Origin of the sequence: Pseudomonas sp. Root71 (assembly GCF_001429045.1) — a bacterium.
GTDB lineage: Bacteria > Pseudomonadota > Gammaproteobacteria > Pseudomonadales > Pseudomonadaceae > Aquipseudomonas > Aquipseudomonas monachiensis.
Window position 1 is genome coordinate 114889 of the sequence record NZ_LMHY01000003.1, and the last position, 56150, is coordinate 171038.

At 60.0% G+C, this 56150-nt stretch carries 56 protein-coding genes and 1 pseudogene (2 of these 57 only partly in view); 31 read left to right on the forward strand and 26 right to left on the reverse strand.

Going from position 1 to position 56150, the window contains the following annotated elements:
- The 5 genes from ASD95_RS05065 to ASD95_RS05085 form a co-directional block, all read left to right on the forward strand.
- On the forward strand, nt 1-554 hold the 3' portion of the coding sequence (locus ASD95_RS05065) for a Mut7-C RNAse domain-containing protein (protein ID WP_056722940.1). The gene continues 187 nt to the left of window position 1, outside the view; 554 of the gene's 741 nt are visible here — the last part of the coding sequence; its start codon lies beyond the left edge, outside the window; its stop codon occupies nt 552-554.
- Between the two features lie 108 nt (nt 555-662).
- Nucleotides 663-2789: a TonB-dependent receptor family protein gene (locus ASD95_RS05070; RefSeq protein ID WP_056722946.1), complete on the forward strand. Its 2127-nt coding sequence runs from the start codon at nt 663-665 to the stop codon at nt 2787-2789.
- Between the two features lie 87 nt (nt 2790-2876).
- On the forward strand, nt 2877-4154 hold the full coding sequence (locus ASD95_RS05075) for a tyrosine/phenylalanine carboxypeptidase domain-containing protein (protein ID WP_056722948.1): 1278 nt from the start codon (nt 2877-2879) through the stop codon (nt 4152-4154).
- Nucleotides 4155-4310: 156 nt separating this feature from the next.
- Nucleotides 4311-5840, forward strand: coding sequence for a DUF3300 domain-containing protein (locus tag ASD95_RS05080; protein WP_056722949.1), 1530 nt, complete (start codon nt 4311-4313; stop codon nt 5838-5840).
- An 80-nt stretch (nt 5841-5920) separates the two neighbouring features.
- Nucleotides 5921-6754 (forward strand): DUF2950 domain-containing protein, encoded by an 834-nt coding sequence (locus ASD95_RS05085; protein ID WP_056722951.1) that lies wholly within the window; start codon nt 5921-5923, stop codon nt 6752-6754.
- A 42-nt stretch (nt 6755-6796) separates the two neighbouring features.
- Here ASD95_RS05085 and ASD95_RS05090 read toward each other — a convergent pair whose 3' ends face one another.
- Nucleotides 6797-7300, reverse strand: coding sequence for a GNAT family N-acetyltransferase (locus ASD95_RS05090; RefSeq protein ID WP_056722952.1), 504 nt, complete (start codon nt 7298-7300; stop codon nt 6797-6799).
- A gap of 157 nt (nt 7301-7457) precedes the next feature.
- Between ASD95_RS05090 and ASD95_RS05095 the strand changes: the two genes are divergently transcribed.
- The 4 genes from ASD95_RS05095 to arsH are packed head-to-tail and all read left to right on the forward strand — an operon-like array spanning nt 7458 to nt 10315.
- Nucleotides 7458-7805, forward strand: a complete 348-nt coding sequence (locus ASD95_RS05095) for a metalloregulator ArsR/SmtB family transcription factor (RefSeq protein ID WP_056722953.1) — start codon at nt 7458-7460, stop codon at nt 7803-7805.
- A 23-nt stretch (nt 7806-7828) separates the two neighbouring features.
- Nucleotides 7829-9112, forward strand: a complete 1284-nt coding sequence (locus ASD95_RS05100; protein WP_056722954.1) for an arsenic transporter — start codon at nt 7829-7831, stop codon at nt 9110-9112.
- A gap of 28 nt (nt 9113-9140) precedes the next feature.
- Nucleotides 9141-9611, forward strand: coding sequence for an arsenate reductase ArsC (locus ASD95_RS05105; protein WP_056722955.1), 471 nt, complete (start codon nt 9141-9143; stop codon nt 9609-9611).
- A gap of 11 nt (nt 9612-9622) precedes the next feature.
- Nucleotides 9623-10315 carry an arsenical resistance protein ArsH gene (gene arsH, locus ASD95_RS05110; protein WP_056722956.1) on the forward strand — a complete coding sequence of 231 codons (693 nt, stop codon included), beginning with the start codon at nt 9623-9625 and terminating at the stop codon, nt 10313-10315.
- 116 nt (nt 10316-10431) lie between these two features.
- Here the strand turns inward: arsH and ASD95_RS29325 are convergent, their stop codons facing one another.
- On the reverse strand, nt 10432-11259 hold the full coding sequence (locus ASD95_RS29325) for a hypothetical protein (protein ID WP_056722958.1): 828 nt from the start codon (nt 11257-11259) through the stop codon (nt 10432-10434).
- Nucleotides 11260-11700: 441 nt separating this feature from the next.
- Here ASD95_RS29325 and ASD95_RS05120 point away from each other — a divergent pair, with 441 nt between their 5' ends.
- The 6 genes from ASD95_RS05120 (at nt 11701) to ASD95_RS05145 (ending at nt 16925) form a co-directional block, all read left to right on the forward strand.
- On the forward strand, nt 11701-12477 hold the full coding sequence (locus tag ASD95_RS05120) for an ABC transporter substrate-binding protein (RefSeq protein WP_056722964.1): 777 nt from the start codon (nt 11701-11703) through the stop codon (nt 12475-12477).
- 105 nt (nt 12478-12582) lie between these two features.
- Nucleotides 12583-13272 carry an ABC transporter permease gene (locus ASD95_RS05125; protein WP_046040455.1) on the forward strand — a complete coding sequence of 230 codons (690 nt, stop codon included), beginning with the start codon at nt 12583-12585 and terminating at the stop codon, nt 13270-13272.
- A gap of 13 nt (nt 13273-13285) precedes the next feature.
- Nucleotides 13286-13984, forward strand: a complete 699-nt coding sequence (locus tag ASD95_RS05130; RefSeq protein WP_056722966.1) for an ABC transporter permease — start codon at nt 13286-13288, stop codon at nt 13982-13984.
- Between the two features lie 9 nt (nt 13985-13993).
- On the forward strand, nt 13994-15106 hold the full coding sequence (locus tag ASD95_RS05135) for a succinylglutamate desuccinylase/aspartoacylase family protein (RefSeq protein WP_056722968.1): 1113 nt from the start codon (nt 13994-13996) through the stop codon (nt 15104-15106).
- Nucleotides 15107-15124: 18 nt separating this feature from the next.
- Nucleotides 15125-15889 carry an ABC transporter ATP-binding protein gene (locus ASD95_RS05140; RefSeq protein WP_056722970.1) on the forward strand — a complete coding sequence of 255 codons (765 nt, stop codon included), beginning with the start codon at nt 15125-15127 and terminating at the stop codon, nt 15887-15889.
- 127 nt (nt 15890-16016) lie between these two features.
- The gene (locus ASD95_RS05145) at nt 16017-16925 is read left to right on the forward strand and encodes a MurR/RpiR family transcriptional regulator (RefSeq protein ID WP_046040448.1); all 909 of its coding nucleotides are present in this window, start codon (nt 16017-16019) and stop codon (nt 16923-16925) included.
- Between the two features lie 22 nt (nt 16926-16947).
- Here ASD95_RS05145 and ASD95_RS05150 read toward each other — a convergent pair whose 3' ends face one another.
- Nucleotides 16948-17862: a universal stress protein gene (locus tag ASD95_RS05150; RefSeq protein ID WP_056722974.1), complete on the reverse strand. Its 915-nt coding sequence runs from the start codon at nt 17860-17862 to the stop codon at nt 16948-16950.
- A 340-nt stretch (nt 17863-18202) separates the two neighbouring features.
- Between ASD95_RS05150 and ASD95_RS05155 the strand changes: the two genes are divergently transcribed.
- Complete coding sequence (locus ASD95_RS05155) at nt 18203-18631, forward strand: potassium channel family protein (protein WP_056722975.1); 429 nt, start codon at nt 18203-18205, stop codon at nt 18629-18631.
- Between the two features lie 151 nt (nt 18632-18782).
- Complete coding sequence (gene fnr / locus ASD95_RS05160) at nt 18783-19529, forward strand: fumarate/nitrate reduction transcriptional regulator Fnr (protein ID WP_056722977.1); 747 nt, start codon at nt 18783-18785, stop codon at nt 19527-19529.
- 33 nt (nt 19530-19562) lie between these two features.
- Here the strand turns inward: fnr and ASD95_RS05165 are convergent, their stop codons facing one another.
- Nucleotides 19563-20462: a universal stress protein gene (locus ASD95_RS05165; protein WP_056722979.1), complete on the reverse strand. Its 900-nt coding sequence runs from the start codon at nt 20460-20462 to the stop codon at nt 19563-19565.
- A gap of 190 nt (nt 20463-20652) precedes the next feature.
- Between ASD95_RS05165 and ASD95_RS29575 the strand changes: the two are divergent.
- Nucleotides 20653-20774 (forward strand): annotated as a pseudogene (locus tag ASD95_RS29575) (GNAT family N-acetyltransferase); the annotation flags it as partial.
- A 55-nt stretch (nt 20775-20829) separates the two neighbouring features.
- Here the strand turns inward: ASD95_RS29575 and ASD95_RS05170 are convergent.
- Nucleotides 20830-21753 (reverse strand): universal stress protein, encoded by a 924-nt coding sequence (locus tag ASD95_RS05170; protein ID WP_056722981.1) that lies wholly within the window; start codon nt 21751-21753, stop codon nt 20830-20832.
- A 46-nt stretch (nt 21754-21799) separates the two neighbouring features.
- Nucleotides 21800-22024, reverse strand: coding sequence for a hypothetical protein (locus tag ASD95_RS05175; RefSeq protein ID WP_056722983.1), 225 nt, complete (start codon nt 22022-22024; stop codon nt 21800-21802).
- A gap of 292 nt (nt 22025-22316) precedes the next feature.
- Between ASD95_RS05175 and ASD95_RS05180 the strand changes: the two genes are divergently transcribed.
- Nucleotides 22317-23243, forward strand: a complete 927-nt coding sequence (locus ASD95_RS05180) for a universal stress protein (protein WP_056722985.1) — start codon at nt 22317-22319, stop codon at nt 23241-23243.
- A gap of 66 nt (nt 23244-23309) precedes the next feature.
- Here the strand turns inward: ASD95_RS05180 and ASD95_RS05185 are convergent, their stop codons facing one another.
- From ASD95_RS05185 to kynU, 3 genes are all read right to left on the reverse strand, one after another.
- Entirely contained in the window at nt 23310-24719 is a 1410-nt protein-coding gene (locus ASD95_RS05185) for an amino acid permease (RefSeq protein ID WP_056722987.1), read from the reverse strand.
- 85 nt (nt 24720-24804) lie between these two features.
- The gene (locus ASD95_RS05190; protein ID WP_056722989.1) at nt 24805-26118 is read right to left on the reverse strand and encodes an OprD family porin; all 1314 of its coding nucleotides are present in this window, start codon (nt 26116-26118) and stop codon (nt 24805-24807) included.
- 102 nt (nt 26119-26220) lie between these two features.
- Nucleotides 26221-27471 carry a kynureninase gene (kynU, locus tag ASD95_RS05195; protein ID WP_056722991.1) on the reverse strand — a complete coding sequence of 417 codons (1251 nt, stop codon included), beginning with the start codon at nt 27469-27471 and terminating at the stop codon, nt 26221-26223.
- 390 nt (nt 27472-27861) lie between these two features.
- Between kynU and ASD95_RS05200 the strand changes: the two genes are divergently transcribed.
- Nucleotides 27862-28335, forward strand: a complete 474-nt coding sequence (locus tag ASD95_RS05200; protein ID WP_056722993.1) for an Lrp/AsnC family transcriptional regulator — start codon at nt 27862-27864, stop codon at nt 28333-28335.
- Nucleotides 28336-28350: 15 nt separating this feature from the next.
- Here the strand turns inward: ASD95_RS05200 and ASD95_RS05205 are convergent, their stop codons facing one another.
- Nucleotides 28351-29364: an AraC family transcriptional regulator gene (locus ASD95_RS05205; protein ID WP_056722997.1), complete on the reverse strand. Its 1014-nt coding sequence runs from the start codon at nt 29362-29364 to the stop codon at nt 28351-28353.
- 458 nt (nt 29365-29822) lie between these two features.
- Here ASD95_RS05205 and antA point away from each other — a divergent pair, with 458 nt between their 5' ends.
- Genes antA through antC form a run of 3 tightly spaced genes read left to right on the forward strand, consistent with a single transcriptional unit; the run spans nt 29823 to nt 32746 of the window.
- Complete coding sequence (antA, locus tag ASD95_RS05210; protein WP_056723009.1) at nt 29823-31214, forward strand: anthranilate 1,2-dioxygenase large subunit; 1392 nt, start codon at nt 29823-29825, stop codon at nt 31212-31214.
- Entirely contained in the window at nt 31214-31705 is a 492-nt protein-coding gene (antB, locus tag ASD95_RS05215) for an anthranilate 1,2-dioxygenase small subunit (RefSeq protein WP_056723011.1), read from the forward strand. Before antA ends, antB begins: the two co-directional genes overlap by 1 nt.
- Nucleotides 31706-31723: 18 nt before the next feature.
- Nucleotides 31724-32746, forward strand: a complete 1023-nt coding sequence (antC, locus tag ASD95_RS05220) for an anthranilate 1,2-dioxygenase electron transfer component AntC (protein WP_056723013.1) — start codon at nt 31724-31726, stop codon at nt 32744-32746.
- Between the two features lie 38 nt (nt 32747-32784).
- On the opposite strand, the gene kynB is transcribed toward antC, so the two are convergent.
- The 3 genes from kynB to ASD95_RS30045 all read right to left on the reverse strand — a co-directional run bounded on the left by kynB (nt 32785) and on the right by ASD95_RS30045 (nt 34803).
- Complete coding sequence (kynB, locus tag ASD95_RS05225) at nt 32785-33447, reverse strand: arylformamidase (RefSeq protein WP_056723141.1); 663 nt, start codon at nt 33445-33447, stop codon at nt 32785-32787.
- Between the two features lie 268 nt (nt 33448-33715).
- Entirely contained in the window at nt 33716-34393 is a 678-nt protein-coding gene (locus ASD95_RS29580) for a hypothetical protein (protein WP_236709713.1), read from the reverse strand.
- Nucleotides 34394-34446: 53 nt separating this feature from the next.
- The gene (locus ASD95_RS30045; protein WP_056848046.1) at nt 34447-34803 is read right to left on the reverse strand and encodes a hypothetical protein; all 357 of its coding nucleotides are present in this window, start codon (nt 34801-34803) and stop codon (nt 34447-34449) included.
- A gap of 458 nt (nt 34804-35261) precedes the next feature.
- Between ASD95_RS30045 and ASD95_RS05240 the strand changes: the two genes are divergently transcribed.
- From ASD95_RS05240 to ASD95_RS05250, 3 genes are all read left to right on the forward strand, one after another.
- A complete protein-coding gene (locus tag ASD95_RS05240) occupies nt 35262-35747 on the forward strand; it encodes an adenosine-specific kinase (protein ID WP_056723017.1) in 486 nt (161 codons plus the stop codon).
- Nucleotides 35748-36069: 322 nt separating this feature from the next.
- Nucleotides 36070-36879 (forward strand): glycosyltransferase, encoded by an 810-nt coding sequence (locus ASD95_RS05245; RefSeq protein WP_056723018.1) that lies wholly within the window; start codon nt 36070-36072, stop codon nt 36877-36879.
- An 83-nt stretch (nt 36880-36962) separates the two neighbouring features.
- Nucleotides 36963-37766, forward strand: coding sequence for a 2OG-Fe(II) oxygenase (locus ASD95_RS05250; protein ID WP_056723021.1), 804 nt, complete (start codon nt 36963-36965; stop codon nt 37764-37766).
- 92 nt (nt 37767-37858) lie between these two features.
- Here ASD95_RS05250 and ASD95_RS05255 read toward each other — a convergent pair whose 3' ends face one another.
- The 5 genes from ASD95_RS05255 to ASD95_RS30050 all read right to left on the reverse strand — a co-directional run bounded on the left by ASD95_RS05255 (nt 37859) and on the right by ASD95_RS30050 (nt 42097).
- Nucleotides 37859-38608 carry a hypothetical protein gene (locus ASD95_RS05255; protein ID WP_056723023.1) on the reverse strand — a complete coding sequence of 250 codons (750 nt, stop codon included), beginning with the start codon at nt 38606-38608 and terminating at the stop codon, nt 37859-37861.
- A 102-nt stretch (nt 38609-38710) separates the two neighbouring features.
- Nucleotides 38711-40342, reverse strand: coding sequence for a DUF5666 domain-containing protein (locus ASD95_RS05260; protein ID WP_056723025.1), 1632 nt, complete (start codon nt 40340-40342; stop codon nt 38711-38713).
- A complete protein-coding gene (locus tag ASD95_RS05265) occupies nt 40339-41181 on the reverse strand; it encodes a DUF6502 family protein (protein WP_056723028.1) in 843 nt (280 codons plus the stop codon). The genes ASD95_RS05260 and ASD95_RS05265 overlap by 4 nt, the downstream gene beginning before the upstream one ends.
- Before the next feature lie 198 nt (nt 41182-41379).
- Nucleotides 41380-41952, reverse strand: coding sequence for a hypothetical protein (locus ASD95_RS05270; RefSeq protein WP_056723030.1), 573 nt, complete (start codon nt 41950-41952; stop codon nt 41380-41382).
- 13 nt (nt 41953-41965) lie between these two features.
- Nucleotides 41966-42097 carry a hypothetical protein gene (locus tag ASD95_RS30050; RefSeq protein WP_263291783.1) on the reverse strand — a complete coding sequence of 44 codons (132 nt, stop codon included), beginning with the start codon at nt 42095-42097 and terminating at the stop codon, nt 41966-41968.
- Nucleotides 42098-42278: 181 nt separating this feature from the next.
- Between ASD95_RS30050 and ASD95_RS05275 the strand changes: the two genes are divergently transcribed.
- Nucleotides 42279-43085, forward strand: a complete 807-nt coding sequence (locus tag ASD95_RS05275) for a glycosyltransferase family 2 protein (protein WP_056723032.1) — start codon at nt 42279-42281, stop codon at nt 43083-43085.
- 75 nt (nt 43086-43160) lie between these two features.
- Here the strand turns inward: ASD95_RS05275 and sorB are convergent, their stop codons facing one another.
- From sorB to mqo, 3 genes are all read right to left on the reverse strand, one after another.
- Nucleotides 43161-43808 carry a SorB family sulfite dehydrogenase c-type cytochrome subunit gene (sorB, locus tag ASD95_RS05280; RefSeq protein WP_056723034.1) on the reverse strand — a complete coding sequence of 216 codons (648 nt, stop codon included), beginning with the start codon at nt 43806-43808 and terminating at the stop codon, nt 43161-43163.
- 10 nt (nt 43809-43818) lie between these two features.
- Nucleotides 43819-45078 (reverse strand): SorA family sulfite dehydrogenase catalytic subunit, encoded by a 1260-nt coding sequence (gene sorA / locus ASD95_RS05285; RefSeq protein WP_056723036.1) that lies wholly within the window; start codon nt 45076-45078, stop codon nt 43819-43821.
- A 306-nt stretch (nt 45079-45384) separates the two neighbouring features.
- Nucleotides 45385-47031 carry a malate dehydrogenase (quinone) gene (gene mqo, locus ASD95_RS05290; RefSeq protein ID WP_056723037.1) on the reverse strand — a complete coding sequence of 549 codons (1647 nt, stop codon included), beginning with the start codon at nt 47029-47031 and terminating at the stop codon, nt 45385-45387.
- Nucleotides 47032-47424: 393 nt separating this feature from the next.
- Between mqo and ilvD the strand changes: the two genes are divergently transcribed.
- Entirely contained in the window at nt 47425-49107 is a 1683-nt protein-coding gene (ilvD, locus tag ASD95_RS05295; RefSeq protein ID WP_056723040.1) for a dihydroxy-acid dehydratase, read from the forward strand.
- Nucleotides 49108-49190: 83 nt separating this feature from the next.
- Here the strand turns inward: ilvD and ASD95_RS05300 are convergent, their stop codons facing one another.
- Nucleotides 49191-49841: a DUF2238 domain-containing protein gene (locus ASD95_RS05300; protein WP_056723042.1), complete on the reverse strand. Its 651-nt coding sequence runs from the start codon at nt 49839-49841 to the stop codon at nt 49191-49193.
- Between the two features lie 157 nt (nt 49842-49998).
- Here ASD95_RS05300 and ASD95_RS05305 point away from each other — a divergent pair, with 157 nt between their 5' ends.
- A complete protein-coding gene (locus tag ASD95_RS05305; protein ID WP_056723044.1) occupies nt 49999-50430 on the forward strand; it encodes a nuclear transport factor 2 family protein in 432 nt (143 codons plus the stop codon).
- 47 nt (nt 50431-50477) lie between these two features.
- On the opposite strand, the gene ASD95_RS05310 is transcribed toward ASD95_RS05305, so the two are convergent.
- A complete protein-coding gene (locus ASD95_RS05310; protein ID WP_056723046.1) occupies nt 50478-51293 on the reverse strand; it encodes an AraC family transcriptional regulator in 816 nt (271 codons plus the stop codon).
- A gap of 133 nt (nt 51294-51426) precedes the next feature.
- On the opposite strand from ASD95_RS05310, the gene ASD95_RS05315 reads away from it, so the two are divergent.
- Nucleotides 51427-51945: a carboxymuconolactone decarboxylase family protein gene (locus tag ASD95_RS05315; RefSeq protein WP_056723048.1), complete on the forward strand. Its 519-nt coding sequence runs from the start codon at nt 51427-51429 to the stop codon at nt 51943-51945.
- 176 nt (nt 51946-52121) lie between these two features.
- Here the strand turns inward: ASD95_RS05315 and ASD95_RS05320 are convergent, their stop codons facing one another.
- Together ASD95_RS05320 and ASD95_RS05325 are read right to left on the reverse strand one after the other, a co-directional pair.
- Nucleotides 52122-53210 carry a polyamine ABC transporter substrate-binding protein gene (locus ASD95_RS05320; RefSeq protein ID WP_056723050.1) on the reverse strand — a complete coding sequence of 363 codons (1089 nt, stop codon included), beginning with the start codon at nt 53208-53210 and terminating at the stop codon, nt 52122-52124.
- 54 nt (nt 53211-53264) lie between these two features.
- Entirely contained in the window at nt 53265-54566 is a 1302-nt protein-coding gene (locus ASD95_RS05325) for an NAD(P)/FAD-dependent oxidoreductase (RefSeq protein WP_056723052.1), read from the reverse strand.
- A 160-nt stretch (nt 54567-54726) separates the two neighbouring features.
- Here ASD95_RS05325 and ASD95_RS05330 point away from each other — a divergent pair, with 160 nt between their 5' ends.
- On the forward strand, nt 54727-55626 hold the full coding sequence (locus ASD95_RS05330) for a LysR substrate-binding domain-containing protein (protein WP_056723054.1): 900 nt from the start codon (nt 54727-54729) through the stop codon (nt 55624-55626).
- Nucleotides 55627-55747: 121 nt separating this feature from the next.
- On the opposite strand, the gene ASD95_RS05335 is transcribed toward ASD95_RS05330, so the two are convergent.
- Nucleotides 55748-56150 carry the end of a tripartite tricarboxylate transporter permease gene (locus tag ASD95_RS05335; protein ID WP_056723056.1) on the reverse strand. It continues 1106 nt past the right edge of the window, so 403 of the gene's 1509 nt are visible here — the last part of the coding sequence; the start codon falls outside the window, past its right edge; it ends in the stop codon at nt 55748-55750.

Consider the following 56150-nt stretch of genomic DNA (forward strand, 5'->3'; position numbering starts at 1 on the left):
GGGTGATCCTCGACAGTGACCGGCTGGCGGTGTATCCCAAGTTCGAAGCGCTGGACATCAGCCCCCTGCTGAAAATTCGTGCGCAACCTTTAAGGGTGCTGCGTTTCGTCGCGGATGCGCACCTTGGCGGGCTGGCCAGCCTGCTGCGCATGAGCGGCTTCGACACCCTCTACGACAATGGCTTCGAGGATGGCGAGATCGCCGAGATCGCTGCGCAGCAAGGACGCATCGTGCTGACCCGCGACCGCGAACTGCTCAAGCGGCGAATCATCAGCCACGGCTGTTATGTGCATGCCCTGAAACCCTCGCTGCAGTTGCGCGAATTGTACGAGCGCCTCGACCTGGCGCGTAGTGCGCGGCCATTCAGCCTGTGCCTTCATTGCAACCTGCCGCTGCACGAGATCAGCCTGGAACTGGCCCGGACGCAGGTGCCGCCACGCATCGGCGCCCTCTATTCGCACTTCCTGCGCTGCGACGCCTGCCAGCGGGTTTACTGGGAGGGTTCGCACTGGCGCGGTATGTGTGCATTGCTGGCACCGCTGCTGAACCGATAGCCGCCAGCCCTTGGCGGAAAAAAAATAACAAAATTGCCATGTGCTCCCTTCGTACCTTCTTGCGTCGCACTGTTCATTGCCCGTTCCCGTACGTCTGGAGTTTTCCCAATGCCCTCGCCTCATTCCTTGCCCGCTGCGCTGCTGGGCCTGGCCCTTGTTTGTCCGGCCATGACCGAGGCGCAGGGCCTGGAGCTGGGACAAGTGCTGATTGGCGCCGAGGACCAGAGCGATGAAGACCAGGGAATCGAGGACGCCAGGGCCCGGCTGGCCCAGGTGCCCGGAGGCACTAACGTGGTCGACATGCGCCGTCCGTTGCAGGGCCGCGTGGCCAGCAACCAGGATGTGCTGGCTTACCAGCCGGGGATCTATGCCCAGTCGGCGGGTAACGAAGGGGTGAAGATCTCGATCCGCGGGTCGGGCATCAACCGTGCCCCGGGCGCCCACGCCTCGGGGCTGTACACCCTGCTCGACGGTCTGCCGCTGACCGGTCCCGGCGGCACGCCCTATGAATTGCTGGAACCGCTGTGGCTCGACCATGTGGAAGTGCTGCGCGGCGCCAACGGGTTCGACCGGGGCGCCCTGGCCCTGGGCGGGGCCATCGATTATGTCAGCCATACCGGCTACGACGCGCCGAAGTTGCAGGTACGCTACGCAACGGGCAGTCACGGCTATCAGCAGCGTCAGGTCAGCTCCGGACAGGTGCTGGGTGACTTCGATTACTACGTGGCCATGACCGACGCCAACGCCGACGGCTACCAGGACCACACGGCCAGCGAGAGCCAGGGGGTCATCGCCAACTTCGGTTACCGCTTCAACCCCAACCTGCAAACGCGCTTCTACCTGCGCCACCGCCAGACCGACAACGACCTCGCGGGACGGGTGACCAAGCACTCCATCGAACACGACCCACGGGCGGCCAACCCGGCCTACGTGGCGCGGGATGACCGCCGCGACGAGCCGGGCAGCACCTTTATCGGCAACAAGACCACTTGGTACATCGATGACGATTCGAGTATCCAGACCGGCCTTGTCTACCACGACTACCCCATGGACTTGCGCGAGGGCCCCAACCGCCTGAAGGTGGCATACACCGATGTCAGCGGCACGTTCGACTACAAGCGTCGCGACACGCTCTGGGGGCTGGAAAGCCAAAGCACCCTGGACCTGCGAATGACCAAACACCTGCCCAACGCCGGTGCCAGCGAGTTCGTGCGCATCCCCACCGGCAATACCGCCGGTTATGCACCAGGCACACTGATTCGCAACTTCACCTACCAGGGCTCGGACACGGTCCTGCATGCCGGCAATGACCTGGAGATCGCCGACGACCTGTGGCTGACCACCGGCCTCGCCGCGATCTACACCCGCCGTGAAAGCGATGTCACCTACCCGCCGGAAGGTGGCAAGACCAGCCTGCACGACTGGGACTACGCCCCACGCGTGGGCCTGCGCTACCAACTGACACCGGACCTGCAACTGTTCGGCAATCTCAGCCGCTCGGTCGAGGCACCGCACCCGTGGTCGCTGATCTATAGCTCGAACATCCGATTCCCCGCAGGCAGCGGCGTCGCCACGGGCGCCCAGCGCCAACCGGTCACGCTGCAAAACCAGACCGCCACCACCCTGGAAATCGGCGGTCGCGGGGACAGCACGCTGGGGCAATGGAGCCTGGCCTGGTACTACGCCCAGGTGCGCCACGAACTTCTTTCGGTGCTGCCGGACGCCAACGCCACCACGCCCTACGAACTCAACGCCAGCCCCACCGTGCACCAGGGTGTGGAAGCCAGCCTGCTGAGCCCCCTCTGGTCGCCCGACGATGGCGGCCAGTTGAGCCTGCGCCAGAGCTATACCTTCAGTGACTTCCATTACCGCGACGATGAACGCTTCGGCGACAACCGCCTGCCGGGCCTGCCGATGCACTATTACCAGGGCGAACTGCGCTACGACTGGCCACAAGGCTTTTTCGCCACGGTCAACACGCAATGGGTGTCCAAAGTGGCGGTCGACTACGCCAACAGCTACTACGCCGATCCCTACGCCCTATTCGGCGCGACGCTGGGCTACAACGCACCCAAGGGTGACTGGCAGACCTGGCTGGACCTGCGCAACCTGACCGACAAGCACTATGCCGCCACGGTCACGCCGGGCTACGACGACAAAGGGCTGGACGCGGCACGCTCCACCCCGGGGGAAGGCATGGCGATGTACCTCGGGGTGTCGTGGAGCCTGCTCTGAGGCCGCTTGCCTGTCTTCGCAAACGTACGCAACCGCACGCGACGACTAAGCTTTTGTAACGCCACTTCGTCTCTCAAGGAGCTATCCATGAGCGCCGCCGCCCTGTCCGAACTCGATGCCGCCCTGCCCGGCCTGACCCGCAAGATCCGCGTGCTGGATGCCCTGTCCTGGCCGGACGGCGTCGAGGAAGACTTCCTGACGAAATGGCGCGGCGGGCGGGCCGAGCTACCCAAGGTCGAGTTGCAGCCCCGCGACCACAGCGCCGACATCGCCGCCCTGGAAACCTTTATCAGCCATTGCGATGTGGGGCATCCGGCCGGGAATTTCCTGGCCATGACTGCCCGTAGCTATGCCACGGCCGGACACATGCTGGGGGCCATTGGCACTCCTGCCTTTACCCAATATTCGTCAGCGCTGTACCGGCGCCCGGATTTCTATTACACGCGCTTGCAACTGAGCATGCTCGATGCGGCCCGGTTCTTCCTCAAGACCACCGACGCCCTGCTGGGCGGTGCGCGGATTCCACCCTGCCCGGCCGAGATCCCGGCCAAGGCGTTCGCCGCCTGGATTCAACCGGAGCTTGACCGCTTCTTCGGCGCCGGACAGATCACGGTCGTGCTCGATCCGAACCTGGCCGCCAAGGCCATCGCCGGATCGAGCCGCATCCGCCTGCGGGCCAGCGCGCTGTTCTCGGAACTGGACAAGCATCAGCTGTTGCAACACGAAGCCTTCGTGCATGTCGCCACGGCACAGAACGGCGCGCGCCAGCCCAACCTCACAAGCCTGGGCCTGGGAGCGCCCCGCACCACCCAGACCCAGGAAGGCATTGCCACCCTGGCCGAACTGTTCACCGGCAGCATGGACATCAACCGCCTGCGTCGCCTGGCCCTGCGCGTGCTCGCCGTCCAGCAGGCACTGGAGGGTGCCGACTTCATCCAGGTGTTCGAAGGTTTTCTGGCGGCCGGGCAGACAGAAGAGGAATCCTTCCGCTCGACCCAAAGGGTATTGCGCGGCACCGACCTGCGGGGTGGTTCGGCGTTCACCAAGGATGCCGCTTACCTGACCGGCTTGCTCGGTGTCCACACCCTGTTGCGTATCGCAATTCGCGATAACCGGCCGGAACTGGTGGGGCATCTGTTTGCCGGGCGCCTCAGCCTGGGTGACACCGTTCGCCTGGCGCCCCTGTTCGATTCCGGCTGGCTCAAGGGGCCGGTCTATCTTCCTGCCTGGGCCACCGACCTACGCCTGCTGGCCGCCAACCTGGCCTTCTCGGCGTTCATCGCCCAGATCAAGCTGGATGTGCTGGACCTGGATGTGTTCATGGCATTCGCCGAAGAACACGAAAGCGATGCCAGCGCCCAGTGATCGACGCGCAATTTTACAGGCAGCCTTGACTCTCCAAATCAACTGCTACCATTAGGAAGCGGTGTCGAGGCCAGGCTCTGTGGCTTGCAAAGTCGGCTTCACCTGCCAGGGATTGGTCCACCCACTTCAAGCCTGCCTGACCCCATGGGGGGTGCAATGCACAATCCATTACTTTACGCGTTGTCGGCTGTACTGTTCTTGAGCGGATCGTCCTGCCTGGCACTGGATACGAATGGGACCGCCGCCACACCGACAGCCGCCGCTGCCCCCGCTCCGGCAAGCGCGACCACGGCAGCGCCCGCCGCCCCGGTGGCCAAGGATCCGGTGTTTACCCAGGAACAGCTGGATCAGATGCTGGCGCCCATTGCGCTTTACCCGGACCCACTGTTTGCACAGGTGCTGATGGCCTCCACCTACCCCGGGGAAGTCGGCGAGGCGGTCAGTTGGTCCAAGGCGCACCCCGACGCCAAGGGTGACGATGCGGTCAGACAGGTGGCAAACCAGCCCTGGGATCCGAGCGTGCAGGCGCTGGTCGCCTTCCCGCAGGTTCTGGTAATGCTGGGGCAGGACCCCGTCTGGGTCCAGCGCCTGGGTGATGCCTTCCTGGCGCAGCCCGACGATCTCATGGAAAGCGCCCAACGCTTGCGTCGCCAGGCACAGGCCGCCGGCAATCTGCAGAGCAACCAGTATCAGAACGTGACGATCCAGAATGTCGCGCCGTCGGCACCGGCGACCACGAACGCGGCACCGGCCCCTGAAGCGGCCCCGGCCAGCAACTCCACCATCATCATTCAGCCTGCCGATCCGCAGGTGGTGTACGTCCCCACCTATAACCCGACAACCACCTACGGCACCTGGGCCTACCCGGCATCGCCGCCCGCGTACTATCCACCGCCACCGGCCTATTACCCCGGTCAGGCGCTGATGGCCGGACTCGCGTTTGGCGCCGGTGTGGCGATCGTTGGATCCTTGTGGGGTGAATGTGACTGGGGCAATAACGACGTCGACATCGACGTCAATCGCTACAACAACATCAATGCCAACAACCGGATCAACAACAACAAATGGCAGCACAACCCGGTGCATCGCAATGGCGTGCCCTATCGGGACAATGCGAGCCGCGCACAGTACGGTCGCCAACTCAATGGTGCCAATCAGCGGGAAGCCTATCGCGGAGACAATGCCCAACGCGCCCAGGCCCGTGAAAATGCCCGCACCTCAATGGACAAGCACGGTATCGAACGACCTGCCACCAGCAACCGCGAAGCCCGTGATCAAACGCGCAAACTCCAGTCCGCAACTGCGGGCGGCGATCGACGGCAGGCCGGTGCAGACAGGCCCAAGGCAGCGGACAGAAGCCAGGGCACGACCAGAAACACCCGGGAGAACCAGCAGCCCAGGAGAGAGACCCAGCAGGCCAGGAACCAGAGTTCCCAGTTGAATCAGCGCCGGGAAGGCTCCGCGCAGACGCGGCAAGCGACGAACAAACGGCCCGCCGCCAGTGCCGGCAGTGCCCGCAACAATGCGTTCGCCGGCGCACGGTCACCGTCCCAGGCCAACGTCCAGGCCAATCGAGGCCGGGCCAGCCAGGCATCCGCCCAACGCCCCAGTGCCTCGCGATCAGCCGGTCACCAGGTCAGCCGGCCGTCCAATCCACCAGCGCGTCAAAGGGGGGGCCGCCGTTGAAAAACCATCCTCGATTGAAGGGACTCACGGGCTTGCTCCCTCATGTCCTGGTTATAGCCGCCGGCTTGTTGTGGTCGTGCATGGCGACGGCACAGCAGGCCTTTCCAACCCCGGAAAAGGCCGCCGAAGCCTTCGTCGAGGCACTGGGCACGGAGCACTCCGACCAGGTACGCCTGACCGAGCTGCTAGGCAGCGACTGGCACAGCTACATCCCCCGCGAAGGCGTGCAGCGCGAAGATGTGGATGCATTTTTGCAGCAATACCGCGAGCAACACCACATTGAAAACACCAGCGACCGCAAGGCCATCCTGGCGGTTGGCAGCAACAACTGGACACTGCCCATCCCCATGACCAAAGCCGCGGACGGTTGGCGCTTCGACATGAAGGCCGGCAGTGCCGAGATCCGTGCACGTCAAATCGGCCGCAATGAACTTGCCGCGGTGCAATCGGTGCTGGCCTATCACGATGCCCAGATGGACTATGCGTCAGTGGATCGGGACCATGACGGCGCACTCGAGTATGCGCAGAAAATCTTCAGCACCCCCGGCCAGCACGACGGACTCTATTGGGCCGAAGACGACAGCGACCAGATCAGCCCGTTGGGGCCATCGTTCGGCAAAGCCATTGCCGATGAAGAGTGGCACGGCTACCGCTTCCGCATCCTTAATGGCCAGGGTCCTTCGGCACCTGGCGGCGCCTACAGTTACCTCATCGGTGACAAGATGAGCCGGGGCTTTGCGCTGATCGCCTGGCCGGTGAAGTACAACGACACCGGCGTGATGAGTTTCATGATCAGTCATGAAGGCCAGGTGTTCGAGAAAGACCTGGGGCCCGAGAGTGAAAAACTGGCTCTGGCGATGAAGCGCTTTGATCCGGATGACAGCTGGAAAGAGGTGGCTGAGGACCAGGAGTAGCAGGCGCGACCTGCTGCAAGCCTTCAGAACGGCTCAAGGCAGTTATCTGATCGACAGGACGAATCGGTCTTCGCCCCCGGTGTTGTCGTTACAGGAGGGTTGCTCAAGCTTGAATCCGCACCGATCCAGAACTTTTCTGGAACCGGCATTCTCCCTGAAAGCATACGCAACCAGTTGCACCAGTCCCCAGCGCATCCGTGCCTCCTGGATCAGGTGTCTCAACGCCAGTGTTGCCAGCCCCTGGCCGCATGCGCGCTGATCAATCCGATAGCCCACCTGCGCAGAACCCGTCGATGAATCGATGCTTTTCAGATTGGCTCGACCGACGATTCTCTGACTGCAATCCTCGATGACAAAGGGGTGCCAGGCGCCGATGGCAAAATCGGACAAATAGCTTTCGATATGATCGGCGACACCCTGCAACGAGTAAAAAGCAGGATCGCGCGCATCGATATGGGATTCGAACCATTCACGGTTGTGGATTTCGAAAGCCAGCAACGCTTGAGCGTCAGTCATTTTCAGCTCGCGTACGCTAAACGATTCCATTCACCACCTCTCCTTTGTCTTGTGCCGAATTGGCTCGAGTCTATCCCATACCTGAACATCCTGGCCGGACCGAGCCTTACCTTCTCAGTCAGAGCGGCTTGCACAAAACATATGGAGAATCGTATATTCGAATAACCATATGTATCGAGCCACGCCAATGCTCAATCCTGCCGCCGTATTCAAATGCCTGTCCGACGAAACCCGCGCCCGGGCCACCTTGCTCATCACCCGTGAAGGCGAGTTATGCGTGTGTGAGCTGGTCTGCGCCCTGGACGACAGCCAGCCCAAGATTTCCCGCCATCTTGCCCAGCTTCGCGGCTGCGGCCTGCTTCTCGACCGCCGCCAGGGACAGTGGGTGTATTACCGACTGAACCCCGAACTGCCCGCGTGGGTTCGCGACGTTCTCGAGACAACCTTGCTGGCAAACGCCGACTGGCTTGCGAACGACAGTACTCGCCTTGCCGCGATGGGCGACCGTCCGCTCAACACTTCCGCCTGCTGCTAACCCTTCATTCATCGAGACTGTGCATGTTTACTGCGTTTACCATTTTCCTGCTCACCATGGTGTTAGTCATCTGGCAACCCAAGGGCCTGGGCGTCGGCTGGAGCGCCTCCCTGGGGGCCGTCCTGGCCCTGCTGGCAGGCGTCGTGACGCTGGGCGATATCCCACTGGTGTGGGGCATTGTCTGGAACGCCACCGCGACCTTCATCTCGCTCATCATCATCAGTCTGCTGCTCGATGAGGCCGGGTTTTTCCAGTGGGCGGCACTGCATGTGGCGCGCTGGGCCAAGGGTGACGGGCGGCGCCTGTTCGTCTTCACGATACTGCTGGGGGCCGGCGTATCCGCCCTGTTTGCCAACGACGGTGCCGCCCTGATCCTGACCCCAATCGTCGTTTCAATACTGCTCGCACTGCGCTTTTCGCCAGCCTCTACCCTGGCGTTCGTCATGGCGGCCGGTTTCATTGCCGACACGGCGAGCTTGCCCCTGGTGGTGTCCAACCTCGTCAACATCGTTTCGGCCGACTACTTCAACCTGGGCTTCAGCGAATACGCCGCCATCATGGTGCCGGTCAACTTCGTTGCCGTGGCGACCACGCTCGTGGTGCTGTACTGGTTTTTCCGGCGTGACATTCCCAGGCATTACGCGCTCGATGACGTGATGGATCCGCGACGCGCCGTGCGTGATCCCCTGACCTTCCGCGTCGGCTGGCTTGTCCTGGCGCTGCTGCTGATCGGGCTGTTTGCCCTGGAACCCTTGGGCATTCCCATCAGCGCCATCTCAGCGGTCTGTGCCGCGATGCTGTTCGCCGTGGCGGCGCGTGGGCATGTGATTTCAACGCGACGGGTACTGCGTGAAGCGCCCTGGCAGGTCGTGATCTTTTCACTGGGCATGTACCTGGTAGTGTACGGGCTGAAAAACGCCGGACTGACCACCTACATGACCATGGCCCTGAACTACTTGGCCGAATTCGGTATCTGGGGCGCCGCGCTCGGCACTGGCCTGCTCACGGCCTTGCTGTCATCGGGCATGAACAACATGCCCACGGTGCTGGTGGGTGCCCTGTCGATCCAGGCCAGCGACGCCACCGGTGTGGTGCGCGAGGCCATGATCTACGCCAATGTCATCGGTTCCGACCTGGGCCCCAAGATCACCCCTATCGGCAGCCTGGCCACCCTGCTCTGGCTGCATGTCCTGGAGCGCAAGGGCATCCGCATTACCTGGGGTTACTACTTCAAGGTCGGCGTGGTCCTGACCCTGCCGATCCTGTTCATCACCTTGTCTGCCCTGGCCCTGCGCCTGAGCGTCTAGCCCTGTGCGACTGCAAAGAGGAATCACCATGCGCGTTCTGTTTATGTGTACCGCCAATAGCTGTCGCAGCATCCTGTCCGAAGCCATGTTCAACCATCTCGCCCCCGAAGGTTTTGAGGCGGTCAGTGCCGGCAGCTTCCCCAAGGGCCAGGTGTTGCCCCGCAGCCTGAGCACGTTGCAAGAGGCCGGCATCGCCATCGACGGTTTGAGCAGCAAAGGCAATGAGGCGTTCGAAGCCAACCCGCCGGACATCGTCATCACGGTCTGCGACAAGGCCGCCGGTGAGGCGTGCCCCGTGTACTTCGGGCCGGCGCTGAAAGCTCATTGGGGCCTGGAAGACCCATCGGACATCAAGGGCGATGAAGCGACGGTATCGGCGGCGTTCCACTCAACCCTGGCGCACATCGAAACGCGTTGCCGGGCATTGCTCGACCTGCCTTTTGCACAACTTGACCGCGATGCGCTGAAGCGGGAACTCGACCGCATCGGCACGCTTTGACCGGAGCCCCCATGACCCATCCCCTGCCCAATCTCGACACGTCACTGACCCAGCCCATCGCCGGACGCGACGACCAGCACAAGCCACGCATCCTGCTGCTGTACGGCTCGACTCGTGCACGGTCGTTCAGTCGCCTGCTGGTCGAGGAAGCGGCCCGGTTGCTCGAACACTTCGGCGCCGAGACTCGGATCTTCAACCCATCAGGCCTGCCGCTTCCGGACGACGCGCCCTCCGATCACCCGAAAGTCCAGGAACTGCTCGAACTGATGCAATGGTCCGAAGGCCAGGTCTGGTGTTCGCCAGAGCGCCACGGCTCCATGTCTGCAGTGTTCAAGGCGCAAATCGACTGGGTGCCGTTGGCGTTGGGCGCCGTTCGCCCGACCCAGGGGAAAACCCTCGCGGTCATGCAGGTCTGCGGCGGTTCCCAGTCCTTCAATGTGGTGAATCAGCTTCGTGTGCTGGGCCGCTGGATGCGCATGTTCACCATCCCCAATCAATCTTCCGTGCCAAAGGCTTTTCTGGAGTTTGACGACGCCAATCGCATGAAACCCTCGTCGTTGTACGACAGGGTGGTGGACGTCATGGAGGAACTGGTGAAATTTACCCTGCTGCTACGGGATCGCCCCGATCTGGTAGACCGCTACTCGGAACGCAAAGAGTCCGCAGAGGAACTGACTCAGCGCGTGAATCAGCGGTCGATCTGACTGTAGAAATGTTCCCCCAGGTCCGATAACCGAAAAAAGTCGCAAACCCCACGACGTTTCAGGGCTTGCGACTCTTTACTGCTATGCCTGCGGTGTTCATTGCCGAACGTGCAGGCTTAGTTCTCTACCTCGACCGCGTCGAAATCCGGCTCGTCCGGGGCATCCGGGGCGTCCGCCATATCTTCCCTGGCGTCCTTCGCCACGGCCTTGGCGGCCTCTCTGGCTGCCTTCGCCTCGGCTTTGGCGGTGTCCCTCGCGGCATCCGCGGTAGCCCGGGCAGCATCCCTGGCGGCATCTGCGTCGGCCTTGGCCGCGTCCCTCGCTGCATCTGCAGCGGCACGGGCAGCGTCCCTGGCGGCGTCTGCGTCTTCGTCCGCCAAGCCAGCAGCTTTTGCGGCATCCCGGGCTGCATCAGCTTCAGCCCTGGCGGCGTCCCGGGCGGCATCCGCAGTCGCTTTTGCCGCATCACGGGCTGCATCCGCAGTCGCTCTGGCCGCGTCACGGGCTGCCTTGGCATCAGCCTTGGCAGCGTCCCGGGCTGCATCGGCGGCATCGTTGTCTGCATCGTGATCAGCGTCGTCAGCGTCGTTGTCATGGGCATTGCCCGGGCCTTTGTTCCCGGCTACACCACCATGGTCAGCGTCGCCGCGCCCCGGACCTCCATGACCGTCACCGTCATGGCCGGCAGCGCCATGATCGCCACCCTTGGCTCCATCACCGCCAGCACCGTGACCGCCTCCACCGTCACCACCTCCATCACCGCCGTGGCCACCACCTCCAGCGCCGCCACCGCCACCGCCACCGTGACCTCCACCGCCTCCACCGCTGCCGCCATCCTTGGCATACACGCTGGAGAAACTACCGATGTAGTCGGGCACCAGGACAGTCGATGCCGACAGGACTCCACCGATGGCCAGAGCCAATAAACATTTCTTGAGCAGCATGATGCACCTCCGCATGGAGTTGCGTACTCATCTCCGTATCGAACGCAATGTCCAGTGAGTTCCCGGCCGCCCATTGGAGCAGCCGGCCAACCGGCACGGCCATCAATCTGCAGCATTATCGAGCTGCTGCGGTATCCGCACGATCCCTGAAAGCCAGCTGGCATCGTTGCGTGGGAAACATTCCCACATTTTTTTTGGATAAGTACTTTCAGCCCGAGTTCAAAAAAACAGCTTCAGGGACTGACGCATGGGTTGAGCAACCACTTCAACCCGACTCATTGGAGCATCGCCATGCCGCAAACTGATATGATTATTTTCAGATATCTTGCATATAGAATTTTATTGTGTCATTTATAGCCTCGCCGATCACAGGACTGATCCACCGCGCCAACCCGGATGGCGGGCACCCGTTCCCCCAAATGCCCTCCAGGAGTCAACAATATGAACAAGACAGAACTTCTAGGTGCTCTGGCGCTATGCGCCTTCAGTTTCCTGGCACATGCCGACGAAGACAGCCTGCGTATCGGTATCGAAGCCGCCTACCCGCCCTTCTCCTTCAAGACACCCGAAGGCAACGTCAGCGGGTTCGACTACGACATCGGCAACGCCTTGTGCGAAGAAATGAAGGTCAAGTGCGAGTGGGTCATTCAGGAGTTCGACGGCATGATCCCGTCGCTCAAAGTGCGCAAGATCGATGCCGTGCTGTCGTCGATGTCGATCACCGAAGACCGGATGAAGTCCGTGGACTTCAGCAAAAAGTACTACCACACGCCGGGCAAGTTCGCGATGAAGGCCGGCAACGTGATCAATGACCCCCTGATCGACCTCAAGGGCAAGAAAGTCGGCGTGCAACGCTCCTCGACTTACGATCGCTTTGCCACCGAGCAACTGGAAAAAGCCGGCGTCGTCGTGGTGCGCTACGGCTCACAAAATGAAGCCTTCCTCGATCTCGCCTCGGGTCGTCTGGACGCCACCCTCGCCGACATCGTCAACACCGATGAGAGCTTCATCAAGACACCCGCCGGCCAGGGCTTCGCACTCACGGGGCCCGACATCAACGACCCGAAGTATTTTGGCCGGGGCGCCGGGATCGCCGTGCGCAAGGGCGACAGTGCCAACGTTGCGCGCCTGAGTGCCGCGATTGACGCCATTCGCGCCAATGGCAAGTACCAGCAAGTGATGACCAGGTACTTCGCGTTCGATATCTACGGCGAGTAGGCCTTACCCCTGCCCCACTGACCCCAGCCCCGGCGCCGGCCCTGCGCAGGCACCTGTCGGGGCTTGTCTTGCGCGCCTCGCGGCGCTCGCTTGAGGAACTTCATCATGCTTCACGGCTACGGATCGAGCATTCTCGATGGCGCCTGGCTGACCATAAACCTGGCCCTGACGTCCATGTCCATGGCGATTGCCCTGGGCCTGATCGGCGCGGCCTTTCGCTTGTCACCGCTCAAATGGCTGGCCCTGCTCGGGGAAAGCTACACCACCCTGATTCGCGGCATTCCAGACCTGGTGCTGATCCTGCTGATCTTCTACGGCGGCCAGGATCTGGTGAACCGCATTGCCCTGGCGCTCGGTTACACCCGCTATATCGACATCAACCCCTTTATTGCCGGCGTCTGCACCATGGGCTTCATTTTTGGCGCCTACCTCTCGGAAACCTTTCGTGGCGCCTTCATGGCGATCCCCAAGGGTCAGGCCGAGGCTGGCGTGGCCTATGGCATGGGCGGTGCGCAGGTGTTCTGGCGAATCCTGGTGCCGCAGATGATTCGCTTCGCCATCCCCGGGTTCACCAACAATTGGCTGGTGCTGACCAAATCCACTGCGCTGATCTCCGTGATCGGCTTGCAGGACATGATGTTCAAAGCCAAGAACGCAGCGGATGCCACACACGAGCCATTTACGTTTTTCCTCGCGGTGGCAGCGCTGTACCTGATGCTCACCAGCCTGTCCTTGCTGGTGCTGCGCTATCTGGAAAAACACTACTCGGTCGGCATCAAAGCCGCCGAATTGTGAGGGGGAGCCACCCATGATTCTCGACTACAACCTGATCTGGGAAAACCTGCCGCTGTACTTCAATGGCGCCTTGTTGACCCTCAAAGTCCTGCTCATTTCCCTGGCGCTGGGTCTGGTATTGGCGATGCCACTGGCGCTGATGCGAGTGTCGCGATCGCCGCTGATCAACTTCCCGGCCTGGCTCTATACCTACGTGATTCGCGGTACGCCGATGCTCGTGCAATTGTTCCTGATCTACTACGGCCTGGCGCAGTTCGAAGCGGTGCGCCAAAGCGTGCTCTGGCCTTACCTGTCCAGCGCCACCTTTTGCGCCTGCCTGGCCTTCGCGATCAACACCAGCGCCTATAGCGCCGAGCTGCTGGCCGGCAGTCTGAAAGCCACCCACCCTGGCGAGATCGAAGCCGCCAGGGCCATGGGCATGTCACGCCTGACCCTGTATCGCCGCATTCTCATGCCATCGGCCTTGCGCCGGGCATTGCCGCAATACAGCAACGAAGTGCTGATGATGCTGCAAACCACCAGCCTGGCCTCCATCGTCACCCTCGTCGATATCACCGGGGCCGCGCGCACGGTCAGCTCACGCTTCTATCTACCGTTCGAGGAGTTCATCACCGCCGGCCTCATCTACCTCGCACTGACCTTCATCCTGGTGCGCCTGTTCAAGCTGGCCGAGCGCCGCTGGCTGGCGTACCTGGCACCGCGCAAGCACTAAGGAGCTGCTATGGAGCACATTCAATACCTGTTGCCGTGGAGTGCCTCGGGCACCGAGCGAACGCTGTCACTGTTTCGTTTTGGCAGCGGACCGCGCAAGGCCTACATCCAGGCGTCACTGCATGCCGACGAATTGCCGGGGATGCGCGTTGCCGTCGAGCTCAAGCGCCGTCTTCTGGAACTGGAAACCCAAGGCCGCCTGAGCGGGGTGATCGAGTTGGTGCCCATGGCCAATCCGATCGGTATCGCCCAGATGTTCCAGGCCACCCATCAGGGGCGCTTCGAGTTCTCCAGCGGCAAGAATTTCAATCGCGACTTCCCGGTGTTGGTCGATGCCATTGCGCCGCTGCTGGAAGGCCGATTGGGCGACGATGCCGATGCCAACATCGCACTCATCCGCCGCGCCATGATCGATGCCCTGGCCGCCATGCCCGCACCGACCTCGGAACTCGACGGCCTGCGCCGCCTGTTGCTGCAGCATGCCTGTGACGCCGATGTGGTGCTGGACCTGCACTGCGATTTCGAATCGATCATGTTGATGTATGCGATGCCACAAATCTGGCCACGCTTGCAATCACTGGCCGCTCGCCTCGGCGCGGGGGTCACGTTATTGGCCGAAGATGCGGGCGGCAGTGCCTTCGACGAAGCCTGCGCCATTGCATGGTTACGCCTGGCCGAGCTGTTTCCCGAAGCCAATATTCCCCTGGCGTGTGCGGCCACCACCATCGAATTGCGGGGCATGGCAGACACCGAACGCGAGCAATGCCTCGACAGTGCCCAAGCCATTCTCGGGTATCTCGCCGAACAAGGCCTGATCAGCGGTGAATGGCCAGCGGCACCGCCGAGCCATTGCCAGGCCATGCCATTCGCCGGCGCGCAGTACGCCTGTGCGCCCCACCCGGGTGTGGTGAGTTTTCTGCAACCGCTGGGCGCCCGGGTCAAGGTCGGCGATCCGCTATTCGAAGTCATCGACCCGCTGACCGACCGCCATAGCGTGGTGAGCGCCAGCACCGACGGCATTCTCTATGCCCGCGAACGGCTGCGCTTTGCCCAGCCAGGATTGTGGCTGGCCAAGGTTGCAGGCGTTACCCCCATTCGCCAGGGTCGCTTGCTCAGCGACTGACTCCAGAGAGTTCAAACCATGTACAAACTTGAAGTTCGAGACCTGCATAAAAGCTACGGCGCGCATCAGGTGCTCAAGGGCGTTTCCCTGCAGGCACAGGCCGGTGACGTGATCAGCATCATCGGTTCCAGCGGCTCTGGCAAAAGTACGTTCCTGCGCTGCATCAACCTGCTGGAGCAACCCAATGCGGGCAATATCGTACTCAATGGCGAACCGCTCAAGCTGGTGGCCAACAAGCTCGGCGGACTGAAGGCGGCCGAACCCAAACAGTTGCAACGCATGCGTTCGCAACTATCGATGGTGTTTCAGCACTTCAACCTGTGGTCACATATGAGCGCTCTGGAAAACGTCATGGAAGCGCCAGTGCATGTGCTGGGCCTGGGCAAGAAAGAGGCACGGGAAAAGGCCGAGCACTACCTGGACAAAGTCGGTGTGGCGCACCGCATGAACGCCTGGCCGGCGCATATGTCCGGTGGCGAGCAGCAGCGCGTGGCCATTGCCCGCGCATTGGCGATGGAACCGCAAGTGATGCTGTTCGATGAGCCGACGTCGGCCCTCGACCCCGAACTGGTCGGCGAAGTGCTTAAAGTCATGCAGGATCTGGCCCAGGAAGGCCGCACCATGGTGGTGGTGACTCACGAAATGGGCTTTGCCCGCGAGGTTTCGAACCAACTGGTGTTCCTGCACAAGGGCATGGTCGAAGAGCGCGGCGACCCGCGTGAAGTGCTGGTCAACCCGCAGTCCGAACGCCTCCGGCAGTTTCTGGCCGGGAGCCTGAAGTAACGCCGCCCCCCACCCATGCACTGCTCGGCGCTGCCCAGACAAGGTTGGCTTCGGATACACTCCGGCCAACCTTGTCAGGGCATCAGGCACAGCCCTTCTCTCACCTTCAGGAAATGTTGAGCCGGATATGCCCACCCCATCGAAAGACACCACTGTCTATGCCGCGCCGGTCATGCGCAAACTGACGGAAATCGTTTCCGATCTGCCGCCGTCACTGCGCAAGGTCGCGGACTTTATCCTGCGTCACCCGCTCAAGGCCGCGACGCTGACCATCGAGGAGATGGCGCACGAAACATTGACCTCACCCGCCGCCGTCAACCGTCTGGCCAAAGCCCTGGACCTCGGTGGCTACAGCGGCATGAAGGCCGAGCTGGTCGCAACGTTGCAGCAGATGGTGTCGCCGGTCGACAAGCTGCGCAACGAACTTGCCCATCGCCCCGGCGGCGCGTTTGGCCTGCATGAACAACTGCAGAGCGCCAGCAGCAACCTGGCCACTGCGGCGAGCAACAACCACGCCGACACCTTCGAAGCATTCGTCACTCGCCTGATCAAAGCGCGCAAAATCTACATCCTGGGCTTTGGCAACAGTGTCTACTTCGCCGGCCTCGCCGCGTCGACCCTGATGCCCTTCTGTGCGGACGCCACTGCCATCAGCATGGAGGGCGGCAACGAAAACGCCGCTTACCGTCTGGCCGCGATCACCGACCAGGACGTGCTGCTGGCGATCGCCCTGCCGCGCTACTCCCTCGACACCCTGCAACTGGCACGCTTCGCCAATGAACGCGGCGCATCGGTGCTGGCAATTACCGACTCACCCGCCTCGCCGCTCACCGGCATTGCCCAGCACACGCTGTTTGCGCCTTGCGATCACCCGGTGCTGACCAGTTCCAACATCGCCGTACTGGCCTTGATCGAAGGCTTGGTCGCCGGCGTGATGGCGCGCAATAAAGAAGCGGTCAAACTGGCAACCGAACTGACTGAAAGCGTGATGTCGTACCTGCACATCCCTGCCAGCGGCAAACCTGCGAAAAAGTGAGTACCTGGCGCCACTGGCAGCATCAGGCCAGGGGCTTGACGAACATCAAACTGCACTGCGCATTGGTCAACACCTGCTCAGCAGTGCTGCCCAGGAACATGTCGCCCCCGCGGTGATGATACGCAGTGCCCAAGACCAACAAGTCAAAAGCATTGTGTTGCGCAAATTGCCTGATCACTTTGTGGGGTAGACCGGTCAGAAGATGCCGTCGTTCTTCTTCTATGCCATAACGATCGGCAAGCGCCTCGAAGGCCTCCTCCTGGGCATCGATGACCGCTTCTTTCAAGCTACCGCCCAGGCTCAATGTCGGTACGCTCATTTTCGTATCGCCTACCACCGCCCAGCTGTTGACACTAAGCACATGCAAGGCGGCACCCGATGACGCCGCCAGTGTCGAGGCTACGTCGACAATCCGGTCGTTCAGCCCTTGGCTCAGCTCCTCCAGATGAGACAAATCCATGGCGGCGAGAATCTTCAAGGGTGTGGAGTTCTTGCCCTCGGCCACCAGGTGCAGGTGGGCAGGACAATCACGCAGTAACAGCAAGTCCACGGGCTGGTGGAACGCACGGCCGAGTGCCGATACATAGTGGAAGTCCTTGATGACCAGATCCGGATGGAAGTCATTCACATACTCAAGCACATGAGCCGGGCTCGATTTGCTCCAGACCACTTCCGTGGTCACCTGCAGTCCCACGCACTTTTGAATTCGGCCTTGCTGCTCCAGCCATTGGCGATGCACTTGCAAATAGCCTTCTCGTGCCTGGGCCATCGCTTGATGGTCAAACAAACCGGCCAACGCCAGCGCCGGGACATAATCGAACGCCACGATGTGCAAACATGCGCCCGTTGCACAGGCCAATGCATGAGCTCGCTCAAATGCCGGAGTACGGACCATTTCCGCGGGTGCGATCAACAAGATTCGCTTAAGTTTAAGCATCATATACCTCGTACTTGCAGCACCTCACGGTCACGACTGCAATCCCGGCTCCTGTCGGACTGCATGCCATCTTTCAATACTTGCCGGGTGCTTTATCGGCGGACTCCAGGCGGGCATCGACTTCCTGCGCGTGTCCTGTTGATCGAGTATCTGGCGTGAGAACCTGTACTCCTCTGACATTTGTCAAACATGAGTGCGCTTTCCTTTGGCGCACAGATAACTTGCCATCGACAGAAGGATTGTTGATAAAGCTCAAAGCTTTTTTGTTGCGCTGGTGTAGAACACACTATGCGGGCACTCACGGTCCGTCGTGGACAACCAGTCAGAACGAGGTACTGCCATGCTGGCAGTTACATTGATCAATACGTTGGTGGTCATCATAGTCGTCGTCATTCACTACGAATGCCTGTTGCGTCTGAACGACTGGCTTCCCCGACTCAACCTTTGGAGTCGTTTCAGAATTGTGGTGGGCGTGTTCGGTGCCCTGGTGGCCCATGCACTCGAGGTCTGGTGTTTTGCGCTGGTTTATTACCTGATGGTCCACTCTGAAAAGTGGGGCAGTTTGCAGGGAAATTTCGACGGTTCACTGATGGACTGCGTGTACTTTTCCTTCACCACTTACACGACAATCGGTTTTGGCGATATCTCGCCGGTGGGCAATCTCAAATACCTGACGGGGCTGCAAGCGCTGACGGGGCTTGTTCTGATTACCTGGACGGCTTCGTTTCTGTTTCTCGAAATGCAGAAATACTGGAAAAGCAGCAGATAAATCGCCTTGAGCAGCAGGTCGCCCTTGAGTATCACCCGCAGTACAAAAGTGATTCCCAATTACTCATTCAGTCGCGCCAATGTCCGAGAAAAATCAGCCTCGGCCCCCATGGAGTCTAAGCTCTACGCATCAATACCGGACATACCAGAACATGTCTGAAATCAAACTGTCGGCCGTCCATTCTCTCAAGACGGCCTGTTCAAACTGTAGCGTAATGGAGCTATGCCTGCCCCTTGGCCTGACCGGTCAGGAGGTCGCGCGCCTGGACAGACTGATCGTTCAAAGGGTCAAGGTTAAAAAAGGCGCCACACTCTACCGGGCCGGCGACCCGCTGCGTTCGCTGTTTGCCGTTCGTATTGGTTCATTCAAGACCAGTGTGCTTTCAATCGATGGTCGCGAGCAGACCACCGGATTCCATATGCCCGGTGAGATGCTCGGCCTGGACGCTATCAGTAACGAGTTGCACGCTTGCAGTGCTTTTGCCCTGGAGGACAGTGAAGTCTGTCCTGTCCACTTCTCTCAACTGGAGAAACTCGCCCAGGAATTGCCTTCACTGCAGCACAGCCTGAACAAAATCCTCAGCCGTGAAATCGTGCGTGATCATGACATGTTGATGATGCTGGGCAACATGAACTCGGATGAGCGCCTGGCGGCGTTCCTGCTGAATCTGTCCCAGCGCTTGAGCTTGCGAGGTTATTCATCGAGCAACTTTGTGCTGAAAATGCGCCGTGAGGAAATTGGTTCTTACCTGGGCCTGCGACTGGAAACCATTTGCCGGGGGATTGCACATCTGCGCGATCAAGGACTGGTGGAGGTGTCCGGTCGAGACGTCAGGATTCATGATATGGAAGGGCTTAAACAGCTGATTGCAGGCTGTAATCGCCCTCCCCTGTGCTAGGTGCTGCCAATCGGCGCTTGACGAACATGAGGCTCACTGCCTGACAGCCAGAATGCTACCTGGTACAGAGTACAGCGCCCGTTCCGTGTTACTGCCAATCAACTGGTCGATTCCGACCCGATGCACAGTGCCCATCACCACTACATCCGCCAGATACGCCTCGACAAACTCTCGAATGGCCGGCACCGGCGGGCCCATGACGAAATGCCGACGCTCCGGTGGCACGTTGTAGCGATCCGCCAGATTGACAAACGCCAGGTGCAAGGACGAACGCAGATCCTCGATGAAGTCCCCGGCCCATCCACCACTGACCAGCGGTGCATCACCATTGAAAGCCGGCGACAAGTCATAGGCGTAAAGCAGATGCAAGGGGGCATCACATTGCAGGGCCAACGCATTGGCGGTCTGGATGATGGTGTCGTTCAGGCCGCTGATTTGCGTTGAAGGATCGAACGGATCCACTGCCGCTACAACACGGTGCGGCAAGCCGTAGCGGGTCTGGTTCACCAGGAGCACGGGGATCGGGCATTCGCGCAGCAGGTGGCAATCGAGCGGGGTGATGAATACTCGCTTGAGCACTGGCTCCAGAGTCACATCCTTGATCAACAGATCGGGATCGAGGTCGGCGACAGTCTTCAGAATGTCCAGCAACGGGTGGGTCGTGAAAACCACCTCGACCGTCACTTGCAGCCCCTGGTCGCTCAACCGTTCAACTTCATCGGCCACCCAACGGCGATAGCGCCGCAAATAACGTTGCTGCCCTGCATCGTCGGTTTTCTCCTCCCACAAATGCACCATCGGCACCGGCTCGACAAAAGCCCGCACGTCGAGTGCGGCACCGCTGGCCCTGGCCAGTGCGACGGCACGCAACGTGGCAGGGGACTGGTGCAGGGTTTGATCGGCGATCAGCAGTAAACGTTGATATTGCCCCATCACACACCTCGGCTCAGCTCCGGTCTTGAAGTACCGGCAATGCTCAAGACTGCGTCCGAACCCTCACCCCCTGCTTGATTTTAATCAAACACAAGCGAATGAACACCGCCATGACAGGTTCCTGATCCAGATCAGATAAAAGCACGGCCACCGGCGTAAAAAAGACCTGAGCCGCACGCTTGCATCAATCCAGATGGACTCGGTGGACGCCTCCAGCAATGCGCCGATGCGCGAACTGGCCCGATACCTGGGTTTCGACACACACACAATGATCCGGATGACAGTCGGCAGGTCATTCACCGGCTTTACCTGAAAAAAATCCCCCCGCGAGAGTCTGGCCAACAGCTTGTCGCGGGGCGAATGATCTTCAGGACTGCAGCATCCTGCCCGGTTTGATTGCCAGCACGCTGCAAGGTGCCCGATGCAGGAGTTGCTCAGCGGTACTTCCCGGCAGCTTGCTCAACCCGTTGTGCTGCACGGTCCCCATCACAATGACGTCCGTGTGGTGCCCGGTGGCAAATTCGCAAATACTCGGGATCGGCGCACCTTCAATGAAATGGCGACACGCCGGTGGCACCCCGTGGCGCTCGGCCAAAGCTGAAAACGCTTCGCGCTCAGCCGTTCCCAGGGCTTCATAAATCCCGGTGGCCAGAGGCAACGCGCCAAAGCCCATATCCTGGACATACGCGGCCGTCCAGTCATACACGTGCGCCAGCTCAAGCCGGGCCTCGCAGACTGACGCCAGTTTCTTCGCGGCAGCGACAATCCGATCGTTGAACACCAGGTCCTGCTCTTCGCTGCGCAATACATCGACGATGACCAAAATGTTGTGCGGCTGCGGGTTGCGGTCGTCAGTCACCAGATGCACCGGCACCGGACAATCGCGCAGCAATTGCCAGTCCAGCGCCGAGAAGAACACCCGTTTCAAGGCAGACTCCTGTTGAGCACCCTTGATGATCAGCGCCAAGGGCATCTCGCTGACAAAATGCACGATCTCTGCATAAGGAGCCTGTACCCACGCGACCTCACTGGTGACCTTCACGCCGTGCATGCTCAACCTTTCAGCTTGCTGCACAAGCCACTGTCGATGGGCTTGAAGGTAGCCCTCCCTGGCCGCGCTTATTTGTTCGGGGGCGAACAGACCGGCTACCGCCAGGGCCTGAAAATAATCGAATGCCACGATATGCAGGGGCAATTGCATGGCGCGAGCCAACGCGCCGGCGCGATCGAATGCCGGTGTCTGGGTCATGGTCGGGGGGGCGATCAACAGTACATGCTGAGCATTGGACATAGGACACCTCGGTACCCGGGTATATGGACAGGCGTGGTCGGTATCGTCACTCCACGAGGTCGAAACGAACCTCCTGTTCCCGGGCCGGGACAGTTCGACAGCTTGCCGCCGAGCGGACAGTCACTGGCCAGACATGAGGTGCCTCGATACGTGCCTTGAGTTGGCCGACAAAGCTACTGGCAGCTTCCTGGCTATTGAAATTGACTTCCAGGGCATCCAGGTGCACGACCCAGCAATGGGGAACCCGTTGCTCGGTAATATCAATGTTCATCGTCAACCTCCGTTAAAGCTGGAGACATGCTTTAACTTCAAAGTGTAATTGCGACCTTCATGACCCTGCTCTCGAGACTGCACCGGGCTGGCAGGCGAAGGTTTGACAATGGTCAACAAATCCGTGTTTGGACCTGCCGTGCCCACCGCACGTCGGGAGCGTATTCCGGTCAAGCGACTGCTTGATAAAGATCAAACTCATCTCTGTGCGTCGTCTCAAGATCCAGGCAAGGTGTTCCTGCCTGAATGCAGCCTCTCAAATGAGCAGACGCAATCGCCACGGGAGATTTGTCATGTCCGAGCCATCAAGATTCATGCTGGTCGTCTCACCGCTCATGAAAAACAGCCCGGCCTTCGACCGGGCTGCCGCCCTGGCCAAGGCCTCGGGAGCTGCACTGCACATCGTTGCGTTTGATTACCTGGAAGGCCTGGTGACCGCGGGTCTGGTGAACGAGCAGGCGCGCGAAGAAATCCGTTTGGGCTATGTCGAACGCCACCAGCAATGGCTCGAAGAACAGGCCCGGCCGTTACGCAAGATCGGCATGCACGTCACGACCGAAGTGGTCTGGGTCAATAACCCGTTGCAGGAAATCCTGATTCATCTTGAAGAGGCCAAAATGGCTGTTCTGATCAAGGAACTGGAACACGAGTCGCTGCTGTCGCGGCTGATGTTCACCCCCCTCGATATTCATCTGCTACGCGAGTGCCCGGTGCCTCTGCATTTTGTCAGCCAGATGCATCACGCACTGCCGCGCAGGATCGTTGCCGCCGTCGACCCTTTCCATCGTGATGGCCAGTACGAAGGTTTCAACGACAGGATTTTGCGCGAAGCGTCGAAACTGGCGAGCACCTGCAACGCCCAACTCGATGTCGTCTATGCCCATGACCTGTCTTCGATCAGTGCCGACGAATTTGGCTTTAGCAATGGCTCGGCGTTTTTCTCTTCAAGCAAAGCCAAGACCCTGTTCGACATGCAGGGCGAGGCCTTCGGCGAGTTGGCCGAGCGCAACGGCATCCCGCCGCAGAACCAGCACATGATCATGGGCGACCCGGCCAGGGTGCTGTGCAGCTTCGCCGATGCCTATGACATCGACGTGATTGTCATGGGCCGCGTGGGGCATCGCGCGATGGAGCGTTTGATCGGCAGTACCGTGGAACACCTGCTTTACAAAATGCCGTGCAGCATCTGGGTGGTTTCCCCCGAAGAACTCGAGGGATGACACCCCGGGAAATAAAGGCGATGGGAGAACGAGTATTAAGTGCGCCGCCCCGGCACGACCCTCAGGCTAGAGTCTGGCTTGCGCACTCAGCGCCGCAACGCCCCTGGTCTTGCGGAAGAAAACACCGTAGACAATCGACAGCACCAGCAGGAACGGCACGCCGAACACCAGGGTCATCTTGAAGGCTTCAGTGAAGTAGGTCGTGATCATCACGGCCCCCATCAGCACCAGCCCCAGCAATGTGCTGTAGGGAAACAGGCGCATGCGGAACGACAGTTTGCGGTTGCCGTTGCGTTCGTGAAAACGACGGAAACAGAAGTGTGTGAGGAAGATCATGAACCAGGTAAAGATCGCGCCGAACATCGAGATCGCCATCATCAAGGTGAACGAACTTTCCGGGTACAGGATGTTGAGCAAGGTCGCCAGGGCGATACCCGAGCTGGAGAGCAACAGCGCGTTCAGCGGGATCCCGGTCTTGCTCAATACCCCCATGGATTTTGGCGCGTAGCCGGCGCGGGACAGGCTGAACATCATGCGCGTGGTGATGTACAACTGGCTGTTCATCGCTGACAACGCCGCGATCAGGATCACGAAATTCATCACGCCGGTGGCGCCGGGAATGCCGATGGCTTGCATCACCGTGACGAACGGACTCTGGGCATGGCCAGCCTGGACCCAAGGCACGATCGCCAGCATCAACGCCAGGGTCAGCAGGTAGAACACCACCAGGCGCACGATAGTCCCGCGGAAGGCTTTCTTCACCGCTTGTTCCGGGTCTTTTGCCTCACCGGCCGCCACCGCGATCATCTCCACGCTCAGGTAGCTGAAGATCGACACGATCACCGCGATCCACATCCCTTGCAGACCATTGGGGAAAAAGCCGCCGTGAGCCGTGTAATTGTGCACGCCGTATTGCGGATTGCCGGAACCGAACACCACGTACACCGCCAGGATGATGAAACCGACAATCGCGCCGATCTTGATGGTCGAGAACCAGTACTCGAAGGTGCCGAAGGTCTTCACGCTGATGGCATTGAGCACGATCAGCACGCTGGAGAACGAGACGATCCATATCCACTCCGGCACGTTGGCGAACCAGTACTTCATGTACATCGCCACCGCCGTCACTTCCGTGCCCACCGCCAGCACAATCGCCGCCCAGTAGGCATAGCGCACCAGGAACCCGGCCAGCGGGCTGACATAAAATTCGGCGTAGGCACCGAACGAACCCGAGGTCGAATGGGCCACGGTCATTTCCGCCAGGCAGCCCATCAGCAGCAAGGTGATGATTGCGCCGATGGCATAGCTGAGCAATACGCTCGGCCCGGCATAGCCGATGGCATAGGCGCTGCCCATGAACAGCCCGGTGCCGATTGCACCGCCAATGGCGATCATGCTCATTTGCCCCGACGTCAACTGACGCCGCAGGCCGTGTTCACGCTTGGATATCGTTTCGAAACCGGAGTTATCGGTCATTTTTATGTCCTCTGGATTTTGTCTTTCTTGAAGAGCACGTCGTGGGTTTAACAGTGGGGATCAGCCACGCACAGCAGGACACGGATCAGAAAATACTCAGTGGATACTCGATGATCACCCGGACTTCGTTGTTGTCCGTGGTATCGGCGCGGGCGACCTGCGCGGTGGAACGCACACTGGCCTGACGCACGCGGATTGAAAGGTCCCGGGCCTTGCCCGACTGCACGACATAGCGCGCCTCGATGTCGCGCTCCCAGCGCTTGCCGTCATCGCCGTATCGTCCGTAGGCGCCATTGGGGCCACCGTCATAATGGCTGTCATCGATGTGGTCACCACTGACGTAGCGGGACATGAAGCTCAGGCCCGGCACGCCGAAAGGCGCCATGTCCAGGTCATAACGCAGTTGCCAGGAGCGTTCGTTGGGGGCGTTGAAGTCGAGGACCTGAATCGAGTTGGCGAGGAAAATCGAGGTACCCGGTTGCTGATCGAACCCCAGGTAATCGAACGGCTCGTCGCCATCGACCCGCTGGTACGCCAAGGTCAACCGATGGGCACCGAACCTGTACGCGGTGGACAGCGACCAGGTGGTGTTGTCGATCCTGCCGGCCAGGCTCTGGCCGCTGTCGTTGGTGCGGTAGATGTTGAAATCCAGGTTCAGCGACTGCCCCTCACCAAGGGCATGGGTGTAGTTGGCGTTGCCGTAGTACTGGCGCCAGATGTCGGTGAACTGCGAACCGTAGAGGCTGACACTCAGTTGATCGCTCAGGGCGTAGCTGCCGCCCAGATAATCGACACTGCGGGTTTCCACGCCGGCGTACAGCGCTTTGAGCGCGCCATTGGCATTGGTCGAATTACTGTCGTTGCCGGCGGTGAAATGACCGATGTCCAGTTGCAACGCCTTGAGTTCATTGCTGGTCAGTTGAAAGCCGGTGGCACTGCTGGTGAACAGTCGCGCATTGCCGGTGCCGAACACCGGGTTGAGCGGGGTCAGGTTGCCGTACTTGAGTTCGGTCCGGGAAATCCGCGCCTTCACCGCGCCACCCGCTTCGGAGTACTCATCCTCGGGGCGACCATCGGCATCGACCGGCAGCAAACCCGTACCCGTGCGTCCCTTGCCACTGTCGAGTTTGAGGCCCAACTGCGCGTAGGCATCGACCCCGAAACCCACCGTTCCCTGGGTGTAGCCGGAGCGGTAATCGAGCATGATCCCGTGGGCCCACTCATCCCGATAGTTCTGCCCGCCCGGGTTGTTGAGGTTATTGCGGTAGAAATAGAAGTTACGGTTAGTCAGGGTCAGGCTGCTGTCTTCGACAAATCCGTTGTCGGAGGCGGCACAGGCCATTTGGCCAAGGCAACTGGAGATGGCGAGCGGCAAGGCGGGCCAGAGGGACAGTTTCATTCTGCGTGCTCCTTATTATTGTGATTGCAGAACTGGTTATTGCCGGCGGCCGAAGCCCTGCCGCAGAGAAAATCCTGCGGCAGGAATCGGATGTCGGAGGGTTCAGGTCACGCTGTGGCGAACCTGGAATTGCGCTTGTGACCAAGTGTTCCGGTCGAGGATCTCGCCGAGGATTTGTACCGCGTCCCAGACTTCGGTGAAGGTCGTGTACAGCGGGGTGAAACCGAAACGCATGATGCGCGGTTCACGGTAGTCACCAATCACGCCCCGCTCGATCAGGGCCTGGATCACCGCATAACCTTGCGGATGTTCGAAGCTGACGTGGCTGCCGCGCCTGGCGTGCTCACGGGGTGTGATCAACTTCAGTTCGTGGGCCGCGCAACGCTGCTCGACCAATTCGATGAACAGGTCCGTCAGGGCCAGGGATTTGCGGCGCAAGCTGGCCATGTCGGTCTGGGCGAACACATCCAGGCCGCACTCGACCATCGCCAATGAGGTAATCGGCTGGGTGCCGCACAGGTAGCGGGCGATACCGCTGCTCGGCTCGTAATGCGACTCCATGGCGAACTGCCGTGAATGGCCGAACCAGCCGGACAACGGCTGCGGCACCAGATCGCACAACGGCGGCGAAACCCAGACAAAGGCCTGGGAGCCCGGCCCGCCATTGAGGTACTTGTAGGTGCAGCCGATGGCGTAGTCGGCACCCGCCTGGTGCAGATCAACCGGCACCGCGCCAGCGGAATGGGCCAGGTCCCAGATGGCCAGCGCACCACATTCGTGGGTCAGCGCGGTCAGGGCCTGCATGTCGTGCATATAGCCGGTCTTGTAATTGACGTGGGTGAGCATGACCACCGCCGTGTCCTGGTCAATCGCATGCGGCAACGCTTCAGGACTGTCGACCAGGCGCAGGGTGTAACCCTGTTGCAGCATCTGCGCGAGGCCTTCGGCGATGTACAGGTCGGTGGGGAAGTTGCTCGATTCGCTGACGATCACTCGCCGCTGCGGCGACCTGGTGGCCTGTACGCGCAAGGCAGCGCTCAGCACTTTGAACAGGTTGATCGAGGTGGTATCGGTCACCACCACTTCACCCTCCCCCGCGCCGATCAGACCCGCCAGGCGATTGCCCAAACGCTCGGATAGCTCGCGCCAGCCGGCGCTGTTCCAGCTGCGAATCAAGCCATTGCCCCATTCCTCGGCGACCACCGCTTGCGCCCGCGCCAATGCAGCGACCGGCCGCGCGCCCAGGGAGTTGCCATCGAGATAAATAACGCCCTCGGGGAGCGCAAACTGCTGGCGCAGGGGTGCCAGAGCGTCCTGGGCATCAAGCGCCAGGCAACTGTTTCTTGTCGTCATCGAGTGTCCTGTTTTTTGTTATGCGACGCCATCCGGGCAGGTTGCATCAGCCGGTTCAGGCGCCCTGAATAAAGGCGATTCGCCTGATATTGATCAGTAAACACTCGAAATCTGTGGGAGCGAGCTTGCTCGCGATGGGGGCTTAATGTTCAACATCAATGTTGACTGACCCGACGCAATCGTCGGATCGCCGCCCGGAGCAAGCTCGCTCCCACAAGGACTGCAGTGTTCAAACGCCTAACTGACCGGCACCAGGCAATTCACTTGCCTTTCGGTGGAGAGATAATGAACGAACCTTTGAAGAATTTTCGTGCAAAGTAACCGACCATGTAGTAATTATTTCGCAGAATATTCGAATCTAAAGCCAATAAACGCGGATTTATTCAAACCATGAATCTCGACTCGACAGACCTGCGGATCCTGCATCAATTGCAACAGGATGGCCGTATCAGCAATCAGGAACTGGCAGAGAAAGTCGCCCTGTCACCCTCGGCTTGCCTGCGACGTTTACGCCTGCTGGAAAGCGAGGGAATCATCACCGGCTATCGCGCGGTGCTGAATGCCGAGCGGCTGGGCATTGAGCTGGAAGCGATCGTCCATGTGTCGTTGCGACAGGACGTGGAGGACTGGCACGAGACCTTCATCAAGAAGGTTCAGCAGTGGCCGGAGGTGGTCACCGCGTATGTCATCACCGGGGCGAGCAACTATGTGTTGCGGGTCCAGGCCCGCAACCTCAAGCACTTCTCGGATTTCATCGTCAATCACCTCAACCGCACCGCCGGCGTCACCGACATACGTTCGGAAATCGTCCTGCAAAAAATCAAGGAGCGCGAGCAGTTGCTTGATCTGGTGTTACGCAAGTAAGGCCGGGGCGGCCCGTCAAAGTCCCTGCTGGCGTCGGGCTTCGTTGCGTTGCAAGGTCATGCTCGGGGTTTCGTCGAACAGCTTGCGGTACTCGGTGGAAAAACGCCCCAGGTGCATGAAGCCCCAGCCCATGGCGATCCCGGAAATACTACGCACCGTGCCGTGCTCGAGGATCTCCTGGCGCACGGCGTTCAAGCGATACTTTTTCAGGTAGGCCATCGGCGACAGGGCGAAGTATTTCTTGAACGCGTCGAACAACTTGAAGCGCGAAACGCCGGCCGCGGCTTCGATGTCCTCCAGATGCAACGCTTCCCGGGCGTTGTCGTGGATGTATTGCCGGGCCCTGACCAGGTAGTGCGGCAACTTCACACCCAGCGCGTCCCGCAGTTCCTGCGAATAGTTGTTCGGCTGGGCGAGGATCAAGCCCTTGATCAGCGAGCTTTCAATGTCCCGGGTGAAGGCCACCTGCTCGAAGAGTTCACTGCTGCGCTCCATCTCGTCGATGAAATAGCGCGCCATGCGCCACCACGACGCCGACGGCCCATCGATCGCATCCATCACCGGCTCGAAGCGCAGCGGCGCATCCAGGGGCCGTTGCAACATCCCCTCCAGCGCCTCGCTCATCGCCACTCGGGTAATCACCACCTGGACCTTGCGACAGTCACCGGAAATCGCCAGCAGCTGGTTTTCATTGGGGGAAATGATGACCCCTTGATCGCGGTCCGACCTGACCACGCTGCCATCCTTGCTCAGCTCCTGTTCGCCCACCAGCGGCAAGCTCAGGCTGTAGCTGCGAAAGTGCTCGGCGTCCTCGATATCGATGGTGACATCGGTACCGTATTCGATGGTGCCCAGGGTGGTGGCCATCGACTTGAACATGTTGGCGTTGTGATGAAAGCGGATCCGCTCGGGGTTCGCGCTCACCAGCCGATGGGGTCCGCAGATACCGGACATCCAGCTTCTGGCGGCCTCCAGGTCATCACTGTCGACACGAATGTCGCGAAATTGCGGATCGACGTTGTTGCTCATCAAGGTGCACTCAAGGTTTTTTTTCAGCGCGCTCTGACGGCGCGTATACGGTTTGCAAAGGCAAGTTCCAAGCCACTAGAAGACGGCGCTGACCCAGTGGATAGCAATCGCCAATTAAGTGGATAACACGACTATCAAATCGCATTCGCGGCCTCGCAAAACAGTACCTGATTGCTGCAGACAGGTGCAGCCGTTTATCACTTGGTGCGTGGTTTGGGTAGTTGCTGCCCAGCCCATCACACGCTGTTGTTACCCGGCGCGCGCGCGATCGCCAGCATCGCAGCCTGCGGCAGCTCCTACAATTACACGCGTCCGATGTAGGAGCTGCCGAAGGCTGCGATCTTTTGGGAACCCACCAATTTTACGGACTGCCTTCGCCCACAAAGCGGATAGACCCAGGCACACCCCACTCCCTCTAATGACGTACCGATTAGCCCCAATAAAAACAGGTACACCTCATGAGTGGCGAAAGAAACGTCGAGCAATGGAAAACGTTCATCGAAAGCTGCCTGGACTTCCGCCCCGTAGAAGGCGTATTCCGCATCGCCCGGGACATGTTCACCGAGCCGCAGTTGTTCGATCTGGAAATGGAGATGATCTTCGAGAAGAACTGGATCTACGCCTGCCACGAAAGCGAGCTGGCCAACAACCACGACTTCGTGACCCTGCGCGCCGGCCGCCAGCCGATGATCATCACCCGCGACGGTGACGGTCAGCTCAATGCACTGATCAACGCCTGCCAGCATCGCGGCACGACGCTGACCCGCGTCGGCAAGGGCAACCAGTCGACCTTCACCTGCCCCTTCCATGCCTGGTGCTACAAAAGCGATGGCCGCCTGGTCAAGGTCAAGGCGCCGGGCGAGTACCCGGAAGGCTTCGACAAAGCTACCCGCGGCCTGAAAAAGGCGCGTATCCAGAGCTACAAGGGATTCGTCTTCATCAGCCTTGATGTGCAGGCCGACAACAGCCTGGAAGACTTCCTCGGCGATGCCAAAGTGTTCTTTGACATGATGGTCGCCCAGTCGCCGACCGGTGAGCTGGAAGTGCTGCCCGGCAAGTCGGCGTACACCTACGACGGCAACTGGAAACTGCAGAACGAAAACGGCCTCGACGGTTATCACGTCAGCACAGTGCACTACAACTACGTGGCCACGGTGCAGCATCGCCAGCAGGTCAACAGCGAGAACGGCACCGCCGCCAGCGGCACCCTCGACTACAGCAAGCTCGGCGCCGGCGACGCCAATACCGATGATGGCTGGTTCGCGTTCGATAACGGACACAGCCTGCTGTTCAGCGACATGCCAAACCCGTCGGTACGCTCCGGCTACGCGACCATCATGCCGCGACTGATCGAAGAACACGGCCAGCAAAAGGCCGAGTGGATGATGCATCGCCTGCGCAACCTGAACATCTATCCGAGCCTGTTTTTCCTCGATCAGATCAGCTCGCAATTGCGCATCATCCGCCCGGTGGCGTGGAACAAGACCGAAATCATCAGCCAGTGCCTGGGGGTCAAGAACGAGTCGGACGCCGACCGCGAAAACCGCATTCGCCAGTTCGAGGATTTCTTCAACGTCTCGGGCCTGGGCACACCGGATGACCTGGTGGAGTTCCGTGAAGCCCAGCGTGGTTTCCAGGCACGCCTGGAGCGCTGGAGCGACATATCCCGCGGCAGTCACCGCTGGGCCAGCGGCGCCACGCCCAACAGCGAGGCGATCGGCATTGCCCCGGCCATGACCGGCACTGAATTCACCCACGAAGGGCTGTACGTCAACCAGCACAGCAACTGGCAGAAATTCCTGCTGGACGGTCTGGACGCCAAATCCCTGAAACTCCGTGAGGTGCAATGATGAATGCGCAATTGCAGTACCAGATCGAACAGTTTTTCTATCGTAAATCCGAACTGTGCGACGCCCAGGACTGGGATGCCTACCTCCAGCTGTTTGCCGGACACAGCGAGTTCCACTTGCCGCAATGGGACTCCGAACACGTCTACACCCGTGATCCCAAGCGCGAAATGTCGCTGATCTACTACCCCAACCGTTCAGGCCTGGAAGACCGTGTGTTCCGCCTGCGTACGGGCAAGTCCGCGTCCTCGACGCCGATGCCGCGCACCCTGCATCAGATCAGCAACGTGCGAATCGGCGAGCTTGCAAATGGCGAGCTGGAGGTGCGCCTGAACTGGCACACGCTGTACTACCGCCTGGCCACGGCCGAGCAGTTTTTCGGCCGCGCGACCTATCACCTCAAGCCCCACGCCGATAGCTGGCTGATCACCCGCAAGCATGTGTTGCTGCTCAACGACACCATCAACTCGGTACTCGACTTCTACCACCTGTGAATCCAAGGAGACCGGGGCATGAACCATAAGGTCGCGTTCAGCTTTGCCGACGGCAAAACGCTGTTCTTTCCCGTACAACCCAACGAAATCCTGCTCGACGCTGCCTTGCGCAATGGCATCAACATTCCTCTGGATTGCCGCGAAGGTGTCTGCGGAACCTGCCAGGGGCGATGCGAATCAGGCGATTACAGCCAGGACTATGTGGATGAGGAAGCCCTCTCCAGCCAGGACCTGCAACAACGCAAAATGCTCACCTGCCAGACACGGGTCAAATCCGACGCGGCGTTCTACTTCGACTTCGCGTCCAGCCTGTGCAACGCCGCCGGCCCCGATCAACTCAGGGCAACAGTCACCAATGTCAAACAGGTCTCGGCCAGCACGGCGATCCTGCATCTGAACCTGGGCAATGCGGGGCAATCGCTGGATTACCTGCCCGGACAGTACGCCCGGCTGTTGATTCCGGGAACCGAAAACAAGCGCTCCTACTCGTTCGCCAATCGGCCGAGCGCCAGCAATGAGCTGCAGTTTCTGATTCGCCTGCTTCCCGATGGCGTAATGAGCAACTACATCCGCGAACGCTGCCAGGTGGGGGACGAAATTGCCCTGGAGGCACCGCTGGGGGCGTTTTATCTGCGACACGTCGCCAGGCCGTTGATCCTGGTGGCCGGTGGCACCGGTCTTTCGGCATTGCTGGGCATGCTCGACGAACTCGCCGAACGCGGCTGCGAGCAACCCGTGCACTTGTACTACGGCGTGCGCGATGCGGCCGATTTGTGCGAACAGGCGCGTATCCAGGCGTATGAACAACGCATCCCTGGGTTTCGCTACACCGAGGTGGTCAGCGAACCGTCGCCGCACTGGACCGGCAAGCGCGGCTACATTGCCGAACACTTCGACGTCGCGGAACTGCGCGATGGCCAGGTCGATATGTACGTCTGTGGGCCGCCGCCTATGGTGGAGTCGATCAAGACCTGGCTGCTGGCACAGGCACTGGACAACGTGCAGCTGTACTACGAGAAATTCACCGAGAGTAATGCCTGACACCGCTCACCCGAAGGGGGCGCCAGGCTGGCGCCCCTTCAGATCTGATGAATGGGTTGTGAAGTACTCAACGGCCGCAAAATCGCCCTGACCGGACTGGCATCCAGATGAGCGAACCGCAGCGGCAAGGCGATCAGTTCATAATCGCCCTCCGGGACCTCGTCCAGCACGATGCCTTCCAGGATCGCCATGTGATGGCGGGCCACGGCGCCGTGGGAGTCCATGGTCCTGGATTGCTGCGGGTCCAGTGACGGCGTATCGATGCCGATCAAGCGCACGCCAAGGCTCGCCAGCAGGTCGATGGTTTCCTTGGCAACCGCCGTGAAATTCGAATCCCAGGTCGTCAGCGGTGCCTGTCGATAGGTTCGCAGCAGCACACGCTCGGGCACATTGTGCAAACGCCCTTCCAGTTGCCCCGGCTGCACCAGCTCGCCGCTGTCCAGACAATGCAAAACACGGCAAGGGCCGATATAGACGTCCAACCCGACCTCGCCAATCGCCGCGCCGTCGGCGCTGTAATGCAGCGGTGCATCGACGTGGGCGCCGGTATGGGGCGACAGGGTGATGCGTCCGACATTCACCGGACACTCGGGACCGTAGGTCCAGACACGCTCCTCCTGAAAGGGCGTGTCACCCGGCCAGGTCGGTGTCTCGCTACTCAAGGGTGGACTGATGTCCCACAACGCTGTGTTTTTTGTCATCGCCATGCTCACGGTGGTTTCCGGGAGAAATGATACGAGCGACAGGCGTGAAGATTCGTGCAAAAAACCCGGAGCAACGCACGGGATTTCGCATAAACCACTATGAATGAGCGGTATTGCGGCAGGAAATTTCAAAGACACGAAGTCGAAAAAAAGTCGCAAGCCCCGTGATTCTTCAGGGCTTGCGACGCTTTGACGATACGTCCCTCAAACGCCCGGGACGTAATCTACGGGTATGCCCGTGGTGTTCGCCATCGAACGTGCGGGCCTAGTTCTCTACCTCAACCGTGTCGAAATCCGGCGCGTCCGGGGCATCCGGCGCATCCGCTACATCCTCTCTGGCAGCCTTCGCCTTGGCTTTGTCAGCCTCTTTGACTGCCTTGTCAGCCTCTCTGGCTACGTTCGCCTTCGCCTTGGCTTTGTCAGCCTCTTTGACTGCCTTGTCAGCCTCTCTGGCTACGTTCGCCTTGGCCTTGGCTGCGTCCCTGGCAGCATCTGCGTCGGCCTTGGCTGCGTCTCTGGCAGCATCCGCGTCGGCCTTGGCGGCGTCACGGGCTGCATCCGCGGCGGCACGTGCAGCGTCTCTGGCTGCATCTGCATCTGCGCGCGGTACGCCAGCAGCTCTTGCGGCATCCCGGGCGGCATCCGCCTCAGCTCTGGCGGCGTCCCGGGCTGCATCTGCATCAGCCTTGGCCGCGTCCCGAGCTGCGTCTGCATCAGCCTTGGCCGCGTCTCTGGCTACATCAGCATCATTTCTGGCAACGCCCCTGTCTTCCGCGGCTTCCCTGGCAGCGTCCCTGGCGTCTTCCGCGGCTTCCCTTGCAGCGTCACCGGCGTCTTCTGCAGCTTCCCTGGCTGCATCTGCGGCGTTATCCGCGTCGTTGTCATCGTCGTTGTCACGCGCGTCTTTGTCTTTTGCTTTGCCTGGGCCTCTGTTTCCGGCCATTCCACCATGGTCATCGTCGTTGTCATGCGCTTTGCCCGGGCCTTTGTTCCCGGCTACACCACCATGGTCAGCGTCGCCGCGCCCCGAACCTCCACGACCGTCACCGTCATGGCCTGTTGCACCATGACCGCCACCCTCTCCTCCATGGCCGCCGCCGTCGCCACCGTGACCACCGCCTCCAGAACCTCCACTACCGGAGCCACCGCCACCGTGGCCGCCTCCGCCGCCGTCACCACCGTGACCGCCGCCTCCGGAACCACCGCCACCACCGGAGCCACCGCCACCACCGTGACCACCCCCGCCGGAACCGCCGCCACCACCGTGACCACCCCCGCCGGAACCGCCGCCACCRCCGTGACCGCCACCGCCTCCACCGCTACCACCACCGCCGCTGCCGCCATCTTTGGCATACACGCTGGAGAAACTACTGATGTAATCGGGCACCAGGACAGTCGATGCCGACAGGACCCCGCCTATTGCCAGAGCCAACAAACATTTCTTGAGCAGCATGATGCACCTCCGTTTGGAGTTGCGTTTTCACCTCCGTATCGAACGCAATGTCCAGTGAGTTCCCGGCCGCCCATTGGAGCGGCCCGCCAACCGGCACGGCCATAAATCTGCAGCAACAATGAACCACTGCGGTTTCCGTACGATCCCTCGGAGCCAGCTGGAATCTTTGCGTGGGAAATATTCCCACACCACTTAGATTAGCCCTGTCAGCCCAAGTGTCAACGACCGGGTATCCGGTCCGGGGCATGCGTTGAGCAGTCGGCCAAAAGCAGAAAGAGGACGCGGCAATAGCAAATGAGTGGCTATGCTTGGTTTGTTGCCAGGCTCTCCTGGCAACCCGTGAAAGGAGGCGTTTGAAATGCAACTCATCACGTTGAAAATCGAAAAGCCGGATGTGACGAACTTCATTCTGGGACAGACGCACTTCATCAAGTCCGTCGAGGACATCCACGAAGCGCTGGTCAATACCGTGCCAGGGATCCAGTTTGGCATGGCCTTTTGTGAAGCCTCCGGCAAATGCCTGGTGCGATGGTCCGGCACCGATAACTCAATGATTGAACTTGCACAAAAGAATGCGAAAGCCATCGCCGCAGGCCATAGCTTCATCATTTTCCTGGGCGACGGTTTCTATCCGTTGAACGTGTTGAACACCATCAAAATGGTTCCAGAGGTATGCCGTATTTTTTGTGCAACAGCCAATTCAACCGAAGTGATCCTCGCTGAAACGCAGCAAGGGCGAGCAATCCTGGGCGTAGTGGATGGCTTTTGTGCCAACGACATCGAAGGCGATGAAGACATCCTGTGGCGCAAGAACTTGCTGCGCCAGATTGGCTACAAGCAGTGAGTTGCAGAACGAACCCCACCCACGCTCAACCGGCGCATGGTATTCGGCGCATGACGCCCTGTTTGGGAGGCTGGCCTGAGCAGCCCCCTGATGTAACGAATCAAGTCAAAATGTTTACCTGCAGGGCAGATCCTTATACGATGAAGTCCGTTTCTACTGCTCTCCATCGGGCCTGAGCAGTCCGTGGTTACTATGCATGAGAATGCGACTTAACAAATTGTGCTCTAAGGCCATGCAAGATTTTGCGCGGCAAACAAGCAAAAAACGTATAAAAGTTCATTCATTCATACAGTCAAATAAAATAACATTGAGCACCTGAACGATGAACAACCCTGATTTACTGACTGAAAGCCCCAAAGCCTTCAGCATAGTTATAGTAAATTACAAAACACCAGAAATCACCAAGATATGCCTGGACTTATTACACCAGCATTTTGGCAGCAACAGCGTTCCAGTATGGGTAGTTGATAACTATTCCGCCGACGAGAGCACTGAGTATTTACGAACTCTTGACTGGATCAACTTGATCGAGCGCTCTATTTCCGAACCAGAAGCGGGACATATTGCGCATGGCAAGGCACTTGACCTTGTCTTGGAGCGAATAGACACCGATTATTTATTCCTGATGCACACCGATACATTTGTTTTCGACAAAAATGTATTTTCGATGATGCTGAATAAATGCCTGAAAAATCCAAACGTCGTGGCCGTCGGTTGTGTCGAGCAAATAAACCGCGGCACCATGAGAACTGCGTGGCGCTTTAGCTCACGACTATTCAAGCATCACTTCAGACGCCTGAAAATCTCCATGGGATTGCGTTCAAGAGAACCAAAGCCGTACAAAGAAGTCTATTTGAAAAGCTTCTGCACATTGTGGAATTGCAAACTTGTAAAACAGCACAACATGCACTTTTCGATGGATGATCGCGTGCCTGGCTATACTCTTCAGGACCGCATGACCGCGCTGGGTTATATCGTAGAGATGATATCGCCGCGTAAAATCTTCAGTTATCTGGATCACATTCAGGCCGGCACTGTTGCAGCGGCTGGTGGCTATGATAAAACTCATAGACGAACCAAAATGTACAACAACATCCTTAAGCGTCTGAACAAGGATGACAGAACAAATTAAGCTACGAACAGACGCAACGAGCAGTGCATTCAACATTGCTCCAAGTCACCCACAAGTCTTTATATCAAGTTACTGGAGCGGTAATGGCACCCATCACTCAAGCACTACCTATCACCCTGTCCCCGGAGCTTGATTTCGACCAAAATGCCGCCAGTGCCCTTGGTGCCTCGTTGACCGACCGCTATGTTCAGGCTACGCCATTTCCGCACATAGTCATCGATAACTTCTTGCACGAAGACCTGATTGCGAGCATCTGCTCGCACTTCCCGGTCGAACCAACCAACAATGAAATGCTCTACGAGCGCGGCTATAAAGGTCAACGCAAACGTCAAATCAGTCCCAACGAATGTGACCCTTTTTTGAAGACTGTTTTCAATGCGTTTAACTCGGCCCCCATGTTGCAGTTTCTTGAAAAGCTCACAGGCATCGAAGGACTGATACCTGACCCCTACTTTAGCGGTGGTGGCCTGCACGAAACAAAAAGCGGTGGTTTCCTGGGGGTACACTCGGACTTCCGGCTCAACAAAAAACTTAATGTCGAGCGCAGACTGAATATCATCATTTATCTGAATGAAGACTGGCAGGAGGAATACGGCGGCAACCTGGAACTTTGGGATGTCGGCATGAAGAACTGCCTTAAAAAAGTACTGCCCATTTACAATCGCTGCGTCATTTTCAACACAGACAAAGACAGTAATCATGGGCACCCGGAGCCTTTAACGACTCCAGAGCACATTACCCGCAGGTCTATCGCGCTTTATTACTATACCGCGGGAACCATGGCGATCGATCCGGCACAAAGAAACAAGACCCACTACAAACCAAGGCCCAAGGATCGTTTAAGCCTGAAGTACTACATTAATAAACTGATCAGGAAGAAAAACTGAACTGCAAAATGCCCGGGAGCGGACAATGACGTCATACCGCTGACCAGCAGGAACTGTCCCGGTATGCCGGTACGGCGGATAACGGGCAGGAATCAGAAAGCGTGGCTGAGCAACAGTCCGGCCTCGCCGTCCGGGCTGGCGTCGGAAAAACCCTTGACGGCATACAACTGAAACTTCCACTCCTGATTGAGCTTGTGCGTAAGGAAGAGTGTGAGTTCCTTGATTTCGTCGCCGGTGGAAACAACTTTTTGCCGCCAGTCGTAGGACACACCCGCCGTGGTGCGCGCGAACACGGGCATGGCGAAGCCCAGGCCGGCGAATATCGGGTTGTCGAAGTCGGAGCCCGACGGGTCGCCGAACTTTTTCCAGCCCAGGGTCGCGAACCCGGTCACGGGACCGAAGGCTTTGGCGACATCGACCTGGGCGGAATAGTCGGTTTTGCCGGTGCCCAGGCACTCGTCTTCATCGGCGGTGGGCAACTTGACCTTGCCGATCAGGTCCACGAACAGCCCGCCAACGCTGCCGTCAAGCACGGCATAGTCGGCACCGGCAACGGTGTCGCCCAGACCGCTTTCCACCTTGCCGCAACCGCCGGGCAGCGGTTCGCCGCCAGGGCCGACCGAAGGATTGGTGATGCGTAGCCAGGGCACGGTGAGCTTGTAGGTCATGGGACCGGTTTCGTATCTGCCCACCAGCGGGACGTACCAGGTTTCGGACGTAGTACCGGTGCCATAGTCGCCCCGGGAGTAGTCGGTTCCGATCGAGGTCGTGAAGGTATCGGCCAAGGCCGGCAAGGCCAGGCTGGCAAGCCAACCGACGAGCAGGATGCGCTTGGGATCCATGTTCACCTCGTGTCTGGCGTCATCGAAGTTCACACGCATGTTTTGTTGCGTGACTTACCCAGACTAGTTACTTATGACGAAAGTGCATCATGGCTGCGCTGCTTAACCCGACCTGCCGGAGTGATCGATTTTTTCAGCTGGCTCCACTTTCTCGACTTTTTCTGGCCGATCAACTTTTTCGATCTTCTCAACTTTTTCCGGCCGATCGACTTTCTCAACCTTCTCTGGCCGATCAACCTTCTCGACTTTCTCCGGACGTTCTACCTTCTCTACTTTCTCTACCCGCTCTACCCTCTCCACTTTCTCGACTTTACCGGATTGATCGACCTTCTCGACTCGCTCTGACTTGCCAGACTTGTCCACATCAACGCGCTCTATCTTGTCGCCACCGCCATGACTGTCACCGCCCCCGTGGCGGGTATCGTCGATGACACTGCCTGTACTCTCGGAGCGGCCGCTCCTGTCACTGCCCGAGTTTCCCGAACCCCGCGAACTGCCGGAATTGCCGGAATTGCCGGAGTCTCCGGAGTTTCCTGAGCCACTTGAGCCGCTCGAGTTGCCCGAGCCACTTGAGTCGTCGGTGTCTTGCTCGCTGGAACCGAGTCGTCCGTGCCGGTTGCTGGCGGGCGAATCGGAGCGCTCGCGAGGCAATTCGATCCGCGTTGCCTGCACCTCCCGCGCGCCGGTGAACACGCCGTTGATCCGCACGCGTCGATCCAGACCCAGCTGCGAAGCCTGCACACCGACAAACACGGTGTCGTGCGCCAGCGTCACATTAAAGCCGCCCACCACCAGATGGCGGTCCTGCCGGCCCTGTACCAGCCCCTCGATCACCGCATTGTGTGCCCGGCCAATGAAAGGCAGGCTCGGATCGGGGCGGCTTTGGTTCACGTCCAGCTCGCGACCGGACCAGTGGCCGCGCACCAGCATTTCCTGCGCCGGGCCTGGGTGATTGCTGAGCTTGAGCCCCTGGAGATAGCCGCTGCGATCCACCGGGCCGATGGCACTGGCCTCCTTGAGGCCGGGCGCCCGATCGATGCGACTAGCCACCACTTCGCCACGAGCATCGCGCAGCCCGCTGACCCGTACGGGATCACCCGGGCGCAGACCGGCAGCGACCTGGGCACCCTTGGCCAGGCGTACCGGCTGCCCCATGACACGCATGGGCATGGAATCGCGCGGCAGCGCTGTCAAAGGACCTTCGTAGGCGTGCAGGATAGAAATGCGTCCGGCCTCCAGACCGCGCCGGGAGTTGAACGCTTGCACGGCAACCACTTGGCCTATCGCCAGGCGGGTACTGGAACTGGCGATACCGTTCTCGCTGACAGGAACGTTGTTGTTGAAGTGCACTTCCACGCCATTGACGCAGATCGAGGCGAACCCGGTGATGGTGCCGACAATGCCGGTGCCACCGACTCCTCCGTTATCGTCGCTGATGCCTGTCCCCCCCACGCCGCCTGCAACGGCCCCGGTGCCGCCAATGCCGCCAGGGCGTTTTTTCAACGGTGCGCCGGTACCACCGACTCCACCGTTGTCGGCGTCGATCCCGGTACCGCCCATGCCGCCAGGCGCTGCGCCCGTACCGCCGGTGCCCCCTGGTGCCTGGATGACCGGCACTTCGCTGGTGCCCGCGTCATTCTGGCTGACACAGGCTGGGGCGGCTTGCAGCACAATCGCAAACCCGAGGCCCAGAACGAGGGCGATTGCACGAATCAGGCGCAATTTGACGGTCATGATTCAGGAGCTTTTGGTGAATTGGGATCGGAAGCTTCAGTGTAGAAGTACAGGCCGACCGTGATGCGCTGGCGCGGCTCAAGGCTGGGCAGGTCCCGGAATTCCAGTTCGGCGGCGAGTCGGTTGAAGCTCAACAGGGCCTGCATTCCCTCGCTGGCCACGGCCTCGCGCAACGCCTCGACGCTCATCGGGGCCAATGCATCATAGTGGACACTGCGTTCAAAAAAGGCCGGGCCTTCGCTGCTCAGGTTGTGTACCGCAGCGCAGGCATGATCATGCAGATTATGCCCCAGGTAAGCCGCTTTCTCATCGAAGCCCTTTTGTGGCACGAAGGCCTGGGCTTCAAGGTGCACGCGCTCTTTTTCGTCGAGGCGCACGATCCCCAGGCGCAGCCACTCGTCCAACACCACCCGTGCCCTGATATCCGTGCTGACCTTCGCCACCAGGGCGTCAAAGGAACGGTCGCCACCGACACTGGCCAATCGAGGCAGTGGCTGTGGCTGGCCGGCGTCGTTGCAAAAGGGCGCGCTGGCCCAGGCGTTGACCAGTTGCGCACCGAACGTGATGTTTTCCGGAAGCGTGGAAGCAGCCGGATCGCCGGTATTGCGCAGGCGCCGTACATCCTTGCGATGCACACCGGTGAGCAGGCTGATGCGGCTGTCGCTCGGCGCCTTCTCGCCCAGGCGAAACTCACGGTCCGCCACTTCGACGAAAACCTCCTTGAGCAGGTCGGCAAACACCAGGTAGGTGACGCCTTTGCGCAGCATCAGGCGCACCAGCGGCTGCATGACATGCCGCAAGGCTTTGAGGAGCGAGGTGGGCAGCGTGGATGATTGCATTCAGCGAATTCCTGGGTAGATAACCCCAGTATAGCCGCGTGGGAAATAATCCCATGAATTTACAAAGCGCGGTGCCAACGCAATACCCGTTGCAATCCGGGAACATCTTGGGAGAAGCCTGAATTTCATGCGCGGGAATTATTCCCGCGCAATGAAGCTAGCCCGAGTTTACAGGGATGAAATACGCTCTGTCGGGCGCTACCCCGGTACCGAGGATTTTTGCGCACCGACACTGCCCGCCCTGCCGGCGACTGCCAGTGCCACACAACAAGCCAGTAACGAGAATGCGGCGAATGCGCCCATCACATGCAGGTAAGGCAACACGTGATTCCAGGCTCGAGCCACCCCCAGGAAAGCGGCGAACAGCCAACCGCTCATGGAAAGCGCCCCCAACAGGGCGAGTCGCGTGCGGCCTGCACTGCGCAGTGCGACGAAGGGAGCCTTTTGCAGCAGTGGGAAGCCGACTCGATGCAACAGTGCACCGTTGAGGCTCAACAGTGCGACGACCGTCACCTTGGCCCAGAGTTTCTGATTGAGCAGATACGCCTCGCCTTCATAGAGATAACCCTGAAGCACCAGCAACAGCCCGCTTGCCCATAGAGCCAGCAATGCGAGGCTGACAATTTTCTGGGTTTCATCGAGGTATTCAAGCCTCGCCTGGTCCAGTAATTCCTTGCGCCAACTCCAAAGCTTGTGATCCGCCTGCAACACCCTCCCCAGGGCAATACACGTAGCGAGCAGATGACCGTACACGAGAAGCATTTTGAGCATTGCCTTGACCTTATTATTGTTTTGGCGCGGCGTTCCCTGCTTCGCTGACTTGAAAACGAATGATACAAATTTGCAATTGCGCTTTCAAGACAAAAGCCAAATAACATTTGGCAGCACCAACCGCCATACGACTTTCGTCGAACATGAAGCCGGTCATTCCCGTGGCGGATAATCGCCCGCTACACCCGCAGCGGCGAGGTGCGCACGGGCTCGTTCGAGGCGTCAGGCAGCGATAGCCAGCGTCTGTGTCGTGCAGGTGAAATTAAGCTTGGGCTAAGGTTGTCTCGTTAGTCTTCGACACTTTCGGGTAGTCGAGCATTTCGAAGATGGGCTGTGTCGATACAAGCGCCAAACCTCCGTTCAGCATCGTTCTGGTTAATTACAAAACCCCCGAGCTCACCAGGATCTGCCTGGAGCTGTTGCAGGAGCCTGCACAAAAATCAGGTATTGCGGTCTGGGTGGTCGATAACGGTTCGGCGGACGCCAGCGTCGAGTATTTGCGCTCACTGGACTGGATCAACCTGATCGAGCGCGATGCCCCCGCCAAAGAACCGGGGCACATCGCCCATGGCAAAGCGCTGGACATGGCGCTGGCCAGAATCAATACCGACTACCTGTTCCTGATGCACACCGACACGTTCATCTTCGATGCAAACGTCTTTGCGATGATGATGGACTACTGCACCAAGGATCAAAACGTCATCGCGGTCGGTTGCACCGAGCAACTCAACCGCGGACTGCCAAGGACCGTGTGGCGCTTCACTTCACGCCTGTTCAAGCACCACTACCGACGCCTGAAGCAATCGCTGGGCCTGCGCTCGAAAGACCCGAAGCCCTACCGGGAAACCCACTTGAAAAGCTTTTGCACGTTATGGAATGGCAGGCTGATCAAGCAGCGCGGTTTGCATTTTCAGATCGATGACCGTGTGCCCGGTTATGAGCTGCAAGACCGCGTGATCGGGCTTGGCTACAAAGTCGTGTTTCTTTCGCCCGGCAAAATATTCAAGTACCTGGACCACGTCCAGGCCGGCACCGTCGCCGCTGCTGGCGGCTATGGCCAGAATCACCGGCGGACCAAGATGTACCAGGACATTCTCAAGCGCTTCGGTACAACCAACTCCTCAATGCCTTGAACAAGCCCGCGCCTACAAAAAAGCCCACTGACCGTCGCCGGTTCAGTGGGCTTTTCGCATCAGGCTTAGACTGACTTACTGTTGCAGGATAAAGGTCGCCAGGCTTTTCAGGTCGTCCGGGCTCAACTGCGCGTAAGGCGGCATGGGGACATCTCCCCACTTCCCGCTACCGCCGTGCTGGATGCTCGACATAATCCGGTCCATTGCCTGCGGGTCCCTGGCATATTTGGCCGCCACATCGCGGTAGGCGGGGCCCAGCACTTTGTGATCGATCGCGTGGCAGGACAGGCAGGCGTTGTTCTGCAGCAAGGCCTTGGCGTCGACTTTTGCCACGGACACCGCCGGGGTTTGGGGCGCCGGGGCGTTCGAGGCCGCCAGAACATCGGCATCATTGGCCTTCGCACTGCCGTAGGTCACCGCCAGGTAAGCGCCAATAACACTCACATCCTGGTCGCTGATCGGAGCGCCATACACGTGCTGCATCTTGCCCGCTTCGGCGGTCCATTGCGCCAGGCTCAGGCCCGGCGGCTGGAAATTGATGTAATCGGCCGAATGGCAGACGGAACACTTCTGCTGCGCCAACGGGTAGCCAGGCATCGAGCTGGGCTTGAACGCAGCCGTTTCAGGCGGCAGCGTGATCGATAGCGGCGCGGCGCCTGCCAGGGTCGTCAGGCAAACCTGAGCGGCGCACAGCAAGGCGGTCATGCATTTCACAAATTTCATGCGGTCCTCCTCAGGCGACGGTCACGTGGGTGGTTTCGATGACGTGGCGGCGGTAGCCCGCGGGGTTCCAGTCGGCTTGTAACGGCTGTGTCTCGCCAGCGCTGTTGCTCGCTCGCACCATCAACTGCGTGGCGCCCTTGCCGGTAAAGGTGATCGGCAGTGTCCACTCACGAAAGGAGAAACGACCAAGGTCTTGCCCGAGCGTGGATTCACGCCAGGTTTTTCCGCCGTCGATCGACACCTCCACCTTGTTGACCCCAACGCCCCCGTCGAACGCAATGCCCTTGAGCACCATGCTTTTATTCAGCGGCAATACATCGCCGTGTTTAACGCTGGTGATGAAACTGCGCACCGGCAATTTGGAAATCGGCAGGGTTTTCGCCGCCGTGGTGCCGGGGGCAATGCACAAGCATTCGTTATCCGGAAGCCGGTACCCCTTGGCCATGAAGAATCCGTCGTAGGTATGGTCGAGGACTTCGATCTCACTCAGGTGCTTGACCCAGTACGTACCGAAGTAGCCTGGCACCACCAGACGAATCGGGTAACCGTTGAGAAACGGCAGGTCGGTGCCATTCATCGACCAGGCGATCATCGGCTCGCCGTCCATGGCATGGCTGATGTCCAGCGCCTTGATAAACTCCGGCGTGCTCGGCAGCACAGGTTTATCGAGCCCACGGAAAGTCACTTGCCGGGCCTCGGCTTTTACCCCCGCCTTTTCCAGCACAGCCTTGAGCGGTACCCCCACCCACCGCGCATTACCCATGGAGCCATTGCCCAACTGAGCACCGAACACGCGAGGCATCGAGAAGCCACGGCTGTTACCCGAACACTGATTGACGGCCACCACCTCTACCGGTGTGGCGAGGGCCTTGAGCTCGGCAAGGGAAAGCGACAGCGGCGTGTCGACCGCCCCCTTGATCGTCAGGCGGTAGCTGTCCGGATCGATGCTGGTCGGGAAATTGGCCAGGTGGTAACGCACGAAAAAAGCGTCATTGGGCGTGATCGGCCCTTCATTGAAGACGGGGAATGGCGTCTCCAGATGCGGCGGCCGAGTGGTCACCAGGGTCAACGGACGTTTTTGCGGGTATTGCACCAGCGGCCGTGGGCCGGCGGCAAAGGTCACTTCCTCGGCGGATTCGCTGGCCGCTGCGGACTCGTCGGCTGCCCTGGCCAGGCTTGCCAACGGCGAGGCCGCCAAAGCCAGGGTGAAAGCATCGCGCAAGACCCGTCGGCGGGTCGGCTGGCTATTGTCTACAAAACTGAACTTCATTCTGCGCTCTCTATGATTGTTTTATTGAGATGCAACTGACAGTCCCTCGTCAGGGTGAAGAGGCATCGGCCTGAAGGTGCCAGTGCGGTTTCGCTTTACGGTTCGACTTCGGAAAACAAACCAGTATCGTCACGTGCAAGCGGGCTGCTTCACATTGAGCGTCAGGGACTTTGCAATTGATGACAGGGGGTGGCGAAACGTTCGGCATAGAGAGGTTTTGTTTGAAACGATGTCTTTGTTGTCGCCCACAAAAAAACCCACTGACCGTTACCGGTTCAGTGGGCTTTTTTTGATCCGGCAGTCTAATTAGAGAGCCATATCACTCGCAGCACTAGCCTTCGGAGCCTTCGCATCCGTATCGACAGTCACTGGTTTCACAGCCGGCGCGATCACCGCGGGTGGCGGAGTCAGTTCCAGCACCTTGGCGGTGTAGGCCCATTCCTCAGCAACCTTCTCAGGGCTGGCGTTCAGTTGGGTGCCGTAGCTCGGTACGATCTGGTGCAGTTTTGCCTGCCAGTCAGGGGTCGCGACCTTGTCCTTGAACACTTTCTGCAGCACGGTCAGCATGATCGGTGCGGCGGTCGATGCGCCTGGGGAGGCGCCCAGCAGGCCGGCGATGCTGCCGTCCTGGGAAGCGACGATTTCGGTGCCCAGTTTCAGCACGCCACCGGCGGCTTCGTCACGCTTGATGATCTGCACGCGCTGGCCGGCTTGCCACAGGCGCCAGTCTTCAGCCTTGGCGTTCGGGAAGTATTCCTTCAGGGCGTTGAGGCGGTCTTCGTCAGACAGCATCAGCTGGCCTGCCAGGTACTCCACCAGCGGGTATTCCTTGATGCCGACCTTGGTCATTGGCCACACGTTGTGGGTGGTCGTGGTGGTCAGCAGGTCCAGGTACGAACCTTCTTTGAGGAACTTGGTGCTGAAGGTCGCGAACGGGCCAAACAGGATCACGCGCTTGCCGTCCAGCACGCGGGTGTCCAGGTGCGGAACCGACATCGGCGGTGCGCCAACGGAGGCTTTGCCGTAGGCCTTGGCCAGGTGTTGCTCGGCGATGGTCGGGTTCTCGGTCACCAGGAACGAGCCGCCTACCGGGAAGCCAGCGTATTCCTTGGCTTCAGGAATGCCGGACTTCTGCAGCAGGTGCAGGGCACCGCCGCCGGCGCCGATGAACACGAACCTGGCGTCGGTTTCGGTCTTGCTGCCGTCTTTGAGGTTCTTGTAGCTGACGCGCCAGCTGCCGTCTTCGTTCCTGGTGATGTCCTGTACTTCGCTGGACAGCTTCAAGTCGAACTTCGGCGTGGTTTGCAGGTGTGCAACGAACTGGCGGGTGATTTCGCCGAAGTTTACGTCGGTACCCAGCGGGCTCCAGGTGGCCGCGATTTTCTGGCTCGGGTCACGCCCTTCCATCATCAGCGGTACCCACTGCTTGATCACAGCCGGGTCTTCGGAGTACTGCATGCCGGCGAACAGCGGGCTCGCTTGCAGGGCTTCGTAGCGTTTTTTCAGGAACTTGATGTTGTCATCGCCCCACACGAAGCTCATGTGCGGCGTGGAGTTGATGAACGAACGCGGGTTCTTCAGCACGCCTTGCTGAACCTGCCAGGCCCAGAACTGACGGGAGATCTGGAACGCTTCGTTGATTTCAACGGCCTTCGGGATCGAAACCTTGCCGTTCTCGTCTTCCGGGGTGTAGTTCAGCTCGGCCAGGGCGGAGTGACCGGTACCGGCGTTGTTCCAGCCGTTGGAGCTTTCCTGGGCGACGCCGTCGAGGCGCTCGATCATTTGCATCGAGGTGCCGGGTTCCAGCTCGTTGAGCCACACACCCAGGGTCGCGCTCATGATGCCGCCACCGATCAGCAGCACATCGACTTTCTTGGCTTCTTCCGCGTGGACGGCAGACATCCCCATCGACAAAGCCAGCCCCAGCAGGGCCGTGTTCACTTTTTTAAACATCTGTAGCACCTATGATAAAACGCCATCCGCCCTTCCATCCTCATGCGCACTGCCCCGTATTTCACGGCAGTCACGAGTGCGGCACTCAAGGATTGCAGGGTGGGCACACAAGGCCGATGAACCGCATCGACCCCACTTTAATGTCCCTTCTGAACTGACTTCTTATCTTTATTGGCTTCAGCTACTTGAGCGACAGTGATTCCGTCGGCACGTCTCAAGGACACGCAAACTGAACAGGTCAAACCAAGTTGTCGCCAAGAATATCACGACAAGGCTTACCCGCGCGTCTGTTCCCGACCGGTTAGTCCGGGCCCGGGCGCCCGGCCTTCTATACTCATCCTGTTTTTTCCCAACGCGTGTGTGAGCAACAGCCATCAGCGACAGGAGCCAGTCATGAGCGACAAAGACGATCTGCGCAAGTACTCCTCTCAAGTGATCGACGGCGTGGAGGCCGCACCGGCACGCGCCATGTTGCGGGCCGTGGGCTTTACCGATGCAGACTTCACCAAGCCGCAGATCGGCATCGCCTCGACCTGGGCCATGGTCACGCCTTGCAACATGCACATCGACAAGCTGGCGCTCGAAGCCGAAAAAGGCGCGAATGCCGCCGGGGCCAAGGGCGTGATCTTCAACACCATCACCATTTCCGATGGCATCGCCAACGGCACCGAAGGCATGAAGTATTCCCTGGTGTCCCGCGAGGTGATCGCCGACTCCATCGAAGTGGTCACCGGTTGCGAGGGTTTCGATGGCCTGGTGACCATCGGCGGCTGCGACAAGAACATGCCGGGCTGCCTGATCGGCATGGCGCGACTCAATCGCCCGTCGATCTTTGTCTATGGCGGCACCATCCAGCCGGGTGCCGGCCACACCGACATCATTTCCGTGTTCGAGGCCGTGGGCCAGCACGCGCGGGGCGACATCAGCGAGATCCAGGTCAAGCAGATCGAGGAAGTGGCGATTCCCGGCCCCGGTTCCTGTGGCGGCATGTACACCGCCAACACCATGGCCTCGGCCATTGAAGCCTTGGGCATGAGCCTGCCCGGTTCCAGCTCCCAGGACGCCATCGGCGGCGACAAGGCTTCGGACAGCTTCCGCGCCGGCCAGCAGGTGATGGAGCTGCTCAAGCTCGACCTCAAGCCTCGCGACATCATGACCCGCAAAGCCTTCGAGAACGCCATTCGCGTGGTGATCGCCCTCGCCGGCTCGACCAACGCCGTGCTGCATCTGCTGGCCATGGCCAATGCGGTGGACGTCGAGCTGACCCTGGATGACTTCGTTGAGTTGGGCAAGGTTTCCCCGGTGGTCGCCGACCTGCGCCCCAGCGGTCAATACATGATGAGCGAACTGGTGGCCATCGGCGGCATTCAACCGCTGATGAAGCGCATGCTCGACGCCGGCATGCTGCACGGCGATGTGCTGACCGTCACCGGCCAGACCCTGGCGCAAAACCTGGCCAGCGTGCCCGACTACCCCGCCGGCCAGGACGTGATCCGGCCTTTCGACCAGCCGATCAAGAAGGACTCTCACCTGGTCATTCTGCGCGGCAACCTCTCGCCCACCGGCGCCGTGGCCAAGATCACCGGCAAGGAAGGCCTGCGTTTCGAAGGCACGGCCCGGGTCTATCACGGCGAGGAAGGTGCGCTGGCCGGCATTCTCAATGGCGAAGTGCAGCCCGGCGATGTCATCGTGATCCGCTACGAAGGGCCCAAGGGCGGCCCGGGCATGCGCGAAATGCTCTCGCCGACCTCCGCGGTCATGGGCAAGGGCCTCGGCAAGGAGGTGGCGCTGATCACCGACGGGCGTTTTTCCGGTGGTTCCCACGGTTTCGTGGTCGGGCATATCACGCCGGAAGCCTTTGAAGGCGGGCCGATTGCGCTGGTCGAGAATGGCGACAGGATCATCATCGATGCGCAAACCCGGCAGATCACGGTGGATGTCTCCGATGCCGTGCTGGCCGAGCGCAAGTCGCGTTGGGTGCGGCCGCCATCCAAGTACACGCGCGGGGTGTTGGCCAAGTATGCGAAGACGGTGTCCAGTGCTTCGGAGGGGGCTGTGACGGATAAGTACCTGTAAGGTTTGAGTCTGGCGCTGTTTGGTCTAATGCCATCGCGAGCAGGCGGCCTGTCAGGCAACCTCTACTTCAAAGCCTGAACCGATCACCTTGCAGTCGTCATTGCTTGCTTTTGCACCCTGTCGCGCAAGGACACCGGCAACAGGCTGACAAACGCCCCGGCAACCGCGATGGCCATGTCCTTTTGCGAATCCCACGGATCGTTTTGCGCGCCGACGAAGGCCTTCGCCGTGTCATTGCCCAGGAAGGCACCGCCAACCCACTCCACCAGTTCATACAAGGCGGATGTCGACAGCATGATGTTCAGGGTCACGAAAAACAGCCAGAACCCGCGCAGCGGCGTCAGTCGCCGCAGCACTTCGCGCACCGGATAAGCCAGCAGCAACCCATAGCTCAGATGCACCAGGCGGTCGTAGTGATTGCGGTGTGTACCTGCCGCCCGGTCAAAACTGAAGCCCAACCACGCCGAAGACCAGTGATCGTAAGGCACCAGGGAATAGGTGTAATGGGCGCCCAATTCATGCACGCACAGAAACGCAAACACCAGCGTGATGGACATCGCCGACAAGCGGAACCGACGAGATACCGCCACCAAAGTCCCCACCAGCAACAGCACCAGCAGGTTCTCCAGCGCCCAGTCCACCCGACTGCGGGGAGAAAAACCCGACGCCACGACCACCAGCACAAACACCATGAGCAACGTCAGGTCGAACCGTATACGCGGATCAGGCTGCATGGCGTACTACCTCGAAGTCAGGGCATCGCCTTTTTAACTTCGAGGCAAGGGCACCAGGCAAGTTCGCTTTTTTCCTCTGCCTCATGATAAGTTGTACGATGACTGATGAATGCTCATCCAGTCATCGCGCTATCCCTACAACAACAAGGAAACACCCATGAAAAAAGCAAAAGTGCTGATCGGTTTTCTGTGCCTGTTCAGCGGCTACGTCGCCGCCACCCCGGCCGCCGCGGACAAGGATGTGGCCCAGGCGGTCGACCACCTGACCCAGGCCATGCTGCACAAAGACATCCCGGAACTGAACGCCTTGACCGCCGAGAACCTGACCTACGGGCATTCCAGCGGCAAGATCCAGGACAAGCAGGCCTTCATCGCCGACATCGAAACCGGCAAAAGCGCGTTCAAGACCCTTGAGATGCAGAACCAGACCATAACCGTCTCCGGCGATGTCGCGCTGGTTCGTCACCACTTCTCGGCGCAAGCGCTCAAAGGCACCGAAGTGGTGCCGACGGAAATCGAAAACCTCCAGATCTGGCAAAAGCAGGACGGCAAATGGCTGTTGGTGGGACGGCAGGCGTTCAAGTTCTGATGCCCGCGTAAAGAAGCCGCACCGCTCCCACAAGGTTTTCGGGTGAATCAACTACCTTTCCACTCCCTGGGACTGAGCCCGGTTTTACGCCGAAACGCCCGGGCCAGCGCCGAGGGGCTCTCATAACCAACTTCCTCGGCAATCAGCGCAATCGGCCGGCCCTCGCGCAGGCGTTTCTGGGCCAGGCTGATGCGCCAGCTCACCAGGTAATCCACCGGCGTCTGCCCGACGACCCGGCGAAAATGCTCGGCGAAACTGGCCCGCGACATGTTGGCGGCAACCGAGAGTTCGGCCACGCTCCAGGCCTTGGACGGGGTTTGATGCATCAGGCTCAGGGGCCGCGCCAGGCGCGCATCGGCGAGGCCGGCCAGCATGCCCGGTTGCTGGCCTGTGGTGCTCAGGATGTGCCGCAGCAACAGAATCACCAGCAGCTCGAACAGACGATCCATCACCGCTTCGCGCCCGCAAGTACCGTCGAACGCCTCGTTGAACAGCCATTCCAGGGTCCCGGCCAGGGTCGGGATTTCATCGAGCTTGAGCACCAGATAATCCGGCAGCGCCGCCGCCAGGGCATTGCCCGCACCGCCGTCGAAATCCAGGGTCGCGCACACCAGCTGCGTGCCGGACGACTCAGACGCAAACAGGCGATGTCGATAGGGCCGGGGGAAAAAGATCAGGCTCGGTTCGGTCAGTTGCAGGTCCGGCTGGTCGCCCATCTTGAGCAGTAACTCGCCCGCTTGAAGCAGGTGCAAATGACCGCTGGCCTGTTGTCCGTCGTAGGCGGCGGTGCCGCAGAACGTACCGCTATGGAAAGTGCCGGCATTGACGCCGAAGTGTGTGAGCAACGTAGACAAGCGATCCATGACAGGCTCCCGGAAGCAGTTCTGGACGATCTGTCGCATATCCTCGACGATTCGCACCCAAAACACCAGGCACTCTCCCTAACATCAGCTCCGTAGCCAGCGCATACCGCGCTTCACACCACGGAGTATCACCATGACCCGCATTACCCCGATCAGCCTGGAACACGCCACCGACGCCACCCGCCCGCTGCTGGAAGGCGTGCAGAAGAAAATCGGTTTTCTGCCCAATCTCTTCAAAGTACTGGCCCATGCCCCAGCGGTGCTAGCCTCGTATCTGCAAAACTCAGCCGCACTGAGCAAGACATCCCTGAGCGCCACGGAAAAGGAAGCGGTGTTCCTTGCCACCTCGCAGGTCAACGGTTGCGACTACTGCCTGGCGGCTCACACGCTGTTCGCCGGCAAGGCCGGGCTGTCGAAGCAGGACATCCTCAGCGCACGACACGGCGAGCTCAACGCCATTGCCGCCCTCGCCCGCCAGATCACCGAAAGCCGTGGTCACCTGACCGTCGAGCAGCTCGCCGCTGCCCGTAGCGCCGGTATCGACGACAGCAAGATCATCGAAGTGATCGCCCATGTGGCTTCGCAGACATTGACCAACTACCTGAACAATGCTGTGCTGACCGACATCGACTTCCCGGCCATCGACGCCTGAATGAATCGTTGACTCAGGCAAAAGAGTAACCGTGGCGAGGGAGCTTGCTCCCGTTGGACTGCGCAGCAGTCCCAGCTTTTCGTATGAAGAGCCGGGGCCGCTTCGCTGCCCAGCGGGAGCAAGCTCCCTCGCCACAGGTGCAGTGTCACATCTGATTGACCGGAATCACCAATCGGTCAGGTATTGGTTTTCAGCTTGGTCCACAACCGCGTGCTCAACCGTGCAATGGCCGCGGGCAAGTCCTCGACGGTAAACAGCTTGTCCATCACGCTCTTGGGCGGATAGATCGCCAGGTCCTGCTTCACCGCCGGGTCGACGAAGGCATCCGCCGCACTGTTGGGGTTGGCGTAGTGGATGCTGTTGCTGATGTTGGCAATCACCTTCGGCTCCAGCAGGTAGTTCATGTAGGCGTAGCCGTTCTTCTCGTGTGGCGCGCTCTTGGGCATGACCACCATGTCCAGCCACAAGGTGGAACCCTCGTCCGGGATCGAGTAGGCAATGTCGATCCCGTTTTTCGCCTCCCTGGCACTCGCGGCGGCCTGCACGATGTCGCCGTTGAAACCGATCACCGCGCAGACGTTGCCGTTGGCCAGGTCGCTGATGTACTTGGACGCGTGGAAATACTGGACGTAAGGCCGGATTTTCAGCAGCGCCTGCTCGGCTTTCTTGTAGTCGGCCGGCTCATGGCTGTGGGGTGGCAGGCCCAGGTAATTGAGGGTGATCGGCAGGATCTGCGTCGGGTTGTCAATGATCGCCACCCCACACTCGCTGAGCTTCTTGATGTTGTTTTCGTCGAAGAACAGGCTCCAGGACCGGGTGACGTCGGTATTGCCGAAGATCGCCTTGATCTTCTCGACGTTGTAGCCGATGCCCGCCGTGCCCCACATGTAGGGGTAGCCGTACTGGTTGCCCGGATCGTTGACCTCAAGCTTTTTCATCAGCGCCGGGTCGAGGTTTTTCCAGTTGGGCAACTGGCTCCTGTCGAGTTTCTGGATGGCCCCGGCCTTGATCAGGCGTGACAGGAAGTGGTTCGACGGGCTGACCACGTCATACCCGGTGTTGCCGGTCATCAGCTTCGATTCCAGCACTTCGTTGCTGTCGTGGATGTCGTAGGTCGCCTTGATCCCGGTGTCCCGGGTGAAATTGGCCAGGGTGTCATCGGCGATGTAGCCGTTCCAGTTGGAAATGTTTACGGTTTCGTCGGCATGGGTGACAGCGGAAAACGTCGAAATCAGGGCCACAAGGGAAAGCGTATTGACGCGCATGTTGAATCACCTTCGATGGGAAGTGCTTTTGTTCTTGTTGTGAAACGGGTGTTTTCAGATTTCGCTTCTGGCCCGGACCGCTTCCACGCGCATACGCAGCATGGCACCGATGTCGAGCAAGGGTTTGGGCGGCAGCCAGCCGGGTTGTGCCCGTTGCATGACCGACCGCATCAGCGGCGACTCACGACCCGAGGCCAGCTCCGCCAGCAAGCGGCCCCACAGCGTGCCCCGCGCCACGCCGGAACCATTGCACCCGGCCACGGCAAACACGCCCTCCTCGACTTTGCCGAAATACGGTTGCCCGGAACGCGAAGCGCTGAGATGTCCGGTCCAGGTGTATTCGATGTCCTGCTCGCCGAGCATCGGGAAACGTCGTTGCAACCCCAGCACATGGTGCTGGCGGCGAGTCGACAATTCGCTCAATGACAAATCCCTCGAGCGGTACTCCGCGGTGTTGCGGATCATCACCCGGCGATCCGGGGTCAGGCGCACCGTGGCCCCGAGCGGACGGGTCGACAGCACGCCCCAGGACGCTGGCGCACCCAGGGTTTGAAACTCTTGATCGCTGAGGGGGCGCGTGAGGCTGGCACTGAGTTCCATCGCGAATGTGCCACTGTCCTCGATGCCTGCGCGGGGGATAAAGGCGTTAAGGCAGACCAATACCTGTTTGGCCTCGACACAGCCTTTTTGGCCCCTGGCGCGAATCCGGCCGTTACCCAGGCGCTCAAGGCCTGTGATATCGGTGTTCTCGTAGACCGTCACTTTCGGCGGCAGGGCATCGAGCAAGCCCCTCACGTACTTCGCAGGTTGCAGCAGCGCATTGCCGTTGCCGCACCAGATCGCGGCGCGGTAGTGCCGGCTGCCGAGTTTCTCGAGCAACGACTCGCCTTGCAGAAACTGCGCACTGGCGCCCACGGCACGCAGGGTCTGCAGCTTGACCTCGACCTGGGTCAGTTTGCGTGGATCGCTGACGGCGAAGAAATAGCCCGACTCCCTGAAGTCGCATTCGATGCCATGGCGGGCTATCTGCTTACGGACCTCGTCGGCAGCCGCGCGGCCGATGGACGTATCTACCTGATACCCGGCGAATCCGTCACTGCCCACCAACTCGCCAGCGGCAGGATGCTCATGGGCCACCACAAAACCGGAATTGCGCGCCGATGCCCCCTGCGCAGCCCGCTGCCGGTCCACGACCACGATGCGTGCCTGGGGGTGCATTTGCGCCAGGGCGTGCGCGGCACTGAGGCCGGTGATGCCGGCACCGATTACCAGCCAGTCGGCCTGCTGCGTGCCTTTGAGCGGCTCGCGCAGGGGTGAACTCCCCGCTTGCGCAATCCAGCCACAGATATTTTCCATGCGTCACCTCGTTTTCTTGTTCTGCGAACCGTCTCGATCCAAAACACTGCATGCAGGATTTGCATAAATGGTTTTCGAGGACGGCTGCGATGACTAGAATCTAAAGGCTCAAAACCCGGGCAACCAACGTTATTAAATCATCGAGGCATTCTGAAAACGCATGGACAAGATTCGCCACGTGCCCTCACTGCAGGGCTTGCAAGCCCTGGTCGAGGTCGCCGGGTCGGGCAGCTTCACCCAGGCGGCGCAAAAGCTCTGCCTGACCCAAAGCGCCGTGAGCCGACAGATCCAGCAACTGGAGGGCCACTTTGGCGTGGCGCTGTTTGTCAGGAGCAGCCGCAGCCTTCAGCTGACCGCCGAGGGCGAACAGGTACTGGCCAGCGCGCGCAGCATCCTCGAACAGTTGCGCACCCTCGAAGACCGGCTCGCGCCGCAAAAGCGCCCGTTCCGCATTCGCATGCACGTGTCACTGGCGGTGCGCTGGTTGTTGCCCAGGTTGAACGAGTTCTACCGGCATCACCCGGACGTATCCCTGGCAATCGAAACCGTGGCCACTGAAGTGGTCGAGCCGGCCAGTGACAGCGACGCCTACATTCTCTATCTGCCCGAGCCGGCCACAGCGCCCGATTGCCTGACCCTGTTCGAAGAAGCGTTGGTGCCCGTATGTGCACCAGGGCTGGGCACCACCGATCGGCCATTGGCTTCGCTGGAGGATCTGTCGGGGTTCGCGTTGCTGCACCGTTCCTCCGATCAACATGACTGGCAGGTCTGGCTGTCAGCCCATGGCGGCAAGGCGCTGCATGACTATCGGCACATCCCCTTCAATCTCGACGAACTGGCGCTCGATGCCGCCGCCCGGGGCCTTGGCGTGGCGATGACCGACATGACCCTGGCGGGCGAGTCGATTCAACGGGGAGAACTGGTGATTCCGTTTGGTGAGCCGTTGAAGACCCGGGGGATTTACTCGTTGTGCCTGCAACCATCGGCGGCATCGCATCCAGCCTGCGCACCCGTCATGCAATGGTTCACCGCGCAAACCACAACGCAGTCCGCCAAGTAGGCCCCAGAACCTGTGGGAGCGAGCTTGCTCGCGATGAGGGCGTGACAGTCGACATCACAGGTGTCTGACACTCCGCCATCGCGAGCAAGCTCGCTCCCACAGGGGTTGCGCATCGCAGGACTCAATCATCCTCATGCAACTTGATGCCGCGTTTATGCAGCACATGGGGCACCACCAGCACCAGCAGCGTCAGGGCGAGAAAGAACGCCGAGATCGGTTGCGTGAGGAACACCGTCCAGTCGCCCTCGCTGATGGACAAGGCGTTACGCAATTGTTTCTCCGCCATCGGCCCCAGCAGCATGCCGACGATCACCGGGGCGACGGGGAAGTCGAAACGGCGCATCAGCACCCCGCCCCAGCCAATGGCCAACATCAGGATCAGGTCGAAGGAGGAGTGGCGCATGCCATACACGCCAATGGTGGCGAAGACCAGGATGCCGGCGTTCAGGTACGGCCGGGGGATTTGCAGCAGTTTGACCCACAGCCCCACCAGCGGCAGGTTCAACACCAGCAGGATCACGTTG

Bases quoted from the DNA above. Each gene is read 5' to 3' on its own strand.
- ASD95_RS05130 (WP_056722966.1), top strand. From the start codon at position 13,286: ATGATTCTCGACTACAACCTGATCTGGGAAAACCTGCCGCTGTACTTC.
- ASD95_RS05120 (WP_056722964.1), top strand. From the start codon at position 11,701: ATGAACAAGACAGAACTTCTAGGTGCTCTGGCGCTATGCGCCTTCAGT.
- ASD95_RS05270 (WP_056723030.1), bottom strand. From the start codon at position 41,952: ATGCTCAAAATGCTTCTCGTGTACGGTCATCTGCTCGCTACGTGTATT.
- ASD95_RS05090 (WP_056722952.1), bottom strand. From the start codon at position 7,300: ATGGAATCGTTTAGCGTACGCGAGCTGAAAATGACTGACGCTCAAGCG.
- antA (WP_056723009.1), top strand. From the start codon at position 29,823: ATGAGTGGCGAAAGAAACGTCGAGCAATGGAAAACGTTCATCGAAAGC.
- ASD95_RS05265 (WP_056723028.1), bottom strand. From the start codon at position 41,181: ATGCAATCATCCACGCTGCCCACCTCGCTCCTCAAAGCCTTGCGGCAT.
- fnr (WP_056722977.1), top strand. From the start codon at position 18,783: ATGTCTGAAATCAAACTGTCGGCCGTCCATTCTCTCAAGACGGCCTGT.
- ASD95_RS05135 (WP_056722968.1), top strand. From the start codon at position 13,994: ATGGAGCACATTCAATACCTGTTGCCGTGGAGTGCCTCGGGCACCGAG.
- ASD95_RS05170 (WP_056722981.1), bottom strand. From the start codon at position 21,753: ATGTCCAATGCTCAGCATGTACTGTTGATCGCCCCCCCGACCATGACC.
- ASD95_RS05155 (WP_056722975.1), top strand. From the start codon at position 18,203: ATGCTGGCAGTTACATTGATCAATACGTTGGTGGTCATCATAGTCGTC.
- ASD95_RS05100 (WP_056722954.1), top strand. From the start codon at position 7,829: ATGTTTACTGCGTTTACCATTTTCCTGCTCACCATGGTGTTAGTCATC.
- arsH (WP_056722956.1), top strand. From the start codon at position 9,623: ATGACCCATCCCCTGCCCAATCTCGACACGTCACTGACCCAGCCCATC.
- ASD95_RS05145 (WP_046040448.1), top strand. From the start codon at position 16,017: ATGCCCACCCCATCGAAAGACACCACTGTCTATGCCGCGCCGGTCATG.
- ASD95_RS05325 (WP_056723052.1), bottom strand. From the start codon at position 54,566: ATGGAAAATATCTGTGGCTGGATTGCGCAAGCGGGGAGTTCACCCCTG.
- ASD95_RS05240 (WP_056723017.1), top strand. From the start codon at position 35,262: ATGCAACTCATCACGTTGAAAATCGAAAAGCCGGATGTGACGAACTTC.
- ASD95_RS05105 (WP_056722955.1), top strand. From the start codon at position 9,141: ATGCGCGTTCTGTTTATGTGTACCGCCAATAGCTGTCGCAGCATCCTG.
- ASD95_RS05250 (WP_056723021.1), top strand. From the start codon at position 36,963: ATGGCACCCATCACTCAAGCACTACCTATCACCCTGTCCCCGGAGCTT.
- ASD95_RS05275 (WP_056723032.1), top strand. From the start codon at position 42,279: ATGGGCTGTGTCGATACAAGCGCCAAACCTCCGTTCAGCATCGTTCTG.
- ASD95_RS05305 (WP_056723044.1), top strand. From the start codon at position 49,999: ATGAAAAAAGCAAAAGTGCTGATCGGTTTTCTGTGCCTGTTCAGCGGC.
- ASD95_RS05150 (WP_056722974.1), bottom strand. From the start codon at position 17,862: ATGCTTAAACTTAAGCGAATCTTGTTGATCGCACCCGCGGAAATGGTC.
- ASD95_RS05180 (WP_056722985.1), top strand. From the start codon at position 22,317: ATGTCCGAGCCATCAAGATTCATGCTGGTCGTCTCACCGCTCATGAAA.
- kynB (WP_056723141.1), bottom strand. From the start codon at position 33,447: ATGACAAAAAACACAGCGTTGTGGGACATCAGTCCACCCTTGAGTAGC.
- ASD95_RS05330 (WP_056723054.1), top strand. From the start codon at position 54,727: ATGGACAAGATTCGCCACGTGCCCTCACTGCAGGGCTTGCAAGCCCTG.
- ASD95_RS05190 (WP_056722989.1), bottom strand. From the start codon at position 26,118: ATGAAACTGTCCCTCTGGCCCGCCTTGCCGCTCGCCATCTCCAGTTGC.
- ASD95_RS05205 (WP_056722997.1), bottom strand. From the start codon at position 29,364: ATGAGCAACAACGTCGATCCGCAATTTCGCGACATTCGTGTCGACAGT.
- ASD95_RS05245 (WP_056723018.1), top strand. From the start codon at position 36,070: ATGAACAACCCTGATTTACTGACTGAAAGCCCCAAAGCCTTCAGCATA.
- ASD95_RS05300 (WP_056723042.1), bottom strand. From the start codon at position 49,841: ATGCAGCCTGATCCGCGTATACGGTTCGACCTGACGTTGCTCATGGTG.
- ASD95_RS05260 (WP_056723025.1), bottom strand. From the start codon at position 40,342: ATGACCGTCAAATTGCGCCTGATTCGTGCAATCGCCCTCGTTCTGGGC.
- mqo (WP_056723037.1), bottom strand. From the start codon at position 47,031: ATGTTTAAAAAAGTGAACACGGCCCTGCTGGGGCTGGCTTTGTCGATG.
- ASD95_RS29325 (WP_056722958.1), bottom strand. From the start codon at position 11,259: ATGCTGCTCAAGAAATGTTTATTGGCTCTGGCCATCGGTGGAGTCCTG.
- ASD95_RS05085 (WP_056722951.1), top strand. From the start codon at position 5,921: ATGGCGACGGCACAGCAGGCCTTTCCAACCCCGGAAAAGGCCGCCGAA.
- ASD95_RS05310 (WP_056723046.1), bottom strand. From the start codon at position 51,293: ATGGATCGCTTGTCTACGTTGCTCACACACTTCGGCGTCAATGCCGGC.
- ASD95_RS05070 (WP_056722946.1), top strand. From the start codon at position 663: ATGCCCTCGCCTCATTCCTTGCCCGCTGCGCTGCTGGGCCTGGCCCTT.
- ilvD (WP_056723040.1), top strand. From the start codon at position 47,425: ATGAGCGACAAAGACGATCTGCGCAAGTACTCCTCTCAAGTGATCGAC.
- ASD95_RS05185 (WP_056722987.1), bottom strand. From the start codon at position 24,719: ATGACCGATAACTCCGGTTTCGAAACGATATCCAAGCGTGAACACGGC.
- antC (WP_056723013.1), top strand. From the start codon at position 31,724: ATGAACCATAAGGTCGCGTTCAGCTTTGCCGACGGCAAAACGCTGTTC.
- ASD95_RS05175 (WP_056722983.1), bottom strand. From the start codon at position 22,024: ATGAACATTGATATTACCGAGCAACGGGTTCCCCATTGCTGGGTCGTG.
- antB (WP_056723011.1), top strand. From the start codon at position 31,214: ATGAATGCGCAATTGCAGTACCAGATCGAACAGTTTTTCTATCGTAAA.
- ASD95_RS05255 (WP_056723023.1), bottom strand. From the start codon at position 38,608: ATGGATCCCAAGCGCATCCTGCTCGTCGGTTGGCTTGCCAGCCTGGCC.
- ASD95_RS05140 (WP_056722970.1), top strand. From the start codon at position 15,125: ATGTACAAACTTGAAGTTCGAGACCTGCATAAAAGCTACGGCGCGCAT.
- ASD95_RS05200 (WP_056722993.1), top strand. From the start codon at position 27,862: ATGAATCTCGACTCGACAGACCTGCGGATCCTGCATCAATTGCAACAG.
- ASD95_RS30050 (WP_263291783.1), bottom strand. From the start codon at position 42,097: ATGTTCGACGAAAGTCGTATGGCGGTTGGTGCTGCCAAATGTTATTTG.
- ASD95_RS05320 (WP_056723050.1), bottom strand. From the start codon at position 53,210: ATGCGCGTCAATACGCTTTCCCTTGTGGCCCTGATTTCGACGTTTTCC.
- sorB (WP_056723034.1), bottom strand. From the start codon at position 43,808: ATGAAATTTGTGAAATGCATGACCGCCTTGCTGTGCGCCGCTCAGGTT.
- ASD95_RS05080 (WP_056722949.1), top strand. From the start codon at position 4,311: ATGCACAATCCATTACTTTACGCGTTGTCGGCTGTACTGTTCTTGAGC.
- ASD95_RS29580 (WP_236709713.1), bottom strand. From the start codon at position 34,393: ATGGCCGGAAACAGAGGCCCAGGCAAAGCAAAAGACAAAGACGCGCGT.
- kynU (WP_056722991.1), bottom strand. From the start codon at position 27,471: ATGACGACAAGAAACAGTTGCCTGGCGCTTGATGCCCAGGACGCTCTG.
- sorA (WP_056723036.1), bottom strand. From the start codon at position 45,078: ATGAAGTTCAGTTTTGTAGACAATAGCCAGCCGACCCGCCGACGGGTC.
- ASD95_RS05165 (WP_056722979.1), bottom strand. From the start codon at position 20,462: ATGGGGCAATATCAACGTTTACTGCTGATCGCCGATCAAACCCTGCAC.
- ASD95_RS05315 (WP_056723048.1), top strand. From the start codon at position 51,427: ATGACCCGCATTACCCCGATCAGCCTGGAACACGCCACCGACGCCACC.
- ASD95_RS05125 (WP_046040455.1), top strand. From the start codon at position 12,583: ATGCTTCACGGCTACGGATCGAGCATTCTCGATGGCGCCTGGCTGACC.
- ASD95_RS05095 (WP_056722953.1), top strand. From the start codon at position 7,458: ATGCTCAATCCTGCCGCCGTATTCAAATGCCTGTCCGACGAAACCCGC.
- ASD95_RS05075 (WP_056722948.1), top strand. From the start codon at position 2,877: ATGAGCGCCGCCGCCCTGTCCGAACTCGATGCCGCCCTGCCCGGCCTG.